Annotated in this window: 60 protein-coding genes and 3 pseudogenes; 39 read left to right on the top strand and 24 right to left on the bottom strand. The window is 66.1% G+C overall.

Annotated elements, in window-relative coordinates; genetic code table 11:
• Nucleotides 1-206 precede the first annotated feature (206 nt).
• The 3 genes and pseudogenes from CK206_RS19785 to CK206_RS20840 form a co-directional block, all read right to left on the bottom strand.
• Nucleotides 207-419, bottom strand: a complete 213-nt coding sequence (locus CK206_RS19785) for a hypothetical protein (protein ID WP_132064161.1) — start codon at nt 417-419, stop codon at nt 207-209.
• Nucleotides 420-513: 94 nt separating this feature from the next.
• A complete protein-coding gene (locus tag CK206_RS20555; protein WP_253695567.1) occupies nt 514-720 on the bottom strand; it encodes a helix-turn-helix transcriptional regulator in 207 nt (68 codons plus the stop codon).
• A gap of 51 nt (nt 721-771) precedes the next feature.
• Nucleotides 772-909: pseudogene (locus CK206_RS20840) on the bottom strand (helix-turn-helix domain-containing protein); the annotation flags it as partial.
• 829 nt (nt 910-1,738) lie between these two features.
• Here CK206_RS20840 and CK206_RS19780 point away from each other — a divergent pair.
• The 19 genes from CK206_RS19780 to CK206_RS18500 all read left to right on the top strand — a co-directional run bounded on the left by CK206_RS19780 (nt 1,739) and on the right by CK206_RS18500 (nt 18,620).
• The gene (locus CK206_RS19780; protein ID WP_143337790.1) at nt 1,739-1,990 is read left to right on the top strand and encodes a hypothetical protein; all 252 of its coding nucleotides are present in this window, start codon (nt 1,739-1,741) and stop codon (nt 1,988-1,990) included.
• 46 nt (nt 1,991-2,036) lie between these two features.
• Nucleotides 2,037-2,366, top strand: a complete 330-nt coding sequence (locus CK206_RS18585; RefSeq protein WP_096907590.1) for a hypothetical protein — start codon at nt 2,037-2,039, stop codon at nt 2,364-2,366.
• A 40-nt stretch (nt 2,367-2,406) separates the two neighbouring features.
• Nucleotides 2,407-3,147: a hypothetical protein gene (locus tag CK206_RS18580; protein WP_143337789.1), complete on the top strand. Its 741-nt coding sequence runs from the start codon at nt 2,407-2,409 to the stop codon at nt 3,145-3,147.
• A 176-nt stretch (nt 3,148-3,323) separates the two neighbouring features.
• Nucleotides 3,324-4,823, top strand: coding sequence for a cutinase family protein (locus CK206_RS18575; protein WP_159981235.1), 1,500 nt, complete (start codon nt 3,324-3,326; stop codon nt 4,821-4,823).
• A 32-nt stretch (nt 4,824-4,855) separates the two neighbouring features.
• Entirely contained in the window at nt 4,856-5,497 is a 642-nt protein-coding gene (locus CK206_RS18570; protein WP_143337788.1) for a DUF6668 family protein, read from the top strand.
• Nucleotides 5,498-5,539: 42 nt separating this feature from the next.
• The gene (locus CK206_RS18565) at nt 5,540-5,839 is read left to right on the top strand and encodes a hypothetical protein (protein ID WP_063935013.1); all 300 of its coding nucleotides are present in this window, start codon (nt 5,540-5,542) and stop codon (nt 5,837-5,839) included.
• A gap of 5 nt (nt 5,840-5,844) precedes the next feature.
• A complete protein-coding gene (locus tag CK206_RS18560; RefSeq protein WP_132064165.1) occupies nt 5,845-6,141 on the top strand; it encodes a hypothetical protein in 297 nt (98 codons plus the stop codon).
• Between the two features lie 21 nt (nt 6,142-6,162).
• Nucleotides 6,163-6,789, top strand: coding sequence for a hypothetical protein (locus tag CK206_RS18555; RefSeq protein WP_063972559.1), 627 nt, complete (start codon nt 6,163-6,165; stop codon nt 6,787-6,789).
• Nucleotides 6,786-7,607: a hypothetical protein gene (locus CK206_RS19775; RefSeq protein WP_132064166.1), complete on the top strand. Its 822-nt coding sequence runs from the start codon at nt 6,786-6,788 to the stop codon at nt 7,605-7,607. The genes CK206_RS18555 and CK206_RS19775 overlap by 4 nt, the downstream gene beginning before the upstream one ends.
• On the top strand, nt 7,604-9,268 hold the full coding sequence (locus CK206_RS18545; protein WP_143337787.1) for a hypothetical protein: 1,665 nt from the start codon (nt 7,604-7,606) through the stop codon (nt 9,266-9,268). The genes CK206_RS19775 and CK206_RS18545 overlap by 4 nt, the downstream gene beginning before the upstream one ends.
• 17 nt (nt 9,269-9,285) lie before the next feature.
• Nucleotides 9,286-10,782 carry an SCO6880 family protein gene (locus CK206_RS18540; protein WP_082923841.1) on the top strand — a complete coding sequence of 499 codons (1,497 nt, stop codon included), beginning with the start codon at nt 9,286-9,288 and terminating at the stop codon, nt 10,780-10,782.
• Nucleotides 10,782-12,554, top strand: a complete 1,773-nt coding sequence (locus tag CK206_RS18535; protein ID WP_067715234.1) for an ATP/GTP-binding protein — start codon at nt 10,782-10,784, stop codon at nt 12,552-12,554. Before CK206_RS18540 ends, CK206_RS18535 begins: the two co-directional genes overlap by 1 nt.
• Nucleotides 12,551-12,793: a transposase gene (locus CK206_RS18530; protein WP_063935020.1), complete on the top strand. Its 243-nt coding sequence runs from the start codon at nt 12,551-12,553 to the stop codon at nt 12,791-12,793. The genes CK206_RS18535 and CK206_RS18530 overlap by 4 nt, the downstream gene beginning before the upstream one ends.
• Nucleotides 12,794-12,797: 4 nt before the next feature.
• Complete coding sequence (locus tag CK206_RS18525) at nt 12,798-14,408, top strand: peptidoglycan DD-metalloendopeptidase family protein (protein ID WP_067715232.1); 1,611 nt, start codon at nt 12,798-12,800, stop codon at nt 14,406-14,408.
• 26 nt (nt 14,409-14,434) lie between these two features.
• Nucleotides 14,435-14,974 (top strand): hypothetical protein, encoded by a 540-nt coding sequence (locus CK206_RS18520; RefSeq protein WP_253701968.1) that lies wholly within the window; start codon nt 14,435-14,437, stop codon nt 14,972-14,974.
• A 28-nt stretch (nt 14,975-15,002) separates the two neighbouring features.
• Nucleotides 15,003-16,736: a type IV secretory system conjugative DNA transfer family protein gene (locus CK206_RS18515; RefSeq protein WP_096907584.1), complete on the top strand. Its 1,734-nt coding sequence runs from the start codon at nt 15,003-15,005 to the stop codon at nt 16,734-16,736.
• Nucleotides 16,733-17,239, top strand: a complete 507-nt coding sequence (locus tag CK206_RS18510) for a DUF4913 domain-containing protein (protein ID WP_096907583.1) — start codon at nt 16,733-16,735, stop codon at nt 17,237-17,239. The genes CK206_RS18515 and CK206_RS18510 overlap by 4 nt, the downstream gene beginning before the upstream one ends.
• Nucleotides 17,236-17,928: a hypothetical protein gene (locus CK206_RS20200; protein ID WP_096907582.1), complete on the top strand. Its 693-nt coding sequence runs from the start codon at nt 17,236-17,238 to the stop codon at nt 17,926-17,928. Before CK206_RS18510 ends, CK206_RS20200 begins: the two co-directional genes overlap by 4 nt.
• Complete coding sequence (locus CK206_RS18500) at nt 17,925-18,620, top strand: hypothetical protein (RefSeq protein ID WP_143337786.1); 696 nt, start codon at nt 17,925-17,927, stop codon at nt 18,618-18,620. Before CK206_RS20200 ends, CK206_RS18500 begins: the two co-directional genes overlap by 4 nt.
• A gap of 302 nt (nt 18,621-18,922) precedes the next feature.
• On the opposite strand, the gene mobF is transcribed toward CK206_RS18500, so the two are convergent.
• Entirely contained in the window at nt 18,923-22,447 is a 3,525-nt protein-coding gene (gene mobF, locus CK206_RS18495) for a MobF family relaxase (protein WP_254050721.1), read from the bottom strand.
• Nucleotides 22,448-22,700: 253 nt separating this feature from the next.
• On the opposite strand from mobF, the gene CK206_RS18490 reads away from it, so the two are divergent.
• The 6 genes from CK206_RS18490 to CK206_RS18465 all read left to right on the top strand — a co-directional run bounded on the left by CK206_RS18490 (nt 22,701) and on the right by CK206_RS18465 (nt 27,806).
• Nucleotides 22,701-23,069, top strand: a complete 369-nt coding sequence (locus tag CK206_RS18490; protein WP_254050720.1) for a hypothetical protein — start codon at nt 22,701-22,703, stop codon at nt 23,067-23,069.
• Nucleotides 23,053-23,322, top strand: a complete 270-nt coding sequence (locus CK206_RS18485) for a hypothetical protein (RefSeq protein ID WP_216824191.1) — start codon at nt 23,053-23,055, stop codon at nt 23,320-23,322. The genes CK206_RS18490 and CK206_RS18485 overlap by 17 nt, the downstream gene beginning before the upstream one ends.
• Before the next feature lie 113 nt (nt 23,323-23,435).
• A complete protein-coding gene (locus tag CK206_RS18480) occupies nt 23,436-24,545 on the top strand; it encodes a tyrosine-type recombinase/integrase (protein WP_371607152.1) in 1,110 nt (369 codons plus the stop codon).
• The gene (locus tag CK206_RS18475; RefSeq protein WP_096907548.1) at nt 24,542-24,868 is read left to right on the top strand and encodes a helix-turn-helix transcriptional regulator; all 327 of its coding nucleotides are present in this window, start codon (nt 24,542-24,544) and stop codon (nt 24,866-24,868) included. The genes CK206_RS18480 and CK206_RS18475 overlap by 4 nt, the downstream gene beginning before the upstream one ends.
• 872 nt (nt 24,869-25,740) lie before the next feature.
• Nucleotides 25,741-27,144 (top strand): hypothetical protein, encoded by a 1,404-nt coding sequence (locus CK206_RS18470; protein WP_143337779.1) that lies wholly within the window; start codon nt 25,741-25,743, stop codon nt 27,142-27,144.
• 62 nt (nt 27,145-27,206) lie between these two features.
• On the top strand, nt 27,207-27,806 hold the full coding sequence (locus CK206_RS18465; protein WP_096907562.1) for a hypothetical protein: 600 nt from the start codon (nt 27,207-27,209) through the stop codon (nt 27,804-27,806).
• Nucleotides 27,807-27,854: 48 nt separating this feature from the next.
• Here CK206_RS18465 and CK206_RS18460 read toward each other — a convergent pair whose 3' ends face one another.
• Genes CK206_RS18460 through CK206_RS19765 form a run of 4 tightly spaced genes read right to left on the bottom strand, consistent with a single transcriptional unit; the run spans nt 27,855 to nt 30,725 of the window.
• On the bottom strand, nt 27,855-29,075 hold the full coding sequence (locus tag CK206_RS18460; protein WP_096907546.1) for a PEP/pyruvate-binding domain-containing protein: 1,221 nt from the start codon (nt 29,073-29,075) through the stop codon (nt 27,855-27,857).
• Complete coding sequence (locus CK206_RS18455; RefSeq protein WP_096907545.1) at nt 29,072-29,677, bottom strand: histidine phosphatase family protein; 606 nt, start codon at nt 29,675-29,677, stop codon at nt 29,072-29,074. The genes CK206_RS18460 and CK206_RS18455 overlap by 4 nt, the downstream gene beginning before the upstream one ends.
• On the bottom strand, nt 29,677-30,321 hold the full coding sequence (locus tag CK206_RS18450; RefSeq protein WP_143337785.1) for a transcriptional regulator: 645 nt from the start codon (nt 30,319-30,321) through the stop codon (nt 29,677-29,679). The genes CK206_RS18455 and CK206_RS18450 overlap by 1 nt, the downstream gene beginning before the upstream one ends.
• Nucleotides 30,318-30,725: a hypothetical protein gene (locus CK206_RS19765; protein WP_143337784.1), complete on the bottom strand. Its 408-nt coding sequence runs from the start codon at nt 30,723-30,725 to the stop codon at nt 30,318-30,320. The genes CK206_RS18450 and CK206_RS19765 overlap by 4 nt, the downstream gene beginning before the upstream one ends.
• A 153-nt stretch (nt 30,726-30,878) precedes the next feature.
• On the opposite strand from CK206_RS19765, the gene CK206_RS18445 reads away from it, so the two are divergent.
• Nucleotides 30,879-31,232, top strand: a complete 354-nt coding sequence (locus tag CK206_RS18445; RefSeq protein ID WP_254050719.1) for a hypothetical protein — start codon at nt 30,879-30,881, stop codon at nt 31,230-31,232.
• 80 nt (nt 31,233-31,312) lie between these two features.
• On the opposite strand, the gene CK206_RS18440 is transcribed toward CK206_RS18445, so the two are convergent.
• Nucleotides 31,313-31,627 (bottom strand): hypothetical protein, encoded by a 315-nt coding sequence (locus CK206_RS18440; protein WP_096907578.1) that lies wholly within the window; start codon nt 31,625-31,627, stop codon nt 31,313-31,315.
• Nucleotides 31,628-31,718: 91 nt separating this feature from the next.
• On the bottom strand, nt 31,719-32,324 hold the full coding sequence (locus tag CK206_RS18435) for a hypothetical protein (protein ID WP_096907577.1): 606 nt from the start codon (nt 32,322-32,324) through the stop codon (nt 31,719-31,721).
• Between the two features lie 375 nt (nt 32,325-32,699).
• Between CK206_RS18435 and CK206_RS18430 the strand changes: the two genes are divergently transcribed.
• The 3 genes from CK206_RS18430 (at nt 32,700) to CK206_RS18420 (ending at nt 33,703) form a co-directional block, all read left to right on the top strand.
• Complete coding sequence (locus tag CK206_RS18430; RefSeq protein ID WP_017836490.1) at nt 32,700-32,957, top strand: type II toxin-antitoxin system Phd/YefM family antitoxin; 258 nt, start codon at nt 32,700-32,702, stop codon at nt 32,955-32,957.
• Between the two features lies 1 nt (nt 32,958).
• Complete coding sequence (locus CK206_RS18425) at nt 32,959-33,216, top strand: Txe/YoeB family addiction module toxin (protein ID WP_061228632.1); 258 nt, start codon at nt 32,959-32,961, stop codon at nt 33,214-33,216.
• A gap of 148 nt (nt 33,217-33,364) precedes the next feature.
• The gene (locus CK206_RS18420; protein ID WP_096907576.1) at nt 33,365-33,703 is read left to right on the top strand and encodes an Lsr2 family protein; all 339 of its coding nucleotides are present in this window, start codon (nt 33,365-33,367) and stop codon (nt 33,701-33,703) included.
• Nucleotides 33,704-34,106: 403 nt separating this feature from the next.
• Here the strand turns inward: CK206_RS18420 and CK206_RS18415 are convergent, their stop codons facing one another.
• On the bottom strand, nt 34,107-35,378 hold the full coding sequence (locus CK206_RS18415; protein ID WP_070720780.1) for an Nramp family divalent metal transporter: 1,272 nt from the start codon (nt 35,376-35,378) through the stop codon (nt 34,107-34,109).
• A gap of 221 nt (nt 35,379-35,599) precedes the next feature.
• Here CK206_RS18415 and CK206_RS18410 point away from each other — a divergent pair, with 221 nt between their 5' ends.
• The 3 genes from CK206_RS18410 to CK206_RS19760 all read left to right on the top strand — a co-directional run bounded on the left by CK206_RS18410 (nt 35,600) and on the right by CK206_RS19760 (nt 37,944).
• Nucleotides 35,600-36,325: a M23 family metallopeptidase gene (locus tag CK206_RS18410; RefSeq protein ID WP_061917731.1), complete on the top strand. Its 726-nt coding sequence runs from the start codon at nt 35,600-35,602 to the stop codon at nt 36,323-36,325.
• Nucleotides 36,326-36,407: 82 nt separating this feature from the next.
• The gene (locus CK206_RS18405; RefSeq protein WP_061917734.1) at nt 36,408-37,367 is read left to right on the top strand and encodes an SURF1 family protein; all 960 of its coding nucleotides are present in this window, start codon (nt 36,408-36,410) and stop codon (nt 37,365-37,367) included.
• Nucleotides 37,368-37,617: 250 nt separating this feature from the next.
• Nucleotides 37,618-37,944, top strand: a complete 327-nt coding sequence (locus CK206_RS19760) for a hypothetical protein (RefSeq protein WP_143337783.1) — start codon at nt 37,618-37,620, stop codon at nt 37,942-37,944.
• Nucleotides 37,945-37,984: 40 nt separating this feature from the next.
• Here CK206_RS19760 and CK206_RS18400 read toward each other — a convergent pair whose 3' ends face one another.
• The 5 genes from CK206_RS18400 to CK206_RS18380 form a co-directional block, all read right to left on the bottom strand.
• Nucleotides 37,985-38,548 carry a TlpA disulfide reductase family protein gene (locus tag CK206_RS18400; protein WP_096907575.1) on the bottom strand — a complete coding sequence of 188 codons (564 nt, stop codon included), beginning with the start codon at nt 38,546-38,548 and terminating at the stop codon, nt 37,985-37,987.
• 292 nt (nt 38,549-38,840) lie between these two features.
• Nucleotides 38,841-39,776, bottom strand: coding sequence for a cation diffusion facilitator family transporter (locus CK206_RS18395; RefSeq protein WP_061917639.1), 936 nt, complete (start codon nt 39,774-39,776; stop codon nt 38,841-38,843).
• Between the two features lie 7 nt (nt 39,777-39,783).
• Nucleotides 39,784-40,233, bottom strand: coding sequence for a helix-turn-helix transcriptional regulator (locus CK206_RS18390; RefSeq protein ID WP_096907574.1), 450 nt, complete (start codon nt 40,231-40,233; stop codon nt 39,784-39,786).
• A 94-nt stretch (nt 40,234-40,327) separates the two neighbouring features.
• Nucleotides 40,328-40,924: a cadmium resistance transporter gene (locus CK206_RS18385; RefSeq protein WP_096907573.1), complete on the bottom strand. Its 597-nt coding sequence runs from the start codon at nt 40,922-40,924 to the stop codon at nt 40,328-40,330.
• Entirely contained in the window at nt 40,921-41,280 is a 360-nt protein-coding gene (locus tag CK206_RS18380) for a helix-turn-helix transcriptional regulator (RefSeq protein ID WP_096907634.1), read from the bottom strand. The genes CK206_RS18385 and CK206_RS18380 overlap by 4 nt, the downstream gene beginning before the upstream one ends.
• A 177-nt stretch (nt 41,281-41,457) precedes the next feature.
• Here CK206_RS18380 and CK206_RS18375 point away from each other — a divergent pair, with 177 nt between their 5' ends.
• The gene (locus CK206_RS18375) at nt 41,458-41,826 is read left to right on the top strand and encodes a cytochrome c oxidase assembly protein (protein ID WP_096907572.1); all 369 of its coding nucleotides are present in this window, start codon (nt 41,458-41,460) and stop codon (nt 41,824-41,826) included.
• Between the two features lie 94 nt (nt 41,827-41,920).
• Here CK206_RS18375 and CK206_RS18370 read toward each other — a convergent pair.
• The 3 genes and pseudogenes from CK206_RS18370 to CK206_RS20550 all read right to left on the bottom strand — a co-directional run.
• A pseudogene (locus CK206_RS18370) lies at nt 41,921-42,181 on the bottom strand (glycosyltransferase); the annotation flags it as partial.
• On the bottom strand, nt 42,182-43,786 hold the full coding sequence (lnt, locus tag CK206_RS18365) for an apolipoprotein N-acyltransferase (RefSeq protein WP_173674860.1): 1,605 nt from the start codon (nt 43,784-43,786) through the stop codon (nt 42,182-42,184).
• Nucleotides 43,783-44,883, bottom strand: coding sequence for a heme A synthase (locus tag CK206_RS20550; protein WP_096907570.1), 1,101 nt, complete (start codon nt 44,881-44,883; stop codon nt 43,783-43,785). Before CK206_RS20550 ends, lnt begins: the two co-directional genes overlap by 4 nt.
• Nucleotides 44,884-45,203: 320 nt before the next feature.
• Between CK206_RS20550 and CK206_RS18355 the strand changes: the two genes are divergently transcribed.
• The 3 genes and pseudogenes from CK206_RS18355 (at nt 45,204) to CK206_RS18345 (ending at nt 46,760) form a co-directional block, all read left to right on the top strand.
• Entirely contained in the window at nt 45,204-45,437 is a 234-nt protein-coding gene (locus tag CK206_RS18355) for a ribbon-helix-helix protein, CopG family (protein ID WP_096907569.1), read from the top strand.
• Entirely contained in the window at nt 45,434-45,676 is a 243-nt protein-coding gene (locus CK206_RS18350; protein WP_096907568.1) for a toxin, read from the top strand. The genes CK206_RS18355 and CK206_RS18350 overlap by 4 nt, the downstream gene beginning before the upstream one ends.
• A gap of 507 nt (nt 45,677-46,183) precedes the next feature.
• Nucleotides 46,184-46,760: pseudogene (locus CK206_RS18345) on the top strand (recombinase family protein).
• 258 nt (nt 46,761-47,018) lie between these two features.
• On the opposite strand, the gene CK206_RS18340 reads toward CK206_RS18345, so the two are convergent.
• The 3 genes from CK206_RS18340 to CK206_RS19950 form a co-directional block, all read right to left on the bottom strand.
• On the bottom strand, nt 47,019-47,690 hold the full coding sequence (locus CK206_RS18340; protein ID WP_159981232.1) for an Abi family protein: 672 nt from the start codon (nt 47,688-47,690) through the stop codon (nt 47,019-47,021).
• A gap of 670 nt (nt 47,691-48,360) precedes the next feature.
• Nucleotides 48,361-49,041: a hypothetical protein gene (locus tag CK206_RS18335; RefSeq protein WP_096907633.1), complete on the bottom strand. Its 681-nt coding sequence runs from the start codon at nt 49,039-49,041 to the stop codon at nt 48,361-48,363.
• A 114-nt stretch (nt 49,042-49,155) separates the two neighbouring features.
• On the bottom strand, nt 49,156-49,311 hold the full coding sequence (locus CK206_RS19950) for a hypothetical protein (protein ID WP_159981229.1): 156 nt from the start codon (nt 49,309-49,311) through the stop codon (nt 49,156-49,158).
• Nucleotides 49,312-49,667: 356 nt separating this feature from the next.
• Here CK206_RS19950 and CK206_RS18330 point away from each other — a divergent pair, with 356 nt between their 5' ends.
• Nucleotides 49,668-51,131 (top strand): N-6 DNA methylase, encoded by a 1,464-nt coding sequence (locus CK206_RS18330; protein ID WP_096907566.1) that lies wholly within the window; start codon nt 49,668-49,670, stop codon nt 51,129-51,131.
• Between the two features lie 98 nt (nt 51,132-51,229).
• On the opposite strand, the gene CK206_RS18325 is transcribed toward CK206_RS18330, so the two are convergent.
• A complete protein-coding gene (locus CK206_RS18325; RefSeq protein WP_096905723.1) occupies nt 51,230-52,630 on the bottom strand; it encodes an IS1380 family transposase in 1,401 nt (466 codons plus the stop codon).
• Nucleotides 52,631-53,122: 492 nt separating this feature from the next.
• On the opposite strand from CK206_RS18325, the gene CK206_RS20545 reads away from it, so the two are divergent.
• Nucleotides 53,123-53,362 carry a hypothetical protein gene (locus CK206_RS20545; RefSeq protein ID WP_254050717.1) on the top strand — a complete coding sequence of 80 codons (240 nt, stop codon included), beginning with the start codon at nt 53,123-53,125 and terminating at the stop codon, nt 53,360-53,362.
• Between the two features lie 90 nt (nt 53,363-53,452).
• On the top strand, nt 53,453-53,959 hold the full coding sequence (locus CK206_RS20540; RefSeq protein ID WP_254050716.1) for a helix-turn-helix domain-containing protein: 507 nt from the start codon (nt 53,453-53,455) through the stop codon (nt 53,957-53,959).
• 408 nt (nt 53,960-54,367) lie between these two features.
• Here CK206_RS20540 and CK206_RS18310 read toward each other — a convergent pair whose 3' ends face one another.
• Entirely contained in the window at nt 54,368-55,777 is a 1,410-nt protein-coding gene (locus CK206_RS18310; RefSeq protein WP_069389547.1) for an IS1380 family transposase, read from the bottom strand.
• Between the last annotated feature and the right edge of the window lie 243 nt (nt 55,778-56,020).

Raw genomic sequence — 56,020 nt, 5'->3', positions numbered from 1 at the left:
ATTGGGAGGGAGCGCAGATCAGAAGCAGGTTTGGTCGCCTGTCCTGATCTCAAACTTCAAGGACGTCACCCGATTCCCGCCGGGTGGCGTTCTTTTTTGTTTGTGAACGCTCCGCTGTGCAGTTGTCACGCAGGTAGTCGGTGGTCAGTCGATACCCGCGTCAGTGCATGGTGAGAGGCGTCCTCCTGTTCAGTCGTGGTCGGTTCTTAACCGGCTTGGAGCAGCTCCTGCTGCCCGCCCCGGTGGTCTTTGGGTACGGCTTCGTACGCTTCGACGCCCAGTCGGACGATCTCTTCGACAACCTGCCAGCGTTTGGGGTTGCCGGATTCCCGCCAGAGGCGCTGCACGTCGGCGAACAACTTCTCGTCGATGAGCGCATTGAGTTGAGTGCGGCCTTCAGTGGTACGAGGAGGTGCCATGGGGATATTGCTATCACGGGTGTAGTTTCAGGTGTGTTATTTCCTAGGCGGGGCGGCGTGTCGGGCCGGTAATACTTAACGATACAGATGCGCGCTATTGGGTGGAACCCTTGAGCGTGTCGTTGGCGCGCTGCCATGCGTCGCGCACGGCCTCCCGGGGCTCCCCATAGAGGTCGGCCAGGCTGGCGCACAGCGCCTCGGACAGTGGCGAGCCCCCCTGCTCGATGGTGGAGAAGGCGCTTTGGCTGAGGCCAACGCGCTCGGCGACCTCGGACTGATTGAGCGCTGCGTGCACGCGCATGTCCGAGAGGGTTTCGCGGCCCGGGAGTACGCCGGTGAGGTCTCGAACGTTCAGCTCGAGGACTTGGGCTAGCGCGGCGAGTTTCGCTGGGGCTGGTGCCGTGCGGCCGGCTAGCCAGTTGCGCACGGTCGAGGGGTTGACGCCTACGCGAGCGGCGACCTGGAGGCCCGTGAGGCCGTGTCGGAGCATCGCTCCGCGAGCCACGGAAGGGCTGACATAGCCGGGCCTGCGAGCCACGCAACCTCCTGCATCTGGCGTGCAACTCGCATCATCATCGCAGTCCATTTCGGCCCCCTCAGCCCTTGCGCCGGTATAACTTAACGCTATAGCCTAGCGTTGCAGACCCGCTAGACAAGCTGGTCTATCAACTAAGTAGAGGCTCACCGGAATCGAGAGGGAAGCCCTTGAGCAAGCACCCAGCGTTCGCATACCGTGCCTTCTGCGCCCGTACCGCCGGTACGGCTCCGCACCGGTTGATTCTGTCCCGGTGCGATGAAGCGCAATCCCCACCACACGCGTGTGCTCTGCCGACTGTCGGCGCCCCCCTGGTCACGGGGCGCTGCCCCCTGCCGAGCGCCGCCCTCAGTGATCCGAGGATGCGATGAGCCATACCCAGGGAGACCTCCGTTCGGCCGTTCGCGGAGCAGCCATCGGCGCCTGTACAGCGCTGATCGCGTTCGCCGGCGTGTACGCGGCGTCGGCCGCGACACAGTCAGGAATCGAGGAGGCGACTGCGCCCGCAGCTCGACCCTCGAGCACGCAGGCAGGCGTGGACGTGGCCCAGAAGCCCAGCGCTTCCCAGCGGTCCGCGAAGGCCGCTCAGGCGACCCCATCTCGGACGGCTACGCAGCGTCCTGCCCAGGTCAAGCAGGCGGGCGTGGCCAAGGCGGTCCAGCCAGCCCGTGAGGTGAAGAGGGAGGATAGGCGCGACGAGCCCCAAAAGGCGGCCTCTGAGGTCGAAACCGCTCCGGCGCCGCAAGCTCCCACGCAGCAGGTCCGCTCTCCGCAGCCTGCGCCGGTGCAGCAGGCCCCGTCGTACCCGGTGCAGCAGGCCCCGTCGTACCCGGTGCAGCAGGCCCCGTCGTACCCGGTGCAGCAGGCCCCGTCGTACCCGGTGCAGCAGGCGCCGGTTCGACAGGCTCCCGCTCCGGCACCCGCTCCGGCACCCGCTCCGGCACCCGCGCCGCAGGGGATCACGATCGACCTCGGTGGCCGCGCGCCCGTCGTGCCGCAGGCCCCGATCCCCCCGAAGCAACTTCACATCGGCTGACGACCGCCCGGTCGCCGGTCCCACCCGTAGAGAAAGAGGAACAACCATGCTCACCGCCGCTTCTGCCATCTCCGGCGCGATCATCGCCGCGCTAGCGACCCTTGGCCCGATCGCTGCCCCCGTCATTGGAGCGGCCACCGCCGCCGGTCCGATTGCCACCGCTGGTACCGCGATCGCCGGGCTGGCCGGCACCGGAAGCGCCGCCGGTGGTGCTGCCTCGCTCGGTGCCGGTGGGGCCGCGGTCAACGCCAACCCGCACGCGGCGATGGGCGTCCAGAACGGCATCAACGACTCGATCAACCAGGCCAAGGACCACGTCGCCGGGTCGATCAACAGCCTGAACATCCCGGGCGTGCCCCCGGTCCACTTCAACTGATCCGACGCACTGATCGCAGCACCGATCGAGGGGAGTGGACATGAGCCGCGACGACGATCTGCCCGAGTGGTTCTCAGAGTCGTCAAATTCTGCTGACGACCGCGGTGAACCCTGCCACTTGGAAGCCGTGGCCGGAGGCCCGGAGTCCGACTGCGACTGGTTCGACCAGGTCGAGGCCACCCCTTCGGCTGGCGAAACCCCGCCGGCGCGAGATAGCGGCCGGAAGCGGACCAAGCTCCTGTTCGGCGGCACGGTCGCGGCGGTACTGCTAGCGATCGGTGGCGGTGCCTGGATGCTGTCGTCGCTCCTGTCTGGCTCCGAGACGTCGGCCTCCCCGACGTTGACGCTCCCCACGACGGCGACCACCGCACCACCGAGCGTCGAGCCGGTGGTGGCCGATTCGGAGTGCGAGTCCTCCGACTCGGCCACCACAGTGACGGGCAACGGCAAGGGCGACCGAGAGTCCGCCGCCGGCGTGGTCCTGGCCTTCCAGCACGCCTACTACGTCGCCAGAGACGCCGACGCCATCAAGCCACTGCTGGCGAAGGATTCACCGATCACCAATCTCGATGCTCTCCAGGAGGGCATCGACTCAGTGGCTCGGGGAACAACGCACTGCCTGCATATCGAGCGCGACGGCGACGACGCCGTGGTCGAGCTGACCGAGACCGCTCCGGACGGCAGCGCAACGACCTACTACCAGCGCGTGACGACCACCCGTGAAAACGGGGAGGTCCGGATCGTGTCGATCGAAGAGAACTCTGAAGGAGCCAGCGAATGAAGCCGGGGAACGTGGCAAGGATCGGCGCTGTACTCACGGCATCATCGTTGGCAGTGGTGGCCCAAGCAGGAGGGGTCCAGGCGCAAACCACGGCGAGCGCTACACCCTCCGCCACCACGGCTCGACCGTTGACCTCAACCGCTACGGTCCCGACCTCGGCTCGAGGAACCTCGGAGGTGGCGCTGCCCGAGGGCGATGAGTGCCCGCTGGTGCAGCTCGTGGCGATCAACGGCACGACGGAGTCAACGAAAAACTCCAAGACCGACGCGGACACGGGATGGATGGCTCGCGTGGTGAGTCCCACCGTCAGAGCGGCCAACGCCGATGGCCAGGCGCGTATGAGCCGCACCTACGTGCCGTACCCGGCATCCTTCGGAGGCTTCGTCCCCTCAGAGGACCAGTCGAGTTATGCCGAGAGCGTCACCGTCGGCATAGAGAACGGGCGAAAGCTCATCGCCGAGACGGTCGAGCGATGCCCGGAGACCAAGATCTTCGTCTCCGGCTACAGCCAGGGCGCCCAGGTCGCCTCGGCGCTGGCTCGAGAAATCGGCGCCGGCGCCGGGCCGGTCACTCCCGAGCAGTTCGCCGGTGCGGCACTGATGAGCGATCCCACCCGCGCTCAGGGCGCCCCGATCTTCCAGGAGGGCTCGTCCCGGACGACTCCGGGGGCGGTGCCGGGCACGGAAGGCGCCGCGGTGTCAGCGATCAGCGTGGGTGAAGGTGCCCCTCGGCCGGAGGGGCGCGGCATCTCCCCGAACACGTCCGCCCCGGATTTTGGTGCGGTGGCCGATCGAGTCGCCTCGTTCTGTGTCCCCGGGGACCTGGCGTGCGACACCCCGCCCGACTCCGATCTGTTCCAGGTCGTAGCCAACATCGCGGGACAGAGCGAGACCGGGGGAGACCCGATCCGTGCGCTGGTCAACGTCGCCACCGTGGCGGGGCAGTCGGTGCTGTTCACGGCCGCAGAGACCATCGCCGAAGACGTGGAGTACTCCGACGGAAGTGGTTTCACCATCGCCCCGGCCAGCCGAGGCAACACCACGCTGTCGCGGATGGCGCGCTACTCCGATCCGACCCAGGTGAAGAACCCGACCGACCCAACCGCACTGCTGGTGGAAGCCGGGACCAAGCTGGCCGGGATGGCGCTCGGAGCGTCGATCACCGTGGCGAAGAAGACCCTGACGCCGGAGAACATCGCGCAGATCGCGGTGGCCGGCGCAGCGAGCCCGGCAGCGGCGGCAGCGGTGCTGGTGGGCCAGCTCGCGGTTGCGGCGTCTGAGGTCATTACTCCCGCAACCGTGGACTCCGGTCTGCAGCGGGTGATCGGCGAGATCGAGCACACGGTGTCGGATACGACGGGCCTGGTCGACCTGGCGACCCAGACCCAGACCTGGAACGCGATCGACGCCCACGGCATGTACGACCGCACCCCGTTTACGGCATCAGGGCAGTCCCCGGCGGCGATCACCCAGCAGTGGGCGCTGGCCGCGGCCAACGACCTCGCCGTTGCCCGGGGGATGGAGCCGGTCAGCGAGATCAGCCACTCCACGGATGCCGACCGCATGTCCCTGATCCGGTCGGGAGCCGGGGACGACCAGCTGTCCAAGCTCCCGGCGACGTCGCAGACCGCCGACATCGCCGGACTCTCCGAGGCCCTGGCCTCGGTGACCGCGTGACGCCCGCAAGGGACAAGACGAAGGAGGCGAGCATGACCAGCGCCCACAAACTCCCGCACCCGACATCTAAGGCTGTTCCCGGGTGGCTGGCGGTGCCAGCCGAAGGAGATCGCGCACCGGTGTGGGACACACCCGTTCCTCGCCCCGCCGACAGCCGGACCCCGGTGATCTGGTTGCTCGGCGCCCACGGAGGGGCCGGGGTGTCGACCTTGGAATCCATGTGGGCGCCGGCCGCAGACAGTCAGCGAGGCTGGCCGTCCGCCGAGAAAGCGCCGTTCGTCGTCGTCGTCGCACGAATGCACACGGTCGGCCTCAATGCAGCGCACCGGCTGTGCCTTCAGCACCAGGCAGGAGAGGTCGGTGGCTGCTCGCTGCTGGGTCTGGTCACCGTCGCCGCAGCCCCCGGCAAACCGGACCTGACACTGTCCCGCCGCCGCGAGCTCGTCGCCGCCGCTGCCGGGACGAGCTGGCACATCGACTGGGTTCCCGAACTGCTGGCCTGCGAGCCAACCGAACTGGCGCAGTGGACCCCGGACTACACGCCGCCGCCAGCAAAGCGATTCGCCCGTCCGTTAGCGCCCACCGACGCGGTCCCGGGATCGGTCGCTGCCGCTGCCGCGGAGATCTTCGCCGCGGCAGGCGAGCAGTGGCGCAACCGCCCTGGCAAGCCCTAACTCCAACTTCAACCGCATCACTTCACCACAAGGAGCACCACCATGATTGTCGAGACGATTCACGCCGCCGCCCCGGTGGCCGAGCACATTATCGCCGTCGGCGAGAACCTGTCCCCGATGGAGATCCCCGGGGCTGGCGACAAGGTCGACACCGCACTGTCGTACGCGATGTGGGGCTGCATCGCCGTCGGGATCTTGGGCGTGATGTTCACGGGGGCATATTTCGTCATGGCGCGGGCAGCGGGGCGGGGTGACGAGGTCCAAGGTCGAGTTATTGGAATCATCGGCGGTTGCTTGACGATCATGCTGGCCGGCCCCATCGTCAACGCCCTGGTCTCCTAACCGCCGTGCTCACCGACGTGGTGACCGTGCTGGCGCAGGACCCGGCGGTAGTACTACCTCCGACCAGCCCTGTCGCCCCGCCACCCGAGGCGATGACCCGGTTCACCCAGGCGGTCGGCTGGGTCAAGTGGGGAGCCACCGCCGTCGTGGTCGCCGGCGTTATGGCGATCGGGGCTCTCCTGACGGTCGACAACCGACTGATCGACCAGTACGGCCCCTCGATCCAGGCCATCGCCATCAAGGTCGTCCTCGGTTGCCTGGTCGTCGCCACTGCTGGCCACTTCGCCGACGTATTCATCTAGAAGGAGTCCCTGTTGTCCAAGATGCGACGCGTTCTCACCGCTGCGGCGGTGGCGCTGCTGCTGACGGCGAACACCGCCTGCTCAAATGATGAGCAGACCGAGCAGCCGCCAGTTGTGGACACCGCTTCTGCCCCGGCGGATCTGATGTGGCGGAACGTAGCCGGACTCAAGGTGCCGACCTCCCGCGCCGACGGGCCGGCGCGAACGTCTCCGCCCCAGGGGTACAGCCATACCCCGCAAGGCGCGGCTCTGGCGGCGGCGAACGGGCAAGCAGCCCTTGCCACGGCGCCCGACTCCACGTGGCCCGAAGTGGTGCGCACGGTCACCGCTCCCGGCCCCGGCCGGGACCAGTGGGCGCAAGCCCGCGTGCTGATGAGCGTGTCGGGCGCCGTCGATCCGTCGGTGGCCGCCACCTTCACTGGGTTCAAGGTCACCGACTACTCGCCTGAGAAGGCGATTGTCTTGCTGGCTACATCGACACCGCCTGCGCCGGGAGAACAGGAGCCCCTGCTGACGGCCTACCCGGTGCAGTTGGCGTGGACAGGAGCGGACTGGAAGCTCGTGCTTCCCACACAGGAAGACGACATCGACGCCTCCGAGATTCAGACGCTCGAGGGCTTCACCACCTGGGAGGCAGAAGCAAAGTGAACAAGCGCCCCTGGACCATTGCCGCGGCTCTCCTAGCGGCGGCCATCATCACCCTCGTCATTGTCGTCGCCTCGCTCACCAGAAACCCTTCGGAAGACACGACTGCGACAGCTGCCCCCGAACCGCCGCCGGCAGCGTCTCTGCAAAGCTCACCACCCGATCAGACCGGCGAGTTAGTACCCGACGCAATGGGCAGGCGGGTACTCGATGTCGGCCAGGTCCCCGGCAAGCCATTGGCGCAAACGGAATCGCCGGGCGACTTTCCTGCGGGAACTGAGCCGGTAGGCCCTCCGGCGGGCTTAGAACTGCAGCGAGTGGCCCGAGGCGTAACGATCGGCGTCTCGACAAGTGACGGACCTACCGGAATCGAGGACGGCGTCCTCACAGGGTTTGCACGCTCGCCCCAGGGCGCTGGCCTGCTCGCGATGACACATCGAGCGCGGGTGATCGCGGCAGGACCGGAGTACACGGCCTTCCTCAAGTACTACTTCCCGGACGCCTTCGCGCAGCTGTCCCCGACGATGATCAACGAGATCGAAGCCAAGGACGAGTCGAAGATGCGGGACTACATGTCCACGGGGTATTTGGCGCCCTCGTGGTTCAAAGTTCGCGCCTGCGACGAAAACTTCTGCACTGTCGAAACCGCTGATGTTCCGCTGAAGGAAGCACTAGGAGCTGTTCCCGAAGAGGCGCAGGGCGCCGACCGGCATTCAGTCACTCGAGTCTCGATGGCGTGGCGCGGGGATCACTGGGTGATCGTCAAGACAGATGCCTACAACGTTGAAGCTCTCGATGACTCGTGGGTGAGGTGGCTATGACACGCCATCGTCCGACCGACATTGCATTAAAGATCCGCCGATGCGTGGCCATTTTAGTCGCGTCCTTCACAGCGATCGTTGCCTTCGGCGGCCCTGCAACAGCGCAGGATCTACCTGAGTCGCAGAACAGCTTTCAAGAGCTCTATCACGAGTGCCGTGAATTCATCGACACGGACCCGTTCACCGGCGAGGACGGCGGCGCTCGTGACCATGAAGCCAGCAATTTCCTTGACGGTGCCCTGAATCAGCTCGGAAACACCGTGGCCAGCGGCACGTGTAACGCAATCAGCGCGGTACGCCACCCAGGCGACGCTTTGGAGGCTGCTGCTTCAACCGCCGCCTCGGCGTTCTGGGGCGATCCGATCGGAGACTTCGTCAAGTCCCTCCTGGAGGGAAATGCTCAGGCGTTGTCGCTGATCATGACAATGTGGATTAAGGAGTCACCCTTCTCGAACGAGGACCTCGAGCAGTCGGTGGCGGACGTTGAATCCCCCTCCACTGCACCAGATTTCCGGTCGTCGGTGGCAGGAGTGTTCAACCTGACGCTGTGGGCGCAGGTACTGCTGTTCGTGGTGTCGCTGATCATCGCGGGGGCACGGATGGCGGTCGCCCGAAACCGCGGATTGGGTGATGGGTTCGAGGACGTCGGACAGCTCGTCTTCAACTTCATCCTCGCCGGGGCCGCGCTTCCGGCGGTGATCATGTCGCTGCACATGGCCACCGACCTGGTCTCGGTTCAGTGGCTCACCGACGGTCTGGGCGGGGATCCAGAGGCCAAGATCAACGCGGTCGCGCTCATCGACGAGAAGACCGGACTCGGACCGGCAGCGGTGTTGATCATGGTGGTGTTCGCGCTGCTGGGCGCTCTGGCGCAGATGGTGGCGCTAGTGATCCGCGAGGGCCTTCTGGTGGTGGTGGTGGGTCTGCTGCCGCTGGCGGCAGCGTCGTTCGCGCTGAGCACCGGCAAGCAGGCCTTCAAGTCGATGATCGGGTTCGTCGTCGCGGCGCTGCTGTTCAAGCCGGTGGCAACCCTGCTGTACCTGGTGGCGTTCTGGCTCAGCTCGGGAACAGAACAGCCGTCGATGATGGAGGCGGTCTCCTCGATGCTGCTGCTGGCCGCCGCCGGCCTCGTACTGCCCGCGCTGATGCGCGTCGTCGCCCCGGCGGTGTCTGCCTCGGTGTCCGGTGGCAGCGCCGCAGGCATCGGCGCCGCCGCTGCCGGAGCCACGGGCGCTGTCGCCGGTGCCGCCGGCGCTGCGCTGGGCAACGCCCAGCAGAGCCTTGGCGGTGGAACGTCGTCGTCCGGCTCGGGAGGCCAGAGTGCCGCGAACGGGGCGGCCTATCTCGGCCCGCACTCCTCGGGAGGCTCGTCGTCACCGCCGGCGGCCGGCTCTTCGGGTCCGACTCCGTCGGCACCTTCGGGGGGCGGCGCACCAGCTGGAGGCAAGAGCTCCTCGGGCACGGGCCCCAGCTCGTCGGGCCGTGTCGGCGGGGCAGTGGCGAGTGCGGCCCGCGGCGCCGGCACCGTAGCGGGCTTCGCTGCCGCCGGCGTGGGCGCGGTGGCGACGGCAGCTCAGACAACGGCTCGAGCGACACAGACGACCGAGCAGATGATCGACGGTGCGCTGGCAGCTCACCCAACACCCCACCACTACCGCTGACGGCAAGGAGATCGCTGGTGTCTGCATCAGGTGAGCAGGCGGACCTTCGGCTCTACACGCTGGGTGAGAAGTCGCAGCGCACCGGCATGTTCGGCCTGCCGCTGCGGGCCACGATCATCGCCGGGATCGCCTTCATCGTGGCGATGTTGGTGCTGATGCAGGGCGGACTAGGCGCGGGAGCGCTCATTGCGGTGCTGGCGGTGGCGTACCTGGCCCCGGCAGTACTGCGTATCGGTAATCGAACTCTCTACGAGGTGGCTCAAATGCGTTGGCAATTCTGGCGGGCACAGGCCGCTGGCTCCACGGTGTACCGGTCCGGGCCTAACTCGCGGGTACCTGGCGGCCGATACCGGCTGCCCGGTGCCCTGGCCAAGACCGAGCTGCACGTCGGCCGCGACGTGGCCGGCAACGATTTCGCGCTCATCCGCGACCGTGCGCTCAACCAGTACACCGTCCTGTTGGACGCGGCCTCACGTGGCCAGGAGCCGCTGACGGTGGCCGACCGCAACGACATGACCGCCGAGTGGGGCGCCTGGCTCGCCGAGCTGTCGCTCAACGACGACGTCGTGGCGGCCACCGTGACCGTCGAGTCGTACCCGACGACCGGGCAGGACCTCATCGCCGCGGTGAAGGACTCGGTCAGCGAGTCCACCCCGGAGATCGCCCGCCGCATCCAGGCGGAGTCGGCGGTGGAGTTTGCTCGCGGCAAGCTCGTCACGCGGTCGTGGATCGCGGTCACCTTCAAGGCCGCCACCGCGATGCAGCGCAAGGACCCCGAGGCGATGGCCACCGATCTGGGTTTCCGGCTGCCCGGGCTGTACCAGCGGCTCGAGTACGCGGGAGTGTCTGCCACACCGATGAACCCGGAGGACGCGATCGGGCTGGCGTTGCGTTGCTACCGCCCCGACCTGGAGGAGACCATCAACAGCGCTCGCCTGTCTGGCGAGCCGCTCGGAGTGGACTGGGACGACGCCGGCCCGGCCGAGGCTGTGGCGAAGTGGAATCACTACCGCCACGAAGACTGGGTGTCCCGCTCGTTCGAGATGGCCGCCCCGCCGGCCGCCGCGTTCCCGGACCACGTCCTGCGGCCCCTGTTGGAGCCGAAGTCAGACATTCCCCGCAAGCGCGTGACGCTGATCTACCGCCCGATCGCCGCCGGTGACGGGGTGAGGCAGGTCGAGAAGGAGCACACCGACGCGGTCAACGCTGCGAACAAGACCCGCTCGATCGGCAAGGCCTCTGCCGGCCTGCGCCTGGAGCGCACCGAGGCCGCGCGGCAGGCGCTGGCCCGAGGCGGCCAGCTCGGCGAGTACTCGCTGCTGGTGACGCTCACTCTGCGCGATCCTGAGCTGCTCGACCAGGGCTCGGCGATCATCGGCCAGCTCGGCAACCGGTCTCAGCTTCGGCTGCACGCTACCAACGGCCAGCAGGATGCGGCGTTCGCCGCCGGGCTGGGTCTGGGCGTGTTGCTCGATCAGAAGTCCACGATTTCCTCGTTTGCGAAGGCGGAGTGATGGCCAGGCGCACCAAGACCCCCGTCGGGCCGGCAGAGCTGGAAGAGCTGCACGCCCGTATCACCGCAGGCGATCAGCTCCCTCCCTGGCCGCACACACGAACCGGCCGTGCGTACAAGCGGTGGTGCGACGAGCACCCCGAGCGGGCCGAGCAGGCGCGCACCGCTCGCCAGGCACCGCAGCTCCGCTACGGAAAGCCCCGGTTCACTAATCGCTACGCCTCCCTCGACGGCCGCGGCTTCAAGGGCGCGTTCTCGGGGCGGATGGCAGTGGTCTCCGCCCCGGCCGCCACCCAGACCTCCACCAACTACGGCTGTGGTTTCAACCCGTGGGTGGTCGGGGCGACCGCCCCGGCGGTCGGCGTCCCTCTGGGGGTTCACGCACAGACCGGCCAGGACGTTTCCGGCGACGTGTTGTCGTGGTTCCGGGCCGGCATCATCGGCAACCCGTCGGCGTTCGTGCTCTCCTTGCCCGGGCTGGGCAAGTCCACGATCATCCGCAAGCAGTTCATCGGCGCGGTCGCCCAGGGCCATGTGCCGATCGTGGCCGGGGACATTAAAGGCGAGTACGTGGCGGTGACCGATGCGATGGTCACCCCGGCCGGAAAGCGCGGGCAGGTGATCCGTCTCGGACATGGGCACGGGCACCTGAACCCGCTGGCCGCCGGCGCTCTGGGCGAGGCGATCCCGGTGATGCAGGCCCATCTGGACGAGCTCCGCGCCCGGGGCGAGGACAGCACACGCCTTGCCGAGGCCATCACCGAAACCGAGGAGTCAGTGCACTCGCGGCAGGTCACGATGGTCGTGGCACTGGCCGAGCTGATCCGCGGTCGGCCGCTGGCTGACTTCGAGGGTCTGGTCATCTCCACCTCGTTGCGGGAGATGCGCCAGGGCGGCAGGTTCTCCTTCGCCTCACCGCCGCTACTGCGAGACCTGATCGACTACATCCGATCCGGAAACGCCGACCTGCGGCGAGCGCTGTTCGTCGCCGACGAAACGGAGTACCGGCGCACGGTCCGGACCCTCGTCCAGACGCTGGAGTCGCTGACCGACGGCGTCATGGGCCAGGTGTTCGCCGAGCACACCACCACCAAGATCGACCTCGACGCCCCGGCGATCTGCATCGACGTCTCGGCGATCGCTCGAGGAGACCAGTCGCTCAAGGCGGGCGTGCTCCTGGCCTGCTGGTCCGATGCCTATGGAGCGATGGAGGCCGCGCACGTGCTGGCCGACTGCGGTCTGGCGCCGCAGCGCTACTTCCTGGCGATTCTCGATGAGATGTGGGCGACCCTGGGCGCCGGGGCGGGGATGGTGCAGCGCGTCGACGAGCTCACGCGCCTGAACCGCACCGACGGCACCGGATTGCTGATGATCACCCACACGGGCCGAGACCTGGAGACGCTGCCCAACGAGGTCGACGTCAAGACCGCGATGGGCTTCATCGAGCGGGCCGGCATGGTCATCTGCGGCGGTCTTCCCGCCGGCGAGCTGGAGCGGCTCAAGGGCGTTCTCCAGTTCACCGATGCTGAGGCAGCGATGATCACCGCCTGGTCCAAGGGCGCGCCGATCGAGCGCACCGAAGCCCGCGAGCGTAAGAAGCCACCCCTGGGGCGAGGCAAGTTCATGCTCAAGTCGTCCAAGGACGGCACCGCCGGGATCCCGGTGCAGGTTCTGCTGACCGCGACCGAGCGGGAGACCAACATCCACGACACGAACGTGCGCTTTCGCGAGCTGCTCGATGGCGTGCCCTCCGGGCAGGCGGTGTCGGCATGAGCTCAACTGCGTACGACGCCGATTTCCGCGACCAGGTGGTCGCGCGGCTGGCAGAGCTCGAGCCCCAGTTCCCCTCGACCTCAGCCGCCGCCGAGGTCGTCGCCCGCGAGTTCGGCATCAGCCGCGACTCGGTGCGCCGCTGGTCGGTCGCCGCGGGGACGTGGCAGGCCCACAACTCGTCCACCCTGCGGGCGCTGCAAGCCGAGAACGCGGCCCTTCGAGCGCAGCTAGGGCTGTAGACGGATGCGGTCGGCCAAGCTCGTCGTCGGCATCGTCATCGGGATCATCGTGCTGTCGCTGGTGGTCGTGGTGATCCTCGGAGACGGCAGCGACGATCGGTGCCGCCCGAACGGGGCCATAACCGGCGGCGGGGGAGTGCCCGCCGGCGAGCTGAGCCTGCCGATCGCCGAAGGCGATTACGTCGTGTCCTCGACCTACAAGAGCGCAGACCGGCCCGGCCACCGAGGCATCGACCTGGCCGCCGCCGACGGCACGCCCATGTACGCGATGGCCCCAGGCGTGGTGACCGCCGCCGGCCCCGCGAGCGGGTTCGGCAACTGGATCGTCATCGACCACACCATCGACGGTCAGCCCTACTCGACCGTCTACGGCCATATGTGGGACGACGGAGTGGCCGTGCAGGTGGGCGACACCGTTGCCGCAGGACAGCACATCGGTGAGGTCGGAAACAACGGCCAGTCCACCGGCGCCCACCTGCATTTGGAGGTGTGGCAGGGCGGGCGCCTGACCGGTGGGAGCGAGACCGATCCGCAGCCGTGGCTCGACCGGGCCGCGAACCCGGGCTCGGGAGGCAGTGAGCCGCCCCCCGACGAGTCAACGACCTCCCGTCAGCCGTCTCCGCCCTCGAGTGGGGAGATGCCCGATTCGGACAAGATCGCCTCCAAGGAGAACTTGCAGGTCGACTCGATCCGGGTGGCCCGGGCCGTAGCGCAGCGCTTTCCCGACGTGAAGACCATCGGCGGGTGGCGGCCTGTTGATGCCTACCCCGATCACCCGTCGGGCCGCGCCGTGGACATCATGATCCCGGACTACTCCTCGAGCGAGGGCCGCGAGCTGGGCAATCGCATCACGAACTACCTGCTGACGCACCGCGAGTTCTTCAACATCGAGTACCTGATCTGGCGGCAGCAGTACATCCCCGCCACCGGGCAGCCCAACCAGAGGGAGGACCGGGGCGACCCGACCCAGAACCATTTCGACCACGTGCACGTCACCGTCGCCGGCGGCGGAAAGCCCACCCCGGACCAGCGCTACGGCGCCGCCCCCACCGACGGTGCCGACGACTCCTCGGAGACCACCGGCGCCGCCGGGGGCGACGACTGCGCCCCGGACTTCGGGCATCGCAGCCTGAACGCGGGCGAGATCCCCGCCGAACTGCGCAAGTGGATCGACCTGGGAGGCCAGGTCTGCCGCGAGGTCGACTCTCCGCTGCTGGCCGGGCTGCTGTACCACGAATCGGCCGGCTTCCAGGCCACGGCGGTCTCGACGGCCGGAGCGCAAGGGTACGGGCAGTTCATGCCCGGCACATGGGCGGCCAAGGGCGCCAAGGTCGACGACAACGGCCAGATCGCCGGACCTCCCGGCTCGGGCTCTCCGTCGGACCCGGCGGACGCGACGATGGCCGCCGCCCGCTACCTGTGCGAGATCGCCGAGGGCCAGCGAGAGGGCATCGCCTCGGGCGAGCTCAGTGGCGACCCGCAGGCGTTGATGCTGGCCGGCTATAACGCCGGACCCGGCGCCGTGCAGCAGTTCGGCGGGGTACCTCCATATGCCGAGACGCAAAAGTACGTGGTCATCGTGCCGCAAGAGGCCGCAAGGTTCGCCGCCGCATGAACACCGCCGACGAGTAGGAGACAGCGATGAACACCAAAGGCGTAGCCGTGGTCGCCGCGGCGGTGGTGGCGGTAGTGGTCGCCGCCGTCGCGATGGCTCTGACGCTTGGACGCGATGATGAACCGGGAACCGATGCGCACGTACACATCGACCCGATCACGACCGCCGATGAAGTGGCGGTGGCGGTGATGGCAGGGATTCACACGTGGACCCCCGCGCAGCAGCAGTCCCCGTGGGATGCGATGCACGCGATCTCCGACCAGCTCACCGGCCAGATGGCGGACGCGGCCACCACCCGCCCGGACCCAGATCCTGCCCCTGGGCAGTGGCCGGCATGGGCGCGCTCGGGTGACCGCGTGATCGGCGCCGCAAGCCTGGCCGGAGATCAAGACCCCGTCCCGCAGGACGCGAACCAAGCTCGGCGCCTGGTCACGGTGCAGCAGAAAGTGCTGCACCCCGACGGAGCAACGACCCCGCTCGAGCGCATCACCGCGACCGTCGAGCTCAAGCGCACCGGCGAGACGTGGAAGGTCGCCAGCTACCAATACCGATCTGTGGGCGAGTAACCGCGCACATCACACCAGGGAGGCAACAATGGCAGGCAAAGACCTGGCACGAACGTCCCAGACCCGCGAGCCCGGACCCACGATCGCGCTGGTCATGATGGGCGTGGTGGCGGCCGCGGTGATTGCGGTGTGGGGCAGTATCGCCCTCGGCGAATCCATCGCCCCCACCGGTCAACAGGTTCCCGGTAACCCCGCGGTGGCGGTGATCGACCTGGCCCAGGGGCAGGTGCAGTGGACCACCGGCGCCACGGTCGTCGCCGTGGCCCTGGTGGTGATCGCCGTTGTGATCGTGGCCGTGGTGGCGGCGCTCGTCGGGCGCCGGCAGGGCCGCAGGACCCGCGTCGATGGGATCACCAAGCACCTGGCGGGCCGCGCTGACGTGAAGTCACTGTCGGCCAAGAGCGTGGTCCGCGCCAACCGCGAGCGAGGCGACACCACCCAGATCCCGGGGGTGTACATCGGCAAGGAGGTCGCTTCCGGCCAAGATCTCTGGGGCGGGTGGGAAGACCTGCATCTGGATCTGTGGGGTCCCCGCCAGGGCAAGACCTCCAGCCGCATCATCCCGATGATCCGCCGCGCCCCGGGCATCTGCATCTCCACCTCGTGCAAGCGCGACGTCATCGAGGCCACGATGCCGTTCCGTCAGCTCCTCGGCCGTGTCTGGGTGCTCGACCCGCAGGACAAGGCGGTCGGGCTGGACACCTCCAAGTGGTACTTCGATCCGCTGGACTTCGTGCGCCGCGACCAGTGGTGGGACGGCAACGCCGAGGAGCTCGCCGAGATCTTCAACGCCGCCACCGCCCGCGGGGAGGCCGGCAGCGACCCCAACGCGTACTTCTACTCCCAGGCCGTGGACCTGCTCGCCTCGCTGTTCCTGGCAGCGGCGATGAAGAACCGTCCCATCACCGATGTCTACGGATGGGTCTCCAATCTCGAGGACGCCACCCCGGTCGACATCCTGGCCGACAGTCAGTGGAAGCCGCAGGCTGCGGACCTGGCCAGCAAGTACAACGCCGATCCCCGTACCCGCTCCAACGTGTTCTCCGCGGCCAAGAACATGATCTCCTGCCTGGGACGCAGGCAGATCGTGCGGTGGCTGACCCCCCAGGCCGGTGCCCAGCGTTTCGACCCGGTCGCCTTCGCAAACTCCGAGGCCGACACGCTGTATCTGGTCTCGGATGAGGAGAACCCGATCGGCCGGCCGGTGACGTCCATCCTGACCGTCGCGGTGTTCAAGGCCCTGGTCGACCGGGCCGACACCTGCCCCGGTTCGCGCCTGCCGGTGCCGGTGACCGCCGCCCTGGACGAGATCGCCAACATCGTGCGGTGGCCCAGGCTTCCCGACTACTACTCGACCTTCGGCTCCCGAGGCATCATCTGCTCGACCGTGCTCCAGTCCTACGCCCAGGGCGTGGAAGTGTGGGGCGAGCAGGGCATGAAGAAGCTGTGGTCTGCCGCCGCGATCGTCGTCATCGGCCCCGGCCACAAGGACTACCGATTCCTCGACGAGCTGGCCCATCTCATCGGCACCCACACCGAACAGCAACGCTCCATCTCCAGCGGCGGCGGCGATCGCGGACGGTCCGTGTCGACCCAGACGGTCGAGAAGCAGACCATCACCGCCGCCGAGCTGGCCGCTCTGCCGTTCGGGCGAATGATCGTCCTGGCCACCGGCCGGCGCCCCATCCTGGCCCGGATGGTCCGGTGGGACCACCAAGACCTTCCCTCCGCACCTGAGAAGACCGAAGAGGCCGCAGCGTGAGCCACCTGTTCGACAAGAAGATCGTCGAGGCGTTCGGTGAGACCCTCACGGCGGCGGCCAAGGAGTCGCTACCTGCTGCTGTAGAGGATGTTCTGGCAACACCCGGCCTCACCGACCACCTTGCCCGCACCGTGGAGAGGGAGGTCCAGCGGTTCGCCGAGACTGAGCTTGGCGTGCCGCCCATCCTGCGGTTCACCGACGAGTTCGCTTTCTTCGACGACTACCTGCGACTGGCCTACGAGTCGACGGGCATGAGTCAGAAGTGGTGCTCGCGCTGGTGGGCGCACCGCTCGGTCCGATTCCGCATCCGTTCGATGTGGCTCGCGTACGAGTCACTGGCCCGCCGGGACCCGGCCACCTGCGATGAGGTGTTCCTGCGCACGATCGGCGACCACCACATGCCGCTCCTGACGGGAGAGCGCTCGCCAATGGTCGCCTGCACGTCCGGTCACCAACCGGGCAAGCCCTTGAAATCGGACCCCATTGAGGAAGGCACGCTATGAGCTCGCACCCCAGCGACCCGGTGGTCGCCGATCTGGTCCGTCACGCCCGCGTGGGCGCGGCAGCTAATCCGTACCCGCCGCGGACTCGCTCGCTCGGCGAGCACTCCGCCCGCCAACACTCGGTCGGATCGCTCGTGGTGGAGGCCGCTCGCGCAGACTCCGGCGTATCCGAAAAGGTCGCTCAGGCGCGGCGTGAGGTGCTCGCCGCCGAGCTGGAGCGAAGGCGGCTGGTGCAGGCCGCGGAGGAAGCGCGGCGGCAGGCAGAACTTGATCGGACCCAGGCCGAGCAAGAGCGCGATGAGGCCGTTCGCCGCGCTCGCGAGCGGTCAGGACCGGACCCGGACTTCTTGACCCTGGCGGTGATCGCAGCGGTGACCCTGGAGATCACCGAGTACGAGCTGGCCGGCGTGCTCGATGCGGCGATCACCGACACCCCCGGCCTCTCGTCGGTCGATACCGCCGACCTCGCAGGTGAGCGCAGGGTCGGCCTCACCGAGGAGCTGCTGCACACCGAGGTGGCCGCCGTCGGCGGCTCGCCGGCAGTCGCGGACGTTATCGACACCGGCGTAGGAACGCAGACACCGTCCCAGCTCATCGCCCAGTCCGATCAGGAAGCTCAGCCCGCCGCTGCCACGTTCGACAGCGCTGCGGTGTCCGTCGATACAGCCCCAGAGGTCGAAGAGCTATGAGCGCACAGGCGCCTGGCAACGACCAGATGAGGACCTACCTCGCCGATACCCTGGCAGCGGCCGACTCCCCGTTGACGGTCATGCCGCAAGACCCACAGGACCCGTGGGATGTCCGATTTCACGACGCGCGGTTCGACTCGCACATGAGTGTCAGGCAGGACCGCTTGATGGGCCTGCTCGACACCAGGACTCCCGAAGCCGTCGCCAGGGGGCTCGAGTACCGGTCCGCGGTCGGTGAGATCGCGATAGCGCTCATGGAATACCCCGAGGATTGGTACACCGTCGACACGTACAGTGGCGCCGAGCTAGCCATGTACTCGGGCTTGCTCAGCGTGTACCACCATGGGGCCGACATAGAGGTCGACGTACCGATCGACCACATTGAGCTCGATCGCCCCGACCTGCTCGGTCCAAGCGCACGGGCCGCGATCGAGGACCGTCTCGACCGGACCACGGGGACCACCCCCGATTCCCGATGGGCCCTCACATACCCAGTCGGCGACGAGATCAAGATTGGGCAGCTTCCCCCGCCTGCGTGGTCTCCCGATCGCGCTCTCGGCAGCGAGCCCCTGTCGTCGGCGAATCCGTTCACGGAGTCGTACTTGAGCCACCGCGCTGATCGCACGTTCGAGGCCAGGTCCGCCGAGGTGACGCAAGCGGACTTTGCTGAACCCCCCGTGATCGAGACGTAGCCAAGTAAGACCAGGACGCGTGTTAACTTACGCTTAGGCGGTGTCTAGCGAATCTGGTGCAGGCTGCGGATGTGCCGTTGCCATAGGTGTTGCCCTCTTGCTGGGGTTGGGAATGTGTTCCTCCTCTGACGACGACAGCACATCGCGCAGCCCCGGCAGCTCGAGTAGTAGTGGCACCCGTCTTAGCCCATTGGATTGTGAAGCGCTGAGGATGACGGCCCTGGACAACGACAACCCCGAGCCCTGGAAGGCGCTGGACAAGTACGACAAGTACTGCTGACAACCCCCCTGCCTTCTCGGGCTCACCACGGGTCGGGGGAGGAATCGGTGGTGGCTCCCCAATCCCATTGCGGTCCGGATGTCGATTCGACGTCCGGGCCGCGTTCTTGTTCTGCGGCACGGTGGGCCAGATAGGACTCAGCGAAGTCGTCAGACGGTGCGGGTGCCGGCGCAGTGGTGAGCGAGCCGTGGGTGGTCGCCAGCCACGCTGCCAGTTCGGTGTCGGTGGCCGGCGCGATTGGGGGAGGAGTGGGCAGGGCATCCCGGTCCCGGTCCTCATTTGTCGCGTGACGTATCCGGTGCGCGATGACGGCCCCTGGATTGTCGGCGGTCTCCAGGTTCGCGGTGGCCTCAGCCCACAGCTCGCGGGGGTCGTGGCCGGTGGTGGCGGCGTCGGCCCAGGCTCGGGCGAGGGAGTCGTATTGGTCGCCTCCGGGCTCGAGGTGTCGGCTGTAGAGGCGCGGCAGGGCGTCGATGTAGCCGGGCAGCGTGGAGCTGGTGAAGGCTTGGGCAGCGAGGTCCACGCCGTGGCGGTACAGCGCTTCAATGCGCGCCGGGTCGGTGGCGCCTGTCATCTCCTCGCGCAGTGTTGCGGTCGCGGAGGCTTGGTGAGTGTCGCGCCTAAGAATGGCGGCCAGTACCTCGGCGGCGGTGGGGGCGTCGTTGTCGCCGGCTGAGTGCATGTGGGCGTCTTCGGCGGACAGGTCGACCGTGGGTTCGCACACGGCGTAGGCGCGGTTCTCCTTCTTGCCGCGGGTCATCGCAACGTACAGGCCGGCACGGTCCACCGAGGTGTCGACGACTGCGTGGGTGGTGTCGACGGTGGCGCCCTGAGCGCGGTGCACTGTGGCCGCATACCCCAGATGCATGTTCTGGCCGGCGTAACCGGCTGGCACTGCCATGTCCTGCCCTGTGGACTGGTCCCGTACCGACAGCGAGCCGTCCTCGGCGATGCCGGTGACGGTGAACAGTTGGCCGTTAATCACGCGCCCCAAGGGCCGGCGGTGATCGTCGTAGAGAATCGAGTTCTTGCGGGCGATGACCGTATCGCCGACACCAATGGTGTCGCCGCGAGCGACCTGGGTTGTGCGGGTGTCATCAACTTGCCCACGGGCGATCCGGTCGGCGCGGATGACCTCGTTGAGCGAGTCGACGTCGCTGTTTCGGGACGCGATGATCAAGCTCTTGCGGCCCATCTTGGTGTCCTCGAGGAAGGCTTGAACGGCGTCGGTGAGCATCTGCTCGCGGTGCCCGCCACGGATCCAGCCACGGCGCCCGTAGAGGCCCAGGGCGTCGGTGTCGCCTTCGCGTAGGGCGAGCGTTGCCTCGGCCTGCTCGGAGTCCGCTCCCATACGCATGACCTCACGCAGTTCGACTGTTCCCGGGGTGCGGGTCAGGTCGGCGAACAGGCCACCGGTCTCGACGGCGGCGAGCTGCTTCGGGTCTCCGATCAGGCGCAGGACAGCGCCGGATTCGGCGGCGATTTCGGTCAGCGCGGCGAGGTTCTCGGTACTGGCCATGCCCGCTTCGTCGACCAGCAGCATGTCGCCGGGGCGAATCTTCACCGGCAGCGCCTCGAGGCTCCTTCCCGGGGCACCGGGGTTCCGACCGAGCCAGGTGAAGGTCAGGGAGTCGATGGTGCGGCAGTCGGTACCGATGTCCTCAGCCAGCACGCTGGCCGCTGCCGCGGAGGGTGCCAGACCGATGACGTGGCGACCCGTGTTCTCCCACGCCTGCACGACCACTTTCATGGCGGTGGTCTTGCCGGTACCGGCCGGTCCGACACCGGCGGCGAGCAGGGTTCCCGCCCCGACGAGGTGGTGCGCCAGTTCCTTCTGCCCGGTATTCAGCGGCCAGCCTGTGGCCCTGGCGTGGGCGGCAAGAGCCTTCTCTAGCGTGGCGCGGGACGCGATCACTGCCACCGGTGTGCGGGCTGCATCGAGGACGCGAGTCTCGGCGTCGAGCACGGCCTGGGTGGTGTACTTCTCGGCGTTGGCGTGCCGGTCTATACCTGCGCCGGTGTGGCCGGTCAGGCTCTCGGGCAGGCTCAACGGCTCAGGGGGCGTTAGCTCCACCATGAGCTCCCGAAGCGCGATGTCCATGACCGTGGCATGAGCCTGGTCGAGGGCGCCTGAGGAGGCGAACCGGTAGCCCTTCAGAGCTGTCGACACGGCCGTGTCGATGTGCGACCGGCGGAACTGCGCGCGGCGTGACGACACCGATTGAACGGCCTGCTCGGCGACCTGCCGGGCGTGGCTTTCGGTGTCAAAAACTTTGCGGGGCGCATCGACGGTGGCCTGCTCGGTAACGTCCCGGACAACGGATGAGACGGCGTCGGCGCCGATGGTCTGCTCAGCCACCCGGCGCCACTTGGCACGGTGCTCATCGAGGGACTGGGCAGGCTTCTTGGCGTCGCGGGTATCGAGGATCGCCTTCTGCCACAGGGCGTACGCCGCTCGCTGGGTGGGCTGGCGACCGTTCTTATCTACGTACTCGGCAACGAGCTGCTCGTACACCGGGCGCGCTAGCGCGCGACGGGAGGAGAACACGTCAATGAGACGGCGGTCGATGCCCTTGATCTCCCAGATCGGCGCCTTGTCCGGGTGCGGGTAGTGCGCCTCGAAGTTCAGACCCATCCGGCGGGAGAGCAGGTCATGCAGGACAGCGTCGTAGCGAGCCGAGATCGCCTGGTGCATCTGGTGGATCGTCCGCGAATCCAGCGTGCGCCACCGGCCGTCGGGGCCTTGCACCTTGTTGGCGATCAACACGTGCGAGTGCAGGTCCGGGTCCCCGCCACGGGTGTCGAAGTGCGTGAACTCAGCGGCGACGATGCCCTTAGTTTTCACCTGCTCGATGCCGCCGGCGCCCACGCGGGTGTAGATCGCATTGTCTTCGGCCCACCGCAGGGCCTCGGCCACCGCTTCATGGTGTAGCGCCGCCACTTTCGAGGCCGTTTGCTCGTCGGACAGCGCCCACAGAACGCTGACACTTTTGACCGGTGAGAAGGTGAAATCGAACCCGGCGACGGCCTGGCGGACCTTGTCCCGTTCGCGGTTTACCCAGGCGATGACGTCCTTGCCGGAGGCGTGTTCATAGCCGAACTCATCGGAAAAGAACGGGCGGGCCACGCTCTCGGCAAGTTGGTTTCTCTCGTCGGGAGTGGGACGGCGCCCCTCGGCGGTGAGGAACGACTTTTCGGCGGCGGAGATCGCCGCGAGAACGGGGACATCGCCGGAGTACAGGGGGTAAGCCCGGCCCAGCTTGCAGGCGCCCAGGCTCTTCCCATCGGCCATCATCTGATCGGTGTCCGGGTGTAGCCCTTCGCCGTACAGGGCGGCCATTTGGACCTCACCCACGACTGCGCCGGCGGTTGCTGTCTCAGACAGAAGGCCGGCCAATCCGCTGCCGATCCACCGCCCCGGCGGTGTTCCCTTGGCCGCGTAGTAGTCCGACAGCGACTTGCCCGCGGGGTCAGCGTCGTGGGTGGCGACCGAGCGCAGCAGGTACTGGTATCCAGTACCGGCGTGCACCGCTCGGAGGCTCATCATGAGCCCCAGCGTAGAGGCGCCCCAGGGCGGCGTCTATGCACGCCGCGCCGTCGGCGCGCTGAGCAGGCATTTTCCAGACGTCTCTAGTAGTGCCTACTGTGTGTGGCAGTTTGTGGCGAGCGACAGCGAGGATGATCTAGCACGGCCAGTGCTAGATATGGTGCGGCGATCGGGGACCAGGACGGCGAGACGATGACGGTGGCATGGTGGTTGGGCATTGCGGCACGATGGGTAGGGCAATAGGGTCGGAGTTATGGCGGCGACGAAGACTGATTCGCGTTCACAAACCGCACGCGCGAGGGCTCGTCAGGCGATGGCCGACGAGCTGGAGCGGGCTCGCAAGCGCGAGGCCAAGCTGGTCGCGGTGTTCTCGGCGATCGACGCCCGTGATGACGCGCAGATCGCCCTCGGCCAGGCGCTGGTCGAGCTTCGGGACCTGGGTGTGGCGCAGGCGGATCTGGCGGAGATGACCGGACTGTCCGCCCGCGAGGTCGGGGCGGCGATCCGCGCCGCTAAGGACAACACCGCCGACACCGACGACGCGGCCACGGATGCGGCCGACAGCGACACCACGGCGGCCGGCCAGACACCCGCGGACACCAACGGTGACCAGCAGCCCTGAGCCCGTCGCCGGCGGATGGTTCGAGGACATCCCGCTGCCGGGAATGGACGCCCGTCCCCGACCCCGGCCTGCCGCGAGGCGGTCCAGGCCGTACGACTCGACGCTGCCTCCGACCGAAGCAGCGATCGCCGCGTTTTACTCCCGTGTCGTGCGCGCCCCGGGCAACGGGTGCCACATCTGGACCGGCGCCATCTCCGACGGGTACGGACGGAACCGCGCGGAGTTGCATCTGGTCGGCTATTCGACGTCATAGTGAACCCGCTGGCCGATCACCAAAACGCGCTTCCCGCTCACATGGGCGTCAGTTGACCTCTACTTTAGCCATTGCATTAAACGACTCGATGTTGCATCGTATACAACATGATGATGAGGGCTGAACTCCCCGGTTCCGCACGCTATGTCCTGCCGGACGGCGTGACATTCCTCGACGCCAAACCTGCGGTGTTCGAGGCGATGCTCGACGGCTGGGCGATGCAACAGCGTTCCCGCTTCCTGAAAGCTCAGACCATCGACGTACGCCTCGCGTTGATCCGACGCTTCGCCGTGTTCACCAACGAGTACCCGTGGTCCTGGACATGCACGGACGCCGAGGCGTTCATCTCCGACCGCCGACAAGCGGCGCATCCGATCGCGATGTCCACCGCGCGGATGTACGAGATCACCATCCGGATGTTCCTGACCTACATCACCGATCCCCGCTACGGCTGGATCGGCACGTGCCAGCAACTCTTCGACACTGTGCCGCAGCAGATCTTGCACGAGTGGAACACCATCGTCCACACCACCGACTACGAAGGCGCACCCGGCCGACGACCACTGAGCTACGACGAAGTGCAGGCGCTGTTCGATGCCGCCGACGGTCGCGCCGAAGCGATCCCAGGGACCGGGCGTAAGGGAGCGTTGACCGCACAGCGTGATGCCGCGCTGCTCAAGATGATCTACGCGTTCGGGCTTCGCCGCCAGGAAGCGTGGGGGCTGGACGTGACCGACCTGCGACACAACCCGACCACCCCGTGCTACCGCGACTACGGTGCCCTGTTCGTCCGGTTCGGCAAAGCAAGCAGGGGAGGGACAGCCAAACGCCGCACCGTGCTCACTGTCCCGGAGATGGACTGGATCGTGCCGGTCCTGGAGCACTGGCGGACCGAAGTTCGGCCGCTACTCGGATGCCGGGGCCATCCGGCGTTGTGGGTTACCGAACGCTCGGATCGCATCTCACTGCGCCGCATCGACGACGCGTTCACCACCGCCCGCGACGCGGCAGGCCTGGACCCGGTATTGAAACTGCACTGCCTGCGCCACTCCTACGTCACCCACCTGGTGGAGTTCGACTACCCCGAACGGTTCGTCTCCACCCAGGTCGGCCACTCCTACGCCGCGACCACCGCCATCTACACCGGCGTGTCCGACGAGTACCGCAACCGCCTGCTGCGCCGATCCCTCAACCGCCACCCCGACCTGTGGGAGAGCCCGTGAACAAGAAGATGAGCTACACCTGGCACCTGCGCACCCTGATGGCCGAACGCGGACACTTCGCCACCAGCGACCTCGTGCCGCTGCTGGCCGAACGCGGCATCCACCTGTCCCGCGAACAGGTCTACCGGATGGTCACCACCACCCCTCAACGCCTGAGCCTGGACGTGTTGGCAGCCCTGTGCGACATCCTTGACGTCGACACCTCCGACCTCATCGAAATCACCACCGCCGACGTCTCGGTGGCCAAACCCGCCGGCGCCACCGAGACAGGTCACGCCCCGCCCGTGCGGCGCACCACCATCCGCCGACCCACAAGCTCATGACCGACCCCACGGCCGCCCTGGCGACCGTGCTCGCCTTCCTCCACCCCGACCACACCAAGACAGCACACCGCGCCGCGATCACCGCCACGGAACTGTTACCGGACGAACTCCAGGGCGTACTCGACTACGTGCGCCGGCATCCCGAAGCCGTCCGCACTCACTCGCAGGACCCGCCGCCAGGACTGCACCGACTGCTCGACCAGATCGCGGCACTGCCGACCGAAACGAGCACGCCGCCCCTTTGCGCGGGCTGCGGACAAGAACGTCGCCTGCGGTATTGCGCTCCAGGCGGGGGCCGCTGGTGCATGTCCTGTTACAACGCCTCCCGCCGCACCCCGTGCCGGCGATGCGGAACACTCTCGGTGCCCGTAGCTCGTGAGGACGACGGCGTGCTCTGCGCCCGCTGTCTGCGCGCGGACCCCGATCGCCGACCTCCGTGCTCGCGGTGCCACCGACCCCGGCCTGTGGCCTACCGCATCGACGGGCAACCGGTGTGCCAGAGCTGCGGGCCGAAAAGGCTGTACACCTGCAGCGCCTGCGGCCGACCCGATCAGCCGGCCCACGCAATCACCGACGCTGGGCCGCTCTGCTCCCGCTGCTACCACCTCAGGCGCCCCCACACCTGCCACCAATGCCGACGCTCGACATCGCATGCCCGCCGCGATCCTGCCCGGCCGGACCAGTGGATCTGTTACCGCTGCTACATCCCACCGAGCGTCGAGTGCACCGTTTGTGGCGAGGTCAAACCCTGCGACAGGGGCGTAGCCAGCGGGCGACCGATCTGCTCGTCGTGCCGCGCACGGCAACGTCCCCACCGGCGGGCGTCGCCCGCGGCGAAAAAGCGCTGCGCAGTCTGTGGTCTCACCCGATCGGTGCGGATCACCCTGCCACTGGGACCGGTCTGTCTATCGTGCTGCCACCAGCTACGCCGAAACCCGATCGACTGCGCCTCCTGCGGCCACCAGCGCCCCCAAGCCGGACTCGACAACCGCGACCAGCCGATTTGCGGCCCATGCTCGGGAGAGCACAGAAACTGGTACTGCCGCTCCTGCGGAGCCATCGATCTTCTGGTCACCACCACCGACTGCCTTGGCTGCCGCAACGCCACCAGAATCGACAAGCTCCTGATCTGCAGTCACCCGCAACTGCGCGGGCAGACCGAGCAGGTGCGGGCCCTGCTGCTGGAGATGTACTCACCCCAGCGCACCGCGCTCCTGCTCGAAAGTCGGCGCAGCTGGCTAACCCTGCTCACCGAGCTTGTCACTGACAACGAACAGCTAACCCACGCGAGTCTGGACTGCAGGCCCCAGACCGGTCGCACCCGCTATCTGCGGCGGCTTCTGATCGCTATCGAAGTCCTGCCCTCACGCGATAACACCGTCGACGACCTCGACTCGTGGATCGACACCCTGCTCGCCGACCAACCACCCCACATCGCCGTCGTACTGCAGCCCTACGCCAGCTGGCACGTCATCCACCGCCTGCGCCGCGTCCGCGGTAACAGCCCGTCCGCAGCAAAGTACGCGCGCACCCGCATCCGATGCGCCACCGACTTCCTGCACTGGCTCCACGCCCGCGGCACCGACCTCGCCCAGGCCACTCAGCAAGACGTCGACTGCTGGCTCGACCAAGGCACCACCACCCGGCGCCGCCTGCGCGACTTTCTGACCTGGACCAACAAGCGAGAACTGACAACAGACCTCGAGGTGCCCTGGCTGGGAACCGATGGACTTCCCGGGCACGTCCTCGACGAGCACACCCGCTGGCAGCTGCTGCGCCGGTGTCTCACCGACTCCGCACTCGACTTACGCCTGCGCGTGGCCGGCGCTCTGGTACTGCTGTTCGGCCAGAACCTCACCCGCATCGCCGCACTAAGCGCCGAGGACATCACCACCGACGGCGGCGACACCTACCTGTCACTTCGCGATCATCCGGTTCTGCTGCCACCAGCGTTGGCCGCCTTGATCGGTGACCTCGCAGGTCAGCCCCTACCCACCGACGACCCCCGGCCCACAAACACCCCGACCTGGCTGTTCCCAGGCCGCAACGCAACCCACCTCAGCCCTGGCCGCCTGGCCCAGCTCCTGGGCCGCGACCTCGGCCTCGACGCCCGCGCGGCCCGCGGCGGCGCACTACTGGCACTAGCCTCCGACCTGCCCGCATCCGTGCTGGCCGACTTGCTAGGCCTGTCCATCTCCGCGGCCCTGCGCTGGGGAGCCCTTGCCGCCCGCGACCAAGGCGTCTACCTCGCCGCACGCCTCGACGACCACGACTGATGTCGGAGTCGACACCTATCCTCGCCACACCCGGTAACAGCTCCCCGACACTCGAGGCCCCGATGACCGCCGCCCTGTTCCCCCGACCCGTAGGAACCGACACCCAGCAGCTCTCCCTGCTCGGCGACCCCCGACCAGTGCGCACCCCAGCGGCACTATGGCGGGTCTGGCTCACCGACCCCGCTACCCGGCATCGGTTCGAGAACAAGCGCTACCGCCGCGGCCCTGACCAATGCTGGCCCTGGATCGGCGCGATTTCCTCCACCGGGCACGGCTCCTTCCGCGCAGCCAGCCTTCCCGGGCTCTCCCGCCGCGGCACCGTCCCGGCACACCTGTACGCCTACCAACTCACGCACGGGATCATTGACCGACTCGGCTGGAGCGCCCTGACCGACCCCATCCTGTGCCACCGCTGCGACTACGCCGGCTGCACCAACCCCGACCATCTACGCCTGGGCACCGCCACCGACAACCGCACCGAATACCTCGCACGACGACACGGCCCGGGCAGCCCCCTGGCCGACACCCGCGGACCAGACGGGCTCTCCCGCACCATCGCTGAGAGCATCCGCAGCGCACTCGCGGCAGGCGAACTCGCACACACCATCGAACACCGCATCAGCGCCGCCATCGCTGCGGGCCGCCCCTGGTCACTGTGGTAACCACATCAAACGAGCCCTCATCGTGTGCGCTCGGGAGAGTAGACCTCTTCACAGCGAGATCTGGCCAGTGTTGCCATCGACGGTGACCACGGAGGAAGAGGTGAGGAGTTCGGTCGCTCGTGGGACTGAGAGTACGGCGGGTATCCCGACTTCTCTGGCGACGATCGCTGCGTGGGAGAGCACTCCACCTATTTCGGTCACCACTGCCGATGCAATGGTGAACAGCGGAGTCCACGCAGGATCGGTGTGGCGACAGACCAGCACATCCCCGCGCTTGACCTTGGGAAAGTCGCCCGGTCCGCGGACCAGGCGGACGGGGCCAGAAGCCAGTCCTGGACTGGCTGGCTCTCCGGTGAGGGTGGCATTGCCGGAGGCCATCGGGGGCAGTGCTGTGGAGTCAGGGACGGCTGCGGTCACGGGTCGGGCTTGAAGGACCCACGTCGTGTCGTCCGTGATGGCCCATTCGATGTCTCTGGGACCACCCAACGTGATGGAGACCTCTTTGCCGAGGGCGTGCAAGCGCAGAACGTCGCGGTCCGTGAGACAGGGCTCCTTCTGCTCTGCCGCGGATGTGGGGCGGGTGACGAGATGCCCGTCGTAGCGGTCGGTGCGCTCGGCCTTGAGTCCTAGCCGGCGCTCGACGATGCCAGAGTCTTTGACGCGCCAGGAATCGGGAGTGACGTGTCCTGCGACGAGCCGTTCTCCGATGCCCCACGATGCTTCGATCACGCTGGTAGTGCCGGTGAACATGATCCCGGAGACGCTGGCATCTACGAGCCGTTGGACGAGCACGGACATGTCGACTGGTGCCTGCCAGGCTTGGCGGGCTCGGTACGCGGCAGCGCGGTCGGTCCACAGCGAGGCCCAGCACTTCAGGATCGCCTGGCATACCTGCTCGGCTCCGCGCAGGACGAGGAAGCTGTCATGCTGTCCTGCGGCAGATGCGTGGGCGTTGTCTTCAGCGATCGAGGATGAACGCACGGCCACGTAGTCAGTCGGCGCCCCGTCGGTGATGCGCTCCAACGCCCGGGAGACGTCATCGACAACGCCGTCCGGGAGGCGAGAGCGCAGGATTCGTGATCGAGCCTCTTCGGCGTGATCGGTGGAGAGTTCGGTGAGGCCAAGTGCCGTGGCCGCGCCTCGGTAGGTGGTTGCTGGCACCACGAAACCGGTAGGTACTTTGAAGCCAGCCCGTGTCAGCCCGGCCAAGGGGGCGGCTTTGCCACCGGCGGTCGAGTGATCGGCGTCGACGAGGTCCACGATGTTCACAACTGTCTCCCGCCGGCGAAGCCTGTCCACCGCAGTTCGGCGGGCAGGTGAGACATGTCGTTGACCATCACCACGCCAGGGGGTTCCCCGTCGGTGTGTTCGATCACCGTGAGCCCAGTGTTAGCGACACCGGCCAGCGACATCCATCGGGCAGGTGGGGCACTGAGTGCATCGCGCACCATCCAGGCGATCGGGTACGCGTGGGTCACGGCTACCTCGTGGGTCGGGCGCTGTGCCCGCGTGTTCGGCGTGCCGAACCGTGCCGCCAGGCCGTCTGCGGTCCTTCGACCGGCATCGGCTTCGCTGCGGTCATAGCCGTCGAAGAATCCCACCCATGAGGGTGAGAGGTATTCGCGGTCAGGGACGAACGGGACATGGTCGACGAGTTCGGCAGCCTCGTCGACCAGGACGCGCGGCATCTCGGCTGCGATGATCCGGGCACTCTCGACTGCCCGTGGCAGCGGGGAATGCCACACGACGTCGATGGGCAAACGGGCGAGTCGCTGGCCGATCAATCGGGACTGTGCCCGGCCCTCGTCGGTCAACTGGCCCCAGGCGTCGGCTGCCCCGTGGCGCACGAGATAGATAGTGCGAGCGGCCATTACCGTCCTCCTTGATGGGGTTCCGCGGAACGGTCGCGGCCAAGACTGGACAGCAGGTCCTCATGGAGTTCTGCCCACACGATGTGGCAGGAGAGGCGGCCCACGCCGGCCACCCACTGATGGTCACCCGCGCGAGCCTTGTGCAAGGCCGCCGAGAACTGCCGCGGGTACCGGCTGAACCGCGGCAGCCGGCCAACCAGGCCTGCCATGAGGTCGCTGAGAGCATCGGCTAAGGCCGTCAGCTCCAGCAGCACCTCGACTCCGCGCTCCGTACGCTCAGCGGAAGAGCGAAGCTGCCAGTCGGTCACAGCCCGGACGAGGCGGGGATTGACGCTGGTCTCAAAGTTGTCAGCCGTGGCTTGGAGGACGAGTCGCGCGCCGGACGCCTCAAGTTCTTCCTGTAGCAGTTCGCCGTCGCGGCACTTGCCCGCTTCGGTAAGAATCCAGCCACCGGAGTCAGCGAACGTCATACGCTCAATCAGATACTGCCTGTTGAGGACGCAGAGAGTGTCACCGACGATGCTGACTGGCAGGTCGACGCGGTCAGCGACCGCCTCAGTGTCCGCGAACCCGGCGAGGCGGACCCCGTGAAGCACCAGCAACTCTTCTCGGGACTGCCACGAATCGGATCGTTCAGCTGTCATTCTGGTTGCTCCACGACGTCGTCGGCCTGGGCGCGAGTCGACACCCGCTGAAAGCGCTGCTGAGCTGCCTGCGGAGATTTCACTCCCAGCTGCTTGGCGATTTCGGGCCAGGTCAGTCCCTCTGCCCTCGCGATCAACATCAAACCTGCTTCGAGCGCATCGAGGTCAGCTCGTGCCGACTCTAGAAGTGTCAGAGCCGCACGAAGATCATCGTGAGAAGCATCGCCAACTGCTGAGTTCGCTCGCCACATGGCAAACCGCAGCAAGGTCACATCGTCGGGCATGGCTCCTGGCGGCAGCCAGGGGAGCGGAGGCAGCTGGTCGGCACCGGACTTGCCCAGCCGTTGCCGCGCGGAGTCCACCTCATTCAGCTCATCGAATTCGTTCGGAATGACAGGGCTCATGCCGCAACCATGACAATGCCAACATCGTGTTGTCAACGAACTGTTGAAAACTGAGGGTTTCCATGGTGGCCAGAGCCCCTCTGCTTTGAGGTGGGCAGCGTTCTGCACTCGCCGGGGACGGCCTGTATTGCACCTACTTCGAATACCTACCGGTTGCCGGTCATCAGTTGGCGATCAGGTGGGGTCAGCCGCACCGAGTACGCCCACCGTTTCGCACTTGTCATCGCCGGCGAACTCGACGCCGGTGCGATTGGCGAGCACCGCTGCAACGAACCGCTGTGCGTGCGCGTCGATCCAGGACATCTCATCGCCTCCACTCAGTCGGCGAACCTGCTCTACGCGGTGGCCTGTGGCCGCACCGGGATCATCCGCAGCCTGGCCGAGCGCCACGATCGCCAGGCCCGCTCACTGGCCGTCCGCGACGCCGTGGCAGACGGCTGGGACCCGGTCGCCTACGCACGGGCATCCGGCAACGCCGCACCGCTCGACACACCCCCACTGTTCTGAAGGCTGCAGTACAGTCGCCCCAAGAGATGGCCTCGCCGACGGCGGGGCCATCTGTCGTTGGCGGCCCGGGCCAAGATGTGTCAGCGGGGCGCTGCTCGTCGGCGCAGCTGCCAGTACCGCGGGATCGTCCATCGCAGCGGGGTCCTATCGATCACCCACAGCGCTATCCGCGACCGGTAGTGCTCGTCGTGGCGCACCGCGAACGACCAATGACCGACAAACCACGCCAACAGCCCCAGCGCCGCTACCGTGGGCGCCCACGTACGACCCTGCAGGGCACCGAGCATGCCAACCACCGCGCAGAACCCGCCGACCCCACGCGCTACCGGCGGCAAGGCCAAGGCGCCGCCAGCGACGACAGCGGTAGCCAGCAGCGCGGTCTCCAGATCCCACATTCCACACTCCTGTCGCTAGCGACTTCCGCTGCGGCGCCCACACGGGCCTCACGGCCTGATCCGCTGCCAGTGTGGCTTTCCCCTCCGACAGTCAGTGCGCGTCGCGCTTTGGCGGGCTGGCTGACTGGCCCGGCTGATCCGACCGGCCTGGCTTGCGAGCGGTCTCGCGCAGCGAGTCCAGGACCTCCCGCAGGGTGTCCGAGGTGGCCTCCGCCCGGACCCGTGCCCGGTCGGACTCCTCGGCCTTGGCGCGCGCGATCGCGACGTCCTGGCGTGCGGTCTCGATCTGACCGCGCAGCTGCTCGAGCTCGCCGCGCACTGCCTCGAGCTCGGCGAGGGCGCGGTCTCGGACCGCGACAGCCTCGTCGCGTTGCGACTCCGCTTGTTCGGCCGCCTCCAGGGCGTCGGCCTCGCCGCCGCGGGCTGTATCCAGCGCCACAGCGGTCGCCTCGTCCGCCTGCTCGGCGGCGCGCTTCCATGCCGCGGCCCACACTGAGGCCACCATCGCCGACATTGCCTCCGACAGATCTGGGGCCTCGGGCACATCCCCGGCAACGCCGGTGGCGTGCTCGCGCATCCATGCGGCCACCTCACCGATGCGTACCCCCGCTTCGCGCTGCACGCTGCGCACGGTGACCTTGTCCCCTCGTGCAACGAGTACCCCATAGGCTCGAGCGATCTTCTCCGACGTCGACATGACAGCCCTCCAAGTCAGGTAACGGGTAACCGGTAACCCGTTTCGTTACCCACGTTACCACCGAGGCTGGACAGGGCCCAGCCATCCGCGCTTTCAGGGCCGGGGGCGGGCGCGAGCTGGCCGTCGACGGGGGCCACCGGCGCGGCGAGGGAGAGCCAGATTCTGGCCACGCCGCTGTGGCCCCAGCCGCGGGCGAGACAGCGGGCCGGAACCTGACCGCGATGCGGTCACAGGGCGCCGACGGGCCGGCGTGGCCACCGGCAGGCCCGCGCCGGGCATCCGGCCGGGCTTTTGCACACAGGCGCCGCACGCGGGTAGCCACAATGGAGCACCGACTCCGCATCCTGTACGCTTTTGCGTACAGGAGGGGTTGAGATGAAGACGATGAGCTACACCGAGTCCCGGGCCCGCTACGCCGAGGTCCTCGACGGGGTCACCAACGACCGCGAAGAGGTCATCATCACCCGCGCCGGCCACGAGCCGGTGGTGATGGTCTCCCTTGACGACTATGAGTCCCTGCGCGAGACCGCCCACCTCATGCGATCACCGGCTAACGCCCGACGTCTGCTCGATGCGATGGAGCGGCTCGAGTCCGGCCGCGGACAGGCGCGCGACCTGCTCGACGCCGACTGACGTGCTACTCGTCTGGGACGACAACGCCTGGCAGGACTACCTCTGGTGGCAACAACAGGACCGCAAGATCCTCAAGCGCATCAACCTGCTCCTGCAGGACATCACCCGCAATGGCAACGAGGGAATCGGCAAACCCGAACCCCTCAAATACGACTTCGCCGGATACTGGTCCAGACGCATCACCGACGAGCACCGACTCGTCTACAAAGTCACCGACACCGAAGTCCGTATCGCCACCTGCCGCTACCACTACGGATAAAGCGCCCCCACAAGCTAGAACTCCTCTGCCCTTTCCATCCGCGAGCTGGTCGGCAGCGAAAAGGACATGTGCCCGCGTTTCGCTTTCGCGCCCGGGCGCATCCTGCAACCCTGCACAGAACACAACACCGAAACACGAAGGATCAGCGATGGCTCAAAAGTTTCAGGTCAGGTACCTCGACGACATCGACGGGACCGATCTCGGAGAGCACGCGAACACCATCTCGTTCGCTTTCGAGGGCAAGGAGTATTCAATCGACCTCAGCGACGACAATGCCCAGGCATTTCGCGACGCCATCACGCCGTACCTCGAGGCCGGCCACCGCGTGACAGGAAAGAACGCCAAGACCGCGCGCAAGGCCACCACCAAGACCCCCTCCGCCGACACCAAGGCCATTCGCGAATGGGCCAGGGCCAACGGCTACGACGTCTCCGACCGCGGACGCATCCCCGCCGACGTCATGGACGCCTACTCCGCCGCCAACTAAGGCTCAGACCGAACGAGTCGCACGAAGTACGTCGATGATCACCCTTGCCGCCATGCGACATCAAAGACCCTCCAACCAGCGGGCATGTTAACGCCGATAATTTATCTTATGACAAGCTAACGGTGCCGAGTTGTAGATTGTGCGAACTCTGTACCCCACCGAACCGTTCCCCACATTCGTATCGGTCAACCCCAGCGCGACCTGCGCGTGGGTGGATCTCGGGCCTGCGCTTCGTTGCTTGCGCCACCTTGACCGCAGGGAAATGACGGAATGGTGGAGCAGGTCGCCACCTGCGGACCGTTGTCGAGACTCGTGTTTCATACCACGCGTTCGCACCACGCGGAGCCCCTCCGGACGGTGCAACATGCCGCAGCAACTATGGTGCACCATAGGGTGGTGTAACTCAGGCAATTCCCGTCTCGAGAGCCACCAGCGCGACATTCAAAGCAATGATTACAGCAGCGATCGCCCAGCCCAGTAATGTTGTTTCGCGCGCATTGACCGAGGCGCCCATGAGGGATTTTCGGGAAGTGAGCCACACCAATGGCACCAGCGCAAACGGGATGCCAAACGACAGAATTACCTGGCTCAGAATCAGCGCGTACGTGGGATCAACCCCGGCTGCTAGCACAATAATGGATGGGATAATGGTGATGAGCCTGCGGGTGAGGAGTTTCATCCGGGTACGAAACAGGCCCCCCATGATGTCGCTGCCCGCGTAGGCGCCAACGGCAGTTGATGCGAGCCCTGAAGCCAATAGCGCGATTGCGAACATAAGACTGGCTGTCGTGCCGAGGGTGTTCTCGATCGCAGCGTGAGCCCCTTCAATAGTCTCAGTGCCCGCCACTCCGGGGAGCACCGATGCCGCCACAAGCAGCATCACTAGGTTCACTGACCCGGCGATCGTCAACGCGATAGTCACATCTACCCGGGTTGCCCTGATTAACCGGGAAAGCGGGTAGGTCCTCTCTGTACCGAACCTGTCACGGGCGAGTGAGGAGTGCGCGTAGATTGCGTGCGGCATGACCGTTGCCCCGAGAATACTTGCTGCCAGCAACACCGATTGGGCGCCGTCGAAGCGGGGGATCATGCCACCTAGTACTGCACCAGGCTCGGGCGGAGCAATGAACAGGCCGTAACAGAACCCGATGACGATCACGAGCATAAGGCCGATAATCGCGAACTCAAACGTTCTTGCTCCACGTTGAGCTTGCAGCAAGAGAAGCCCTGTGGAGATGACTCCCGTGATAACAGCACCGGCAACAAGGGGGACATCGAACAAGATCCACAGCGCGACGGCGCCCCCGATGACTTCAGCGACATCGGTAGCGATCGCGACGCATTGGGCCTGCAACCCATACAGGACACGCCATGCCCGGTTGGCGATGCGCTGACCGAGAAGCTCAGCCATGCTCGACCCAGTAACCAACCCGAGCTTGGCCGAAAGGTACTGGACCAGCCACGCCGCTGCGTTCGCCGCAACAAGCACCCATACCAACAAGTACCCGAACTGAGCCCCGGCAGACATGTTGACGGCAACATTTCCAGGGTCAAGGTAGGCCACACCCGCGACTAGGGCCGGGCCCAACAGCCATGCTCGGCCCGATCCCCGAGCTCTCAGCTGCAGTTTTGTCTGTGTCCCCACTGTACGAGCCCCCTTATTCCACTCCCTCATACGTTCTTCGGACGGACGTCTACCCGAGCCCGTTGTCGCCTGGCCACCAAGACGTATGGCCAGATCGACCGTAGCGCACGGACCAGCAACGGTTTGACCTGCGATGTTTCAAGTCTCCGGAGATCGCGCAAGACAAGACGATATGAAACTGTTACCGTTTCGAGAGTAATCGGAGACCGCCCGCGGCCAGCCGGAAGCATCACCACGTCAAAGGAATCAGCATGTCGAACTCTTCGCGGGCTGTACCGTTCGCCGATCTCATGGTCTCGCTCGGTGTCGAGACCACTGCGTCCCCTGCCGGCCGGCATCGGGCCCGCCACTCTGCGGGAATCGGCCGCATGGCTGCCACCACCCTGGCCGGCGCGGCGATTGCTAGCGGTGCAGCACTGAGCGCCACGCCTACCGCCTCCGCCCAATCGTCTGATCTCGACCAGGTCGGACAGATGGTCCAGGAGGTCGGCGCTCAGCACGGCATCGGGGCCGAGCAGGTCCGCGCGTACGCCAGCCAGATTCCCGGGCTAGATCAGCTCGGGCTCGGTTCTTTGCAGCTGCCTGGCAGCGTCGACGCACACAAGCCGACCGACGGTGTTGTCACTTCGAGCTTTGGCCCCCGGTGGGGCTCCAACCACAGTGGCACCGACTTCGGCGCTCCAATCGGTACTCCCTTGTACGCGGCCAAGTCTGGCACTGTCGTGGCTTCCGGGCCCGCCGCCGGCTATGGGCTGTGGATCCGCATCCAGACTGACGACGGCTACCTCCTGGAGTACGGCCACAACAACGCCAACTACGTGTCCGTGGGCGAGCGGGTCACTGCCGGCCAGGTGATCGGCGAAGTCGGCAACCGGGGTGACTCGACCGGCCCGCATCTGCACCTGGGCGTGCAGAACCCCGCCGGCCAGTGGATCGACTCGGTGTCGTGGCTTGCGACGAACGGTGTCATCATCTGACGGATGCGCCCACCGCGGCGGTCTCGGCGAACCGGAGGTCCCAGATATTGACCGCTTTGGTCCCGGGTCTACCGTGAACGGCGTGCAGAGGTTCTTTCGTGCGATCACGTCGGGATGGCTGATCGCCGTTATCGCCGTCGCGCTTTTTGTGTACGCGTGTTTCACGCTGCTTGCACCGTGGCAGTTGGGCAAGAATGAGGATCTACAGGCACGCAACTCACAACTCCGTGAGAGCATCGAGGCCGATCCGGTGCCGCTGGCGGAGCTGACGACTGGCAACACTCCGCTGGAGCAGTCCGAGTGGCACCTCGTGACGACGACTGGCCGCTACCTTCCGGAGGCAGAAGTTCTACTACGCCAACGAGCGGTCGACGGTAAAGCCGTGTACCAGGTCTTCGCCGCCTTTCGAACCGAGAAGGGCACTGACCTTCTCATCAATCGCGGGTGGGTTCCAGTCGGCGAGAACAATTCGGTGCCGGACTACCCTGCGGTACCGGCTGATCCCGTGACCATCACCGCCAGGCTCCGAATGGCTACCGATGCGCCAGCAGAGCCCATCGTTTTGCATGGTCGACACATGGTGCGCAATGTCGAAACCTCCGCAATAGGTCCGCTTGTGGGCCTCGACCTCGTGCCGCATCACCTCCAACTCCCCGGAAACCAACCCGGGTCGCTCGAGCCGGTGCCGACGCCGTCCATCGAGGCGGGCAGCTACCTGTCCTATGGGTTGCAGTGGCTCGCGTTCGGGGTCCTAGCACCAGTTGGCTTCGGGTACTTCCTGTGGAGCGACATCCGAGAGCGCCGCCGCAACCGTGCCGATGGCATCGACCTCGAAAACGACGCCGGCGAGGGCCCCCAGGGGCGGACCGACGACGGTGACAATACTGCTACCGACGCATCAGGCCGTCCCGTTGCTACTACCGCCAGCGGACCCATCTCGCATGAGCGCCTCATCGAGAAGACTGTTCGCGATCGCTACGGCACCAGGTTCGACGCGGAACGACGGCGCCATCTGCGACAAGGTAACCGTCTCGATTATTGAGTGCTGCTGCCTCAATGTGCTGACCGAACCTTTCCTTTCCGTCGCCGTGTCCCGCCAGGCGGCTACCCATCGACCTCTCGATTGACCTCGAACGACTCCGGGGCCTTCGAGGTGCAACCCGAAGCCTGGTTGGCGACGGCCTCGGCGGGCCCCGCTAATTTCCCTGGCTCCGCCGACAGCAGGACCCCCTTGGTCGCGATCCCCCTTCGTCCATTCCGGTTCTCGGGGTTGAGCTTTCTATGATGAGCCCATGAGTTCTCCTCTGGCGAGCGTGCGCCGACCTGTCTGGCCGGTCATTCTGGTCCTGCTCGTCATCGGTGCCGCTCTAGCGGTCATGCTGTCCGGATTATCAACAGCCCAGGCCCTGGTCCTTTTGGGTATTCCCGACCCTGGGATCCTCACCACTGCCGGGCTACCTGCCACACGGGTAGTCGCCGAATTGCTCTGCGCAGTCGCGGTGGGCACCGCGATGTTCGCGGTGTTCTTCACACCTGCGGCACCCGATGGGACCCTCGACGTGGCCGGGTATCGCGCACAGCGACTCTCATCGTGGGCGAATCTGGCATGGGCGGCCTGAAAGGCCTCACCAATGGACTGCGCGAGCAACACCGTGCTCATCAAGCGTCGCTCCCGACCGGCTCCGCGAGCAGCCTCTCGATGAGCGGCTCCAACTGATAATCAGTGATCTCCGCTAGAAACACCGCAGCCACCCGATGTTGCTTATCGAGGATCAGTGTCGCCGGCACCACCGACGTGGGAAAACCGTCCAGTGCCGCGACCGCAGCCTGGGACGGGTCCCAGATCGAGGGATAGGTGACCCCGTTGTCCTTGACGAAGTCAACGGGTTTGTCGCGATTCGGGTCACGCAAATTGACGCCGACATTGGTGAACCCTCGGGATTCGTACTTGTCCTGCAAGCGTTGTAGATCGTCGATCTCCGCTCGGCACGGCCCACACCATTGGCCCCACAGGTTGATCAGCACCACATCGCCGGGATAATCACCGACGGCCACGGTCATCTCGGGGTCGAGCAGGTTCGGCCCAGACATCGGCGCGATCTTCCTACGCTCCTCCGGAGGGTCGTAGAAAATCTCCAACTGGCCATTCGGGCTGACGAAGTCGAACGTCTCGCCGGTAGCGACAGCGTCAGCTCCGGTCGCGCAGCTTGTCAGCGTCAGCATGCCGACTATGGCTGCGGCTACTGTTCCGATGGACTTGCAGGAAGTGCGGTTTCGGCGACCGCGCACTGCTCTAGGCCTTATGGACAGTCTCGCCATGCCAACATCTTCCCTTCGAGGACCCCCACCGTGGCTGACCATACTGACCGGCTCGGTGATCACCGAACTCGGGCAAGCGCCGACCAGGTCTTCATCCACCAAGGCGAAGCCGGCCGGGCGGGCTCCACTGAGTTAGATCATGCATCTTCAAGACGTCGGCGCATATACCCGTGCTCGGTTCCCTATCTCCCGTACTTCAGGGGTGCCGCGCGACCGGGGGTTCGTGATCTCGGTGGTGCTGGGTCTCAAGCTGGAAGGTGGTGTGCTCGATGTGGAAATGCTCGGCCACACAGTGCCGCACGGTATCGAGGATCTCCGGGGCATGACCGTCCTCGAAGCACTCATCGTCAAGAACGACATGGGCAGACAGTGTGGGAAGACCGGTGGCGACAGTCGAGGCGTGGAGGTCGTGGACCTCCCGCACGTGGTCGATCGCAAGGATGTGCGCTCGGACCCGGTCGAGGTCGAGGCCAGCCGGGGTGAACTCCATGAGGACGTGGGTAGTTTCTCGAACCAGAAGGAAAGCCCGGGGAATGATCATGAGCGCTATAGCGACAGCGGCGATGGTGTCGGCACGCTGAAACCCGGTGGTCATGATGAGCACGGCTGAGACGATGACCGCCAGCGTTCCCAGCGCGTCCATGAGGACTTCCAGGAACGCGGCGCGCATGTTGAAGTTCGCGCCGCGGCTGGACGCGAGCACGAGTGCGGCAGCGATATTGAGAGCCAACGCGACGACGCCGAAAATCAGCAACTCTGCACCCGCGACTTCTGGAGGGTTGCTCCAGCGCTGGACTGCTTCGACAAGGGCGTAGACGCTGACGCCGGCCAGGAGCAGTGCCTGGCCGAGGGCCGCCAAGACCTCGATGCGGCGAAAACCCCAGGTTCGCCGCTTGTTTGAGGGACGAACCATCAGTACCGCCGCGACCAGCGCGACGAGCAGCCCGATGGAATCAGTCAATGAGTGGACGACATCAACGAGCAGCGCCAGGCTGCCGGTGATCCAGGCGCCGACACCCTGAGCAACGACGATGGAGAAGACCAGCGCGAAGGCAATGCCGAGCTTTCTACGGAAGTCCGGTGCCGACGCGGCTTCCTCCGAACTCGGTCCGTGACTGTGTCCAGCACTCATAGTGGTTTCAGACCTTTCCTCGACTGGTGGATGGCTGCGACAATTGGGGCACTCGCATGACAGTCTCGGTCCACTGAGCCGCATCGCGATCATGGAGATCGCGGTGCTCGCGCAGCGAAAGCGTGGTCCCTGATGCGCTCAGGAGCGCCGCTGCAGACTCGATCAGGGCTTCCAACCGAGTTGGGTCCGCCAGCGAGAACCAGGAAGCCCTACCTTCGATCCGAACAGTCACAAGCCCGCAGTCCCGAAGACAGGCAAGATGCTTGCTCACCGTGGACTGAGCCAAGTGCATGTGATCAACCACATCCCGCACCCTGTGCTCGCCGCTGCCCAAGTGCTCAAGAATCGCCAACCGCGTCGGCTCTGCCAAAGCATGGAACAGCGCCGCGTACGCCCCGCAATCAACCGGCTGGAAGGGCTCGCCGACCAACTCCTCCGGGACCCCTTTAATCGCCATTGAGCGATAATATCACGCGCAGGCGATTAAGGGGCCGCAATACTTGTACGAGATTGAGCGGGGAGAGCCAATCAGGGGCGCTGCGTCAGCACTGTCAGAGTCCGAATGCTCCGCCGCTGATCAAAATGAAGGCGCCTAGGCCGATTAAGACAATCGGGAACAGGATGTGCTCCCAGCGCTCCAGGACTTCAGCGATCGGCCGGCGGGTGGCGACGAACCTTGCCAGGCCCACCAGTCCTGCCACCAGCACTAGGAACACGACGCAGTAGGCGACTACGGCTCCCGGGCCCACGTTGAGAAAGACGGGGACGTAGACGCCGATGTTGTCTCCACCGTTGGCGAAGGTTACGCCGGCCACGGTCCACACGGCGACGTTCTTGCCCTCGATCTTTGCGTCGTCGTCATCATCATCCCCGCGCCAGGCCTGCCACGCGGCCCACAGTCCCAAGCCGAGTGGGATCAGCCCGAAGTAAGGGATGGCCTGCGGGGGCAGGAAGGCTCCCGCGCCCAGGGAGACGAGCACTGCGGCGCCGAGGATGCCGATGAAGCCGAGGTACTGGCCGACCAGGATGCGTGCGGTGGTGCCGCGTTGGCCGGCGCCGCGGGCGAAGAACAGCGACAGGACGATAATGTCGTCGATATTGGTGGCAATGAACAGGCCGATCGCCTGCAGGGCCGAGGACAGGATCACGCCTGCACCTCCGTGGCGCGACAACCCGGCACTGAGCAGCCGGGCTCCAAGCAGGGGGCGTTTTCGTTGACCGCGAGGGTGACCTCGACCAAGGAGGACAGCGACCGCGCCAAGTGCGGATCTGCGATCTCGTACCGGGTCTGGCGACCTTCGGGCACGGCGACAACGATCCCGCAGTCGCGCAGGCATGCCAGATGGTTCGACACGTTCGACCGTGTCAGCTCCAAGTCCCGGGCCAGCTCCGCCGGGTAGGTCGGCTGCTGTAGCAAGGTCAGCAGTATCCGGGACCGTGTCGGGTCGGCCATCGCCCGCCCTAACCGGTTCATCACATCCACACGAGAGACAAGAGTCAGCATTTGCTGAACTATACAGCGTCTGCTGAACTGTTGCGGCATCGCCTTAACAACCTACAGATTTACGAGACAATGGTTGTCGGCCCGGGCGCGCGTCTGCCTCATGGGCCGGAAGCCACATTCGATGTCTCGCTAAGTCGCTTCGACGCACTCTGATTACGGAAAGGTTCAGAAAGCACGGTGCCGACCCCGGCCACCGCCCCAAAGCCTGTGACTCCTCGCACCAAGTTCTTCGTGCTCCTCGGTTCAATGCCAGTTCACATCCTCTTCGGGATCATGCTGATCAACTCGCAAACGATCCTCGCCGAGTCCTGGTACAGCGATCTCAACCTGCCGTGGATCCCTGACCTTCTTCACGCTCAGCAAGTCAGTAGTGCCATCGCCTTGGCCGCGGGCGAGGCGATGCTGTTCGTCGTACTCCTCATCCTCGGCCGCAGATGGCATTCCAGCAGCAGACAAACGCGACACTATGCCCACCGCGCCACGGCAGACGAAGGTGCCGAACTGCGCGCCGAGAAGGCACTACAGCAAGGGCCAAGCACCAACTGACTCGCACTCACCGAGGAGACCGCGCGTCGTCCGCAGGCAGCGATACCGACCAGCGGTTCGCTGACCTCCGGATTCGGCCAGCGCTGGGGGCACTTCACGGCGGCGCCCAGCCCGTTCTTGCCGGCGCGGTGCATGACTGTGATCCGCCTCCGCGTGTCCTCGGCGGCGAGCCGGTCCGCTACCTCCCCCGTGCCGTCGGGACTGTTGTCGTCCGCGATGAGGACCGACACGTCCGGAGCCGCGGCGAGCAGCCGCTCCACGACCCCCGGGAGGTTCTCCCGCTCGTCGTAGGTCGGATGATCACCAGCGTCCGCGCGGACGGGACACCACCGGCGGGCGTCAACGGATCGGTCACTTACATCTCCTCGAAGTCTTTTCCGAGCCGCCGCCGGGCACGGATGAGCGCCCAGGCCAGCCCGGCGAGCCCGATGAGACAGCACACCGCCTGTGGGATGCCGCCCAGTCGGGTTGCCAGCGTACCGGCCGCCCCCACCTCGACCTGCGCGGCCAGCACCGCGGGCTCGAAGATGCCGGTCTCCTGCCGGACCCGGCCGTCGGGCCCGATCACCGCACTCACCCCGCTGGTGGCGGCGATGAGGACGGGGATGCGGTGTTCCACGGCCCGCACCCGGGACATGGCGAGCTGCTGGTACGTCATGGGCGACCGGCCGAAGGTGGCGTTATTGGTGGGCACGGTGAGGATCTGGGCGCCCCGGGCCACCGGTTCGCGGGCGGCGGCGTCGAACGCGATCTCGAAGCAGATCGCCACGCCCAGGCCCACTCCAGCCGCGGTGACGAGTCCGTCGCCGTCTCCGGGGATGAAGTGGCCGGCACTGCGCGCGATGGGGAACAGTTTCTCCAGCGGTTCGCGTAGCGGGAGCCATTCGCCGAATGGCTGGATGTACCTCTTGTCGTGACGGTCGACGACCGGGTCTGCGGCGGGGTCTACGGAGCTGCCGTCCCAGACCAGGTACGAGTTGGTGGTCTCGGGCCCGTCCCCGGTCGGCAGGACGGTGCCCACGAGGATCGGCGCCCCCAGCCGCCGGGACAGCGCGCTGATCTGGGCGCCCGCACGTCGGTCGGCCAGCGGGGAGATGTCCGAGGCGTTCTCGGGCCACACGACGAACCGGGGTCGCGCGCGGAGGCCGGCCTCGACCTCGTCGGCGTACCCGGCCGTCACGCTTAGGTGGTTCTCGAGGACCGCGCGACGCTGGGCGTTGAAGTCCAGGCCCAGCCGGGGGACGTTGCCCTGGATGACGGCGACCTCGACGGCGGACGAGCCGGTCGAGAGGGCCGCCGAAGCGGTGACTGCGCCGCCGGCGACGAGGCCGGCCGTGACCGCTGGGACGGACACCAGCGCGGCCACCGCCCGGAGAGGTCGGTCCCTGCGGGCGAGGAGCAGGCACGCGATCCCGAGGGCCGCGCCGAGCGAGGTTACGGCGAACCCGAGCAGCGGGGCCCCGCCGAGCGAGGCCAGGGGCAGGAGCGGGCCGTCGGCCTGACCGAACGCCAGCCGCCCCCACGGGAAGCCGCCCCACGGCCAGGAGGAGCGGACCCACTCCCAGACCGACCACCAGCCGGCCACGCCGAGGACCGCGCCAGTCGCACGCAGTCCGGCCCGGCGCCCGGGTGCGAGGCCCGTCCGCAGGACCGGCACCGCCCCGGCACCGAAGGCGGCGAGGTACAGCGCCTCGACCAGGGACAGACCCCAGGCGGCGTAGGCCCCCACGTACAGGCCGACCCACGGGACCAGGAGGAGGAAGAACATCAACCCCGCCACGAACCCCAGGAGGGCGCCCGTCCGCGCGCGGGGCGCCGTCCCGCGCACCGGGGAGAGGACGACGACGAGGAGGGCGATCGCGAGGAGCGCCGCCCACCACAGACCGACCGGAGGGAACGAGGCGGCCAGCAGCGCGCCGGCCGCAGCCGCCCCCGCCAGCCGGAGCAGGACCGGGATCACTCCGCGGGGCCGGCGGGCCGGCTGTCCACCGTCGGCGTGTCCGTCGTCAGCGCGTCCTCTGCGTGTACGCCCGTCGTCGTCTGGCCGACAGCGGCAAGCGCGGCCAGAGTGTCGTCGTATGGGGTAAGCCGTGATGAGGGTGCGGGTTCGCGTGTGGACAGCGAGCTCACCGCGAACACCAGAGTCACGACGGTGAGTGCCGAGCCGAGCATATGGATCCCGACGAGCAGCTCGGGCAGTCCGGTGAAGTACTGGACGTATCCGACCGCACCTTGCGCCAGCGTGATCGCCAGCAGCCATCCCCACGCCCGCACTGCCCGTTGGTTCTGCTCTCGCCGGGCGAGGAGAAGCCCGACGACGACGAGCCCCACGAAGACCCACACAGCTAGCGCGTGTAGGCGCGAGACGAACGCCGGGTCCAGTGCCCAGCGGTAAGGCTCGGTGGCATCCCCGGAGTGCGGGCCGGCGCCAGTAGTGACCACCCCGAGTACGAGAAGAAGCACGCCGACGGTGCTCATCGCGAGCCCCAGGACGCGGGCGGACGGCGAGGAGACAGGGACGGCCTGGCCATCAGGACTACGCAAGCAGACCAGCAGGTAGGTCGACACCGCCACCAGCGCCAGTGAGATGAGCATGTGCGAGCCAACGATCGCCGGGTGCAGGTCCACCCAGACGGTGATGCCGCCGATGAACCCCTGGAGGCCGACGCCAATGAGGATCAGCCAGGCCAACCGCTTGACGGCAGGTGAACGTGAGGATGTCGGCTCACGTCGGTAGACCGCAACGAGCATAGCCAGCGCGATGACGCCGACGACGACGCCCAGCATGCGGTTGCCGAACTCGATGATCGGGTGGAACGTCATCGCCGCATGGAACTGCGGCGTGAACGCTCCCGGCTCACACACCGGCCACTCGGAGCAACCGAGCCCCGAACCAGTCAGGCGCACGGCCCCACCGGTTACGATGATCCCAATCTGAGCGATCAGGTTGGCGACCGCTACACCCCAGGTCAGCCGGTCAACCAGGCGGCCACGTCCCCGCGCCCGCAATTGGCCAACCGGAGTCGTCGATGCAGGAGCAGAACTCAAAGAGGACACACATCCAGGGTATAGGGCAGGTATCCCCAGGCGGACGAAGGACCCTGTAGCCGATCGGCTTACGGAACGTTCGCCGGCCCTGCCCTCGTCCGCATCGCCGGGAGCGGAGGCCGCCACAGAGCGTCGATAGAACGCCGCCACAAAACGGCGAACGCCAACACCGATGGCATCTCTTGAGCCGATAGCGACATCCGGCGCCTCATGAAACCTTCTCGGCAGGACACCGACGAGCTCGGCCTGACACTCGCAGCGAACCACTCCCCTACGCTCACGCCCCTGATCAACTACCCTCCCAACTATTTTCGTTATACGATTTGCGCATGGTCACAGACGAACAGATCCAGGAGTGGGCAGACGAAGCTGAAGCCGGTTATGACGTCGAAGAATTGAAACGACGCGGACGCGGACGTCCCGGTCGCGGCGCTGAACCGATGCAGGTCGTAGCCGTACGCCTCACCGCCGAGGAACTCGAAGTGCTGGACAAGATGGCCACTAAAGAGCACCTGTCACGCTCGGAAGCGATCCGACGCGCCCTGGCAAATTTTGCTGCGTGAAGGTCCACAACAGCGCACTCAAACACGGCGTCAAGCCCGAGGACGCGATCCAGACAGCCGACTGGCCCCAGTGGATCGAACCCCTTGCAGACGATGACTGGCCGCATCGTGAACTGCCACTGGGCTTCGACACGCGCGCCCGCTTGCTCGAGACCATTGTGCTCATCTTCAAAAGTGGTGAGCAGCTGATAATCCACGCCATGCCCGCCCGAAAACAGTACTGGAACCTACTGCCCTGACCCGGGTGAGTCGCGGGAGATTGTGTGCGTGCCAACGCCAGCCCCTGGCCCACGTCCTGTAGACCTCCTCGGAGCCTGGCCCCCCAATGGCCAGCCGGATCAGATGTCGCCCACTCTCATACATCGACCTCCAACAACCGTCCCAGTTCCTTGGTTCTGGGACGGTTTCCGTCAAACCCGGTCCCCTATCGATGGCGGCCCGGAAATGCGCCCCACATGTAGAGCCCACTATTCGAGGCCCACCTCGGCCGTCCGGGTCCAACTTTCGGAGCATTGAACTGGCGTACGTGCAGGTGTCGACGTCCACGACCCAGAGCAACAGGATGACCCCTGACATTGCTCCTACCTCACTCCGACCGGTGTCCTGTTTGACGATCCCCCACCAGCACAACAAAGTGCGGGCCAGGCTTGAACGTGGCCTGCGCGGGAGGCATGAAAAATCGTGCTGGTTAACCGTCCTGCATGTTGGTCCGGCATAGGCTGCCCTTGACGGCCTACCGTTCTGTGATGGACGGAATGCTCGTCGGGTACGCCCGATGCTCAACCCAGGGCCAAGATCTGCGTGCGCAACGCACAGCCCTCACACGCCTCGGCGTCGACAAAGATCTACACCGACCGCGGGTTCACCGGCCGCAACCGCGACCGCCCCGGACTGCGTGAGGCGCTGGCCGCGTGCCGCGAGTTCGACACCCTGATCGTGACCAAACTCGACCGCCTCGGCCGAAGCGCCGTGGACCTTCGCGCCATCGCCGACGAACTCCAGGCGAAAGGGACCCGGCTGAGCATCGGCGGATCGATCCACGATCCAGCCGACCCGACGGGCAAGCTGTTCTTCGGCATGCTGTCGCTGATGGCCGAGTTCGAATCCGACCTCATCCGCGCCAGAACCCGTGAAGGCATGGCCGAGGCGAAAAAGGCCGGCCGACTCAAAGGCAAACAGCCCAAGCTATCTGCCCTGCAGCGCAAACGCTTGCTCGCGGACTACGAATCCGGCGACTACTCCGCCAATCAGCTATGCGAAATCAGTGGCCTATCCCGCTCGGCAATGTACGCGACACTGCGCCGCGCCCGAGACGAAACCTGACCACAGCATCGACGCGAACCGCTACAACCCGAGTCGGTCCCCTCGACCGGTCGTGATGACGACTTCCGATATCCGTGCTGACAACTTCTGAAAGCGGCACTGACCGCCTTCGACAGACGCACGTCACCGGCGGCTGCACCGCCGCCGAACTCGGCCGACCCATCGGGGGTTCACTCGCACCTTGGTGGTACCGCTACATCTCCCCCGCCAGCCCCGGCCAGTGACCCACATCGATGAGCGCGCACCCGATGCGGCGAATCAGATCTGCCACGTGAGCAGACCAGGCACCTGGCTCCGCTCGTCGATGAATCTCTCCAGATCAGGGTCCAAGTAGCCAGCCACGCTCAGCAGATCGTCGTAACGCGACTGGATATCCTCTGACCACACCCGGTGATGGTGGCCGATCCGGTTTCGGAACTCGCGCAACCGTTTCACCGGATCCTGGATCGTCGCTTGGTCACGCCTGGGCGCATAGGCGAACGCACCAGCGACATCCGGCCAGAGGAACATCTGGCGCCGGGAGACCATCTGGTGCCAGAACCCGAACGGAAGCTCTGAGATGATCTGGCCGGCGCTGAGCGGCTTGCGGTTCCTCTTCACCCGGCCAATGCTCTCGGCAATGTCCTTGTACGGCTGACGATGCTTACCCGGCCCGATGGCATCACGTCCCAATTCACGAGCATCGTCGAACACCCAGTGGCCCGAACGCCCAAGAAGCGCGTGACGCTCGCTCATGCGTTCATCCAGAGCGTTGCGAAACGCTACTTCGAAGTAGGCCAACGACTGCCAAAAGGCGCCAGAGATCGCGGCGTTCCACCGATACAGCTCCATCGCCGCCACCTCGTTGCCTCCGGTGTGCACGAGGTAGTGCTGCAACCGCGACCGGGCAAAGTGGCGCTCATAGAACGCCCAACTGCTCGTGCTGGCCACGCCCACCTCCGCCATGTAATATCAGTGCTGAACACCCCGGAACCGTCCCTGTAGTCCTCTTCGGAGGGCCGATCACACGGCCGGGGTTCTGCTTTTTCTACCGCACCACACGCCGCCGGAAGCGGACCCCCGCCGAGCCGGCCCATTCCCCACCTCGAGGAATCAACAGCATCCGGGCACCCGGCCGGCCAATGACAGAGCCGCTGCCTGAACCCTGGACCCCAGAGGAACCGGGATCAAAACGCGCGACCCGACCCTGCGAAACAGCCGGAACTGCGCGCACCAGGGAGTCCCGCACCGGTGTACCCAAAAGGGACGAGGCGGAGCCTCACGTGCCGACGATGTGAACCGAACCGCTATCTGGCGGATGTCTCCGGCGCCAGGTGGCGGTGGAGTGCTCCGGAAGCTCACACTTTCCGCACAAACGCCGATAGGTCCCGCCAGATGCGCGACTCCGGCGGACGCACGGGAACTGAGGTAGTTCCTCAGTAGTGAACGCCGGACGCAACTGGCTCAGGAGTGCGTGCGAACGACGACGTGACAATGCTCCGCAGTTTGGATAACATACAGGTGAGCAATGAGTCGGCCCTCTGGGCTTACGCCCCGACAGTCGGCCAGGCCCCTAGGTGTAGCTACGGCAGCCAGGGGCTGCTCTTTTTTTACACCTCATCTAGTCCCCGGCCTCAAGAAAATGCACTTGAGGCTTCACGATCTCGAAGATCTCGTCGGTTCCGTCTGTGTGAGTGATGGTTCGGCGGAACGCGGATGACACGAGATCTGGAAGCCACAGCAGCCGCTCGGCACTTGGAGAGGTCTGCAGGAGTCGCGTGTTTCGTGGGACTCGATTTTCGCGGATCAGTTCTTTGTGGTTCTTGTCATCCTTATTCCGGAAGTTGCTCTGGTTGCGCTCTTCGAGGATGAGCAACTCTATAGGGCTCCAACTGCCGGCTCGGCCAGCGGCGAGTTCTTCCGCTAACGATCGATAGCAGGCGCGACGAGCGTCTTCTGCATCATGGTCGACAGGGTCTACGGACACCTGATGGGCAATCACGCAGGTCTCCTTCCCGTCAGCGAGATACCCGAGCATGTCCTCAGTGGCCCGTCGCCCTCCTGCCGTGAGCAGAGCCTCGGTGGTGTGCCAGTGCGGCGAGCCCGCAATCTCGAGAAGCCCTCCACGCAACTCGTCCATGTCATCTTGAGCAACAACAACCGCGGTGAAGAGGTAGAACGTCTTGCGGTGGTGCTCTATCGGGTCCGGCGCCTGATAGGACTCGTCGAGGTAGGCGACGTGACTCTTCGTTCGGCGGTACGCCTCGGCGACAATCGACGCCTTGCGGTCAGAGAAGCCCATCTGGGGCATCTTAGACGCGCGCCGGCAGCACGCCTTCGACTTGGCCGCAATGTAAACGACGACAACATTAGAACGGCAGACTTCTCCCTACGAGAGTGTTAGGTGCGATTTTTCCTAGTCGTCCTGCTTCTTCTTCGCCTCAATCAGTCGGATGGCGCGTGCGTTAACGCGATCCGAGATCAAGGGAAGGAGGCGGAGCACAAAGTGCCCGGCCCCAAGGAGCAGGACGGCCGCGAGGTCCAGCTTGTCGACGATGTCGAGAACCTGCATATCGCAACCTCCCGTCATGGTGGAGAGATGCCACACCTGGCCGATTGCCAGGCTGAGTGCCGCGGCCAGGTATTGGCCAGCGACCTGAATTGCGCCTAGGCGCGGACTGCCAGCGTCATGGCCAGCAGGTTGCGGCGGGCGAAATGACGAAAACCCGGTCTGTGACCGGGTTTTTGAGCGCACGAATCCGCAACAAGAGAAATATAGCATTTTCGACTGTCAGGCTCGGCGAATACTCTAAGCCCAGTCGTTGCGCGAGAATAGGCAGTCTCTAGCGGTGCGTCCACGAACTTCCCGACGGGGAATGAAGGACAATCGGAGCAACCCCACCGCTTGCATCCTGAAAGGTTGCTCACGTGTCATCGCCTTGGCTCACTACTGCTGTTTCGGAGTTCGGGCAGCGTTGCAAAGCCAAGTTGGCCGGTCCGGGTGAGGCAGAAGCAGCGATCCGGGCTCCGATCGAACAGCTACTCGCCGCCGCTGGCGAGCACCTTTCCTTGGATGTGGTCCCACACGACGAGGTCCGCGACGACGACCGTGGAGTTCGTCCCGACTACGCGATCAGCGTCGGCGGTGCGATCACTGGGTACGTCGAAGTCAAGAAGCCTGGTGCCAACTTGGACCCGGACTCCATGCGAGGCCACAACCTCAGACAGTGGACGAGGCAGAAGGACCTGCCGAACCTGATCTACACCAATGGCACGGAATGGCGGCTCTACCGAGATAGCGAGCCGGTCGGAGATCCGATACACCTTGCCGGCGGGCCGCTCCGCACGGCTGGAGCGGAGCTTTCCGCGCCCGCAGAGTTCGAGCAGTTCCTGACCGACTTCCTGCGGTGGGAGCCAGCGCCCATCACCAGCGTGATCGCTCTTGTTCGGGCTATCGCGCCGCTGACTCGACTTCTGCGCGGTGAAGTCTTGGACCAGCTCGCCACCGAGCAGCGCAAGATCAAGGCAGGAGCTCGACGCGAAGATCAGCCATTCCATGGACTCGCCAGGGACTGGCGACACCTGCTATTTCCGACCGCTGACGACGCGACCTTCGCCGACGGCTACGCGCAGACCGTCACGTTTGCCCTCCTCCTTGCCCGAACCGAAGGCATCACACTCGCCGATGCCGGCGGCCTGCACGCAGTGGGCACGAAATTGGCGGGACAGCACTCCCTCATGGCCCGGGCGCTTCAGCTGCTGACTGACTACGTCGCAGCTGACTTCAAGGTCACCATCGACCTCCTGGTGCGTGTCATCGACGCCGTGCAGTGGCCGAAGGTCCGCGCCGGCCGCCGCGACACCTATCTCCACCTGTACGAAACCTTCCTCGACGTCTACGACCCGCAGCTGCGGCAAAAATCCGGCTCGTACTACACACCACGTGAAGTGGTCGAGCAAATGGTCCGCCTCACCGAAGAAGTACTCGAAACACGATTGGGTAGAACCGCAGGATTCGCAGACCCGGATGTGGTCGTGGCCGACCCCGCGATGGGCACGGGCACATTCCTACACACGATCATCGAGCACGTCGCGGCCCGAGTGGCCGAGCGAGACGGGCAGGGAGCCGTTGCGGGGGCAGTAAGCCAGCTCGCCGAGCGGATTGTGGGATTCGAGCTCCAGACGGGCCCATTCGCCGTCGCCGAACTACGAGCCACCGACCTACTCGCCGATCTTGGAGCCAGCCTCCCACCGGCAGGCCTGGGAATGTACGTCACCGACACCCTCGACGATCCCCACGCCGAGCAGACCCAGCTCGGATCCGGTCTTGAGTTGATCAGTCGGTCTAGCCCCGCTGATTCACGGGCCGGTGTGACTGCTGCTGTCGGGTGACGGCGGGCTTGTTTTCGCGTAAGGGCGTGCGGGGGTGCCGGCTGGCGCTGCCGGTGGGCGGGTCTCCGGGTGGTGATGTCGAGGGCGGGCAGGTGAGATCAGGCTGGTTTGGGGATCGCGGCGATCTTGTTGAACGCGGCGACGATGGCGGTGGCCCAGGGCCACGTTTCGGGGATCTTCACCCGGCGTCGCCGGCCGCTACGGGTCAGCCGGGCTGCGACGTGCAGGAAGCGGTAGCGCAGCGCTTTGGGCTCGCACAAGGCCAGAACCGCAGCCTCGCCGGTACAGGCCAGCATCCGTGTCCACGCCACCAGATCTGCGGCGAGCATCACCGCCACCAACCAGGCCTGGTTGAGCGCGAACTCGCGTGAGGGCAGACGGCCAAGACCGGTGTCCTTGGCGTGACGGATCCGGTCCTCTACCCGGGCGTGCGCCCGATGCCGTGCTTCAAGAAACTGCAGTTGCCCGGTGGTGGTGTTGGTGGCAAACGCCTGGTAGCGCCACCCGTCGATCTCCTCGAACATCGACAACTGGGCGCCGGGGTGGGGTCGTTCGCGGCGGACGATGACCCGCATCCCGTCTGGCCACTTGGCGAGCATCCCGGGAGCGAGAAATCCGGTCAGCTCGGCAACCTCGGCCCCGTCCCGGATGTCACCGGAGGGATTGAGCGCTGGTCCCCACGCGGCCTCGGGGCAGGTCACGATGGCCCGGCGAATCGGGGCGGTGATGGAGAACCCGACCGAGTACTCCACCCGTCGACCACGGACGCGGTTCTGCTCGGTGATCCAATCCAACAGGTCGTGAGAGGCGCCGGCGCCGTCCGAGCGGATCAGCAGGTCACGCCGGTGAGCAGCGGGGATCTGCGCGATTGCCTGGCCCAGGACGTCGATGTGGTCGGCAGCGGTGTTGGAGCCAGCATTGCCCGGGCGCAAGCTCGCGGCGAGAAACTCTTCTGTGTTGTCGCACCACACGCCGATCGGGTGGTAGCCGAACGTGCGCTTATACGTCGGAGCTGCATGTTCCTTCTCGCTGTGGGTGACCACGATGGTGGCATCCACATCGAGCACGACCGTCGATCCCAGATCCCGCCCCGCACACGCCGATGCGGGCACCCCGCCGGGCAGGTGCGACCACACGTGCCGCCGGGTGCGGGCACGCGCGACCTGGATCTTCTTGCGCTTGCCGGCAGTGACCTCATCGAGCGTGCGCCACACCGTCGGCGCCGACGCCACTGGGCCCAGGGCCCCGGACTGGTGGCGCAGGACGCCGATGTCGGAGATGGACTCGCCGCCATCGGCGAGCATCACCGCGGTATCGATCAGCACACGGCCGCGGTCGTGGATCGGGATAAATTGTCGGCGAGCCATGGCCCCTGACAGCTCGGCGGTCAGACCGACCTGATCAGCCAGAAGTCGAGGCGCGATGGCCCCGGCGTGGGCGATCACCCCGACACCATCAGCAGTAACGGACAGACCGGCCGACCACGAAGTACGCTTCACCTACCGAGTGCTTTCTGCTGGAGAACATGGAACCTTAGACAAGTCCCAGTTTCCCCTGTTCAGGAAGCACTTCGGTCTATTTTCGCCCAGCGATCCGCAGATCCCCGTGAATCACCGGGGCCTACGGGGAGGATTCCGTATGCGCGATTGGTGAGCATCGGTGCAATGAGCCGTTGTGCGTTCGCGTCGACCAGGAGCACGTCATCGTCTCCACCCAAAGAGCGAATCTGCGCTATGCCGTCTCGCTCGGTCGCGCCGGCGCACACCGCGCCCCGACCGATGGACGCACTCGTGTCGAGCGGTCCCTCGCCGTCCGTGCCGCCCTCGCGGGCGGCTGGGACCCCATCGCCTACGCACAAGCGGCCGGAGAAACTCTGCCCTCACCGACACCGCGACTGTTCTAAAATCGCTATCCTCACAGAAGCAAAGCCCCGCCGGCCGGGCGGGTTCACGTGATCGTCGCAACACTCTCAACGAGAGGTTGCGGCGATCATGTCGTTTCAGCAGGACTGTGCTCGGTTCGGCGACGAGCTCGCCAGGCTCGTCGACGGCGGCACATCGGTGAAGGACGCAGCGATCCTGGTCGATCAGGGTCTGGTGCCCAGCGAGAAAATCCGTCCGCGAGGCAAGAGCGAGGCCAAACGGCGCTTCGATGAGCTAGTGGTGCAAGGCTGGTCGACAGCGCGAGCTGCCCGCGAGGTGGGCGTGCACCCGCGTACCGGCCGTGACTGACGCAAAGGCATCCGCAAGGTCGGCGACACGCGAGTCCACCCTGATGGCAGGGTTGTGGACTACCGGCGCGAATCCGGCTACACACAGACGGTGACCAGTGCGATCTGTGAAGCTGTCGTCAGTCCCGCGGTTAGTGACCGCTACTTGTCGATCGAGGACCGGGTTGCCATCGCCGACGGTCTCGTGGTTAAGGACTCGCTTCGCACGATCGCGGCACGAATCGGCAAAAACGTCTCCACGGTCTCGAGGGAGGTCCGCCGGCACAGCAGCACCGGCCGGCATCTGCCGTACCAGGCCGATCGAGCTGCTGCCGTGGCCAGGTCACGGCCCAAGCAGGCCAAACTGGTGACGAACGCGGTCCTGAGGGCAGCGGTCGAGGAAGGTCTGTTCCGAAAGCTGTCCCCGGAACAGGTCTCCAATCGTCTGCGCCGGGATCACCCCGACGACGAAAGCATGCGGGTGAGCCACGAAACGATCTACCAAGCGCTGTACTTCCAAGCCCGGGGCGGCCTCAAACGTGAGGTGAAACTGGCACTGCGGACCGGTCGCACCAGGCGGAAACCGCAGCGCAAAGAAGGTGAACGGTATCAGCGGTGATAGTGCCCCATAGAGTGGGACCTTATAGGAGCTTGTGCAGCGGCCCCATCACTGTCTTGTCCACCTCGTGGTCTGGAGTGTTCCCGCTACCGAGTGCTATTGCCAGCCTCAGCAGCCGCGCCCTGATCTCACCAACCCGCCCGCACTACCGGAGAACCTCAAGTGGACGAGCCGGACCCGACCGGCCGATCCCGCACGCCCAAAACCCCTCGACCGGCAGACCGAGAGTCACACCGCCCTCACGCTCGACATCGGTGGAACGAGTCTCTTAGCCTCAATTCACCGATGAAGTAGCCGGGGCGGTCGCTGGCATGGTCGTGGGTCGTGACCGTATGGAGGGCGTGTGAGGTCCGCCGGTCTGCCCGGCTTTCCACTTTGGTTCCTGGTCGTAGGTGCTGGAGTTGGGAGTCAGATCGGCACGTTGGGCCGGCGCGGGGAGAAGACGGTGTCGTAGAGCGCCTGCCAGGCTGTTTGCCATGGCCAGCTTTCGGGTAGATGGAGTCGGAGCCGCCGGGCTGAGGAGGCGATCCGGGCCGGGATGTTGATGAGTTTGCGGCGGATCGTCGCGGTCGTCGCGCGTGCCAGGCTCGAGCTTGTGGTCAGGGTGGCGGCGGCGCGGGTGAGGTTGAACGCCATGACGGCGCAGGTCAGCCAGGCGGCGTTGGCGTTGAACACGCCCGAGGGCAGGTGCGCCAGCGCGGAGGCTTTCAGGTCAGCGTGGACGTTCTCGATGATCGCGTGTGCGCGGTGGGTCTTGTCGGCCGCCACTGTGTCGTACTGCTCTACGGATGTAGTGGTGAAGAACGCATGGAACCGCCAGGTATCGAACAGGCTCGCCTGCCCACTTGCAGCCTTGGGATTCAGGTCGGGGATACGGCGCACCACGAGCCGACCCGGCACCTGGTCGTTCTTGGGCTTCGAGGTGAATGCGGTGAAGTCGACCTCGGCGACTTCGGCGCGGGAGATCCAACGGTTGGTGTGTTCGTCGAAGATCGCGTCGGTGTAGTTGATCGTGGTCCACGCGTCGTCGTCGATGGTGGCGATGGCACGTTTGACCGCCGGGTCCATGCGTACGGTGACCGAGACCTCGGCTCCGGCGGCCAGGCAGGCGGTGACCATGCTGTGGGAGTAGAACGCCGAATCGCCTCGGACCAGCACGTCACGGCCGTGAAGGTGGGTGCGGCGGATCAGTGCCAGCGTGTCGGTGGCCAGCCGGGCAGCCCCTCGCGGGGACCCGGCAGAGCCCTTGCGCAGCCGTTGAGCGGCGATCACCGGAGCAGCCTGCTCGGTGGAGACCGTGGCCAGCAGCGCGTTCAGGCCACGTACCCCGGAGTAGCCGAACGAGGCGCCCTGCTTGGCGTGTCCGTAGACCTCCACGATCGTGTCGTCGATATCGACCATCACCGTCCCGGTGTCCGACTCATGACCGAGCAGTCCGGTGTGTTCGGCCAGTGCGCGCACGAACCGCGAGGCGATCGCATCGGTTTGGCGGACGTGGCCGAAGGTGAACTGCCGCAGGAACGATCCCAGCGTCGAAGGGGCGTACGGGCGGTCGAAGAGTGTGCCCATCGCCCCGTGGCGCAGCAGGGCCATGTCGTCGATGCTATCCGCGCCTGCGGCCATCCCGGCCACGAGCGAGGCCAGTTTCACTCCACCGTTGGAGCCCTTGTCGGTGGGCACGCTCAGATGCTCGTCACCGAGCCGGTGCAGGCCCGCCCGGTCGGCGAGTTTCATCAGCGGCACGAGGCCGGCGCCCGACACGAGGTTGGGCTCATCGAACGTCGCGAAGCTTACGGGCAGAGTGTGAGATAGTTGCATCTGCGGGATGCCCTTCTTGAATTGGCGATACGGACCTTAAGCAAGTCGTATCTTGCCAGTTCAGAAGGGCATTCTCGCGTTCCCACACCGCGCTAGAAGTTCATCTCATCGGTGGATCCAGGCTTAGCGCCCGCCGGTCTCGGCCCGCAGAATCGCCGGCAGAACCACGTGTGGCTCGGGGATCATCCGGGTGTGACGCGGTGCCGGAATACCCAGTAGCTCCATGCCTGGTAACAGAGGATC

Origin of the sequence: Dietzia sp. WMMA184 (assembly GCF_002441635.1) — a bacterium.
GTDB classification, from domain to species: domain Bacteria; phylum Actinomycetota; class Actinomycetes; order Mycobacteriales; family Mycobacteriaceae; genus Dietzia; species Dietzia kunjamensis.
This window is presented reverse-complemented; position numbering and strand designations above follow the sequence as displayed.

What these genes read in the sequence shown, in the direction of transcription:
- CK206_RS20555 (WP_253695567.1), bottom strand. Translation starts at nt 720, where the DNA reads ATGCGCGTGCACGCAGCGCTCAATCAGTCCGAGGTCGCCGAGCGCGTT.
- CK206_RS18525 (WP_067715232.1), top strand. Translation starts at nt 12,798, where the DNA reads ATGCGGTCGGCCAAGCTCGTCGTCGGCATCGTCATCGGGATCATCGTG.
- CK206_RS18430 (WP_017836490.1), top strand. Translation starts at nt 32,700, where the DNA reads ATGAAGACGATGAGCTACACCGAGTCCCGGGCCCGCTACGCCGAGGTC.
- CK206_RS18400 (WP_096907575.1), bottom strand. Translation starts at nt 38,548, where the DNA reads ATGCTGACGCTGACAAGCTGCGCGACCGGAGCTGACGCTGTCGCTACC.
- CK206_RS18380 (WP_096907634.1), bottom strand. Translation starts at nt 41,280, where the DNA reads ATGCTGACTCTTGTCTCTCGTGTGGATGTGATGAACCGGTTAGGGCGG.
- CK206_RS19950 (WP_159981229.1), bottom strand. Translation starts at nt 49,311, where the DNA reads ATGCAGGTTCTCGACATCGTCGACAAGCTGGACCTCGCGGCCGTCCTG.
- CK206_RS18420 (WP_096907576.1), top strand. Translation starts at nt 33,365, where the DNA reads ATGGCTCAAAAGTTTCAGGTCAGGTACCTCGACGACATCGACGGGACC.
- CK206_RS18490 (WP_254050720.1), top strand. Translation starts at nt 22,701, where the DNA reads ATGGCGGCGACGAAGACTGATTCGCGTTCACAAACCGCACGCGCGAGG.
- CK206_RS18455 (WP_096907545.1), bottom strand. Translation starts at nt 29,677, where the DNA reads ATGGCCGCTCGCACTATCTATCTCGTGCGCCACGGGGCAGCCGACGCC.
- CK206_RS18390 (WP_096907574.1), bottom strand. Translation starts at nt 40,233, where the DNA reads ATGGCGATTAAAGGGGTCCCGGAGGAGTTGGTCGGCGAGCCCTTCCAG.
- CK206_RS18435 (WP_096907577.1), bottom strand. Translation starts at nt 32,324, where the DNA reads ATGTCGACGTCGGAGAAGATCGCTCGAGCCTATGGGGTACTCGTTGCA.
- CK206_RS18555 (WP_063972559.1), top strand. Translation starts at nt 6,163, where the DNA reads ATGCGACGCGTTCTCACCGCTGCGGCGGTGGCGCTGCTGCTGACGGCG.
- CK206_RS18395 (WP_061917639.1), bottom strand. Translation starts at nt 39,776, where the DNA reads ATGAGTGCTGGACACAGTCACGGACCGAGTTCGGAGGAAGCCGCGTCG.
- CK206_RS18530 (WP_063935020.1), top strand. Translation starts at nt 12,551, where the DNA reads ATGAGCTCAACTGCGTACGACGCCGATTTCCGCGACCAGGTGGTCGCG.
- CK206_RS18415 (WP_070720780.1), bottom strand. Translation starts at nt 35,378, where the DNA reads ATGAGGGAGTGGAATAAGGGGGCTCGTACAGTGGGGACACAGACAAAA.
- CK206_RS19785 (WP_132064161.1), bottom strand. Translation starts at nt 419, where the DNA reads ATGGCACCTCCTCGTACCACTGAAGGCCGCACTCAACTCAATGCGCTC.
- CK206_RS18500 (WP_143337786.1), top strand. Translation starts at nt 17,925, where the DNA reads ATGAGCGCACAGGCGCCTGGCAACGACCAGATGAGGACCTACCTCGCC.
- mobF (WP_254050721.1), bottom strand. Translation starts at nt 22,447, where the DNA reads ATGATGAGCCTCCGAGCGGTGCACGCCGGTACTGGATACCAGTACCTG.
- CK206_RS19760 (WP_143337783.1), top strand. Translation starts at nt 37,618, where the DNA reads ATGAGTTCTCCTCTGGCGAGCGTGCGCCGACCTGTCTGGCCGGTCATT.
- CK206_RS18585 (WP_096907590.1), top strand. Translation starts at nt 2,037, where the DNA reads ATGCTCACCGCCGCTTCTGCCATCTCCGGCGCGATCATCGCCGCGCTA.
- CK206_RS18355 (WP_096907569.1), top strand. Translation starts at nt 45,204, where the DNA reads ATGGTCACAGACGAACAGATCCAGGAGTGGGCAGACGAAGCTGAAGCC.
- CK206_RS18310 (WP_069389547.1), bottom strand. Translation starts at nt 55,777, where the DNA reads ATGCAACTATCTCACACTCTGCCCGTAAGCTTCGCGACGTTCGATGAG.
- CK206_RS18410 (WP_061917731.1), top strand. Translation starts at nt 35,600, where the DNA reads ATGTCGAACTCTTCGCGGGCTGTACCGTTCGCCGATCTCATGGTCTCG.
- CK206_RS18465 (WP_096907562.1), top strand. Translation starts at nt 27,207, where the DNA reads ATGACCGCCGCCCTGTTCCCCCGACCCGTAGGAACCGACACCCAGCAG.
- CK206_RS20545 (WP_254050717.1), top strand. Translation starts at nt 53,123, where the DNA reads ATGTCGTTTCAGCAGGACTGTGCTCGGTTCGGCGACGAGCTCGCCAGG.
- CK206_RS18335 (WP_096907633.1), bottom strand. Translation starts at nt 49,041, where the DNA reads ATGGGCTTCTCTGACCGCAAGGCGTCGATTGTCGCCGAGGCGTACCGC.
- CK206_RS19765 (WP_143337784.1), bottom strand. Translation starts at nt 30,725, where the DNA reads ATGAGCCCTGTCATTCCGAACGAATTCGATGAGCTGAATGAGGTGGAC.
- CK206_RS18520 (WP_253701968.1), top strand. Translation starts at nt 14,435, where the DNA reads ATGAACACCAAAGGCGTAGCCGTGGTCGCCGCGGCGGTGGTGGCGGTA.
- CK206_RS18515 (WP_096907584.1), top strand. Translation starts at nt 15,003, where the DNA reads ATGGCAGGCAAAGACCTGGCACGAACGTCCCAGACCCGCGAGCCCGGA.
- CK206_RS18480 (WP_371607152.1), top strand. Translation starts at nt 23,436, where the DNA reads ATGAGGGCTGAACTCCCCGGTTCCGCACGCTATGTCCTGCCGGACGGC.
- CK206_RS18570 (WP_143337788.1), top strand. Translation starts at nt 4,856, where the DNA reads ATGACCAGCGCCCACAAACTCCCGCACCCGACATCTAAGGCTGTTCCC.
- CK206_RS18450 (WP_143337785.1), bottom strand. Translation starts at nt 30,321, where the DNA reads ATGACAGCTGAACGATCCGATTCGTGGCAGTCCCGAGAAGAGTTGCTG.
- CK206_RS18440 (WP_096907578.1), bottom strand. Translation starts at nt 31,627, where the DNA reads ATGTGGGATCTGGAGACCGCGCTGCTGGCTACCGCTGTCGTCGCTGGC.
- CK206_RS20200 (WP_096907582.1), top strand. Translation starts at nt 17,236, where the DNA reads ATGAGCTCGCACCCCAGCGACCCGGTGGTCGCCGATCTGGTCCGTCAC.
- CK206_RS18580 (WP_143337789.1), top strand. Translation starts at nt 2,407, where the DNA reads ATGAGCCGCGACGACGATCTGCCCGAGTGGTTCTCAGAGTCGTCAAAT.
- CK206_RS18565 (WP_063935013.1), top strand. Translation starts at nt 5,540, where the DNA reads ATGATTGTCGAGACGATTCACGCCGCCGCCCCGGTGGCCGAGCACATT.
- CK206_RS18545 (WP_143337787.1), top strand. Translation starts at nt 7,604, where the DNA reads ATGACACGCCATCGTCCGACCGACATTGCATTAAAGATCCGCCGATGC.
- CK206_RS18535 (WP_067715234.1), top strand. Translation starts at nt 10,782, where the DNA reads ATGGCCAGGCGCACCAAGACCCCCGTCGGGCCGGCAGAGCTGGAAGAG.